This window comes from Pseudomonas sp. BF-R-30 (assembly GCF_019956175.1).
Taxonomy (GTDB): domain Bacteria; phylum Pseudomonadota; class Gammaproteobacteria; order Pseudomonadales; family Pseudomonadaceae; genus Aquipseudomonas; species Aquipseudomonas jessenii.
In genome coordinates, this window is sequence record NZ_JAHBDE010000011.1 from 1 (window position 1) to 57671 (window position 57671).

52 protein-coding genes (1 of these 52 running past the window's edge) are annotated in these 57671 nt (G+C 59.5%); 27 read left to right on the top strand and 25 right to left on the bottom strand.

Annotated features, from left to right (window positions below):
* Positions 1-459 precede the first annotated feature (459 nt).
* Positions 460-1659: a tyrosine--tRNA ligase gene (tyrS, locus tag KGB20_RS06815; protein WP_008051666.1), complete on the bottom strand. Its 1200-nt coding sequence runs from the start codon at positions 1657-1659 to the stop codon at positions 460-462.
* Positions 1660-1870: 211 nt separating this feature from the next.
* Between tyrS and KGB20_RS06820 the strand changes: the two genes are divergently transcribed.
* Positions 1871-3295: a peptidoglycan DD-metalloendopeptidase family protein gene (locus tag KGB20_RS06820; RefSeq protein ID WP_154909856.1), complete on the top strand. Its 1425-nt coding sequence runs from the start codon at positions 1871-1873 to the stop codon at positions 3293-3295.
* A 3-nt stretch (positions 3296-3298) separates the two neighbouring features.
* Positions 3299-4390, top strand: a complete 1092-nt coding sequence (locus KGB20_RS06825; RefSeq protein ID WP_154909858.1) for an anhydro-N-acetylmuramic acid kinase — start codon at positions 3299-3301, stop codon at positions 4388-4390.
* A gap of 68 nt (positions 4391-4458) precedes the next feature.
* Here KGB20_RS06825 and erpA read toward each other — a convergent pair whose 3' ends face one another.
* Positions 4459-4809 (bottom strand): iron-sulfur cluster insertion protein ErpA, encoded by a 351-nt coding sequence (gene erpA / locus KGB20_RS06830; RefSeq protein WP_007906865.1) that lies wholly within the window; start codon positions 4807-4809, stop codon positions 4459-4461.
* 166 nt (positions 4810-4975) lie between these two features.
* The gene (argC, locus tag KGB20_RS06835; RefSeq protein ID WP_007980174.1) at positions 4976-6010 is read right to left on the bottom strand and encodes an N-acetyl-gamma-glutamyl-phosphate reductase; all 1035 of its coding nucleotides are present in this window, start codon (positions 6008-6010) and stop codon (positions 4976-4978) included.
* Positions 6011-6145: 135 nt separating this feature from the next.
* Here argC and hemJ point away from each other — a divergent pair, with 135 nt between their 5' ends.
* The 6 genes from hemJ (at position 6146) to coq7 (ending at position 10777) form a co-directional block, all read left to right on the top strand.
* A complete protein-coding gene (hemJ, locus tag KGB20_RS06840; protein WP_223532181.1) occupies positions 6146-6574 on the top strand; it encodes a protoporphyrinogen oxidase HemJ in 429 nt (142 codons plus the stop codon).
* A gap of 33 nt (positions 6575-6607) precedes the next feature.
* Positions 6608-7576: an NAD(P)H-dependent flavin oxidoreductase gene (locus tag KGB20_RS06845; protein ID WP_154909859.1), complete on the top strand. Its 969-nt coding sequence runs from the start codon at positions 6608-6610 to the stop codon at positions 7574-7576.
* Positions 7577-7669: 93 nt separating this feature from the next.
* Entirely contained in the window at positions 7670-8635 is a 966-nt protein-coding gene (locus tag KGB20_RS06850) for a DUF805 domain-containing protein (protein ID WP_223532183.1), read from the top strand.
* A gap of 61 nt (positions 8636-8696) precedes the next feature.
* Entirely contained in the window at positions 8697-9485 is a 789-nt protein-coding gene (locus KGB20_RS06855; RefSeq protein ID WP_032829767.1) for an SDR family NAD(P)-dependent oxidoreductase, read from the top strand.
* 80 nt (positions 9486-9565) lie between these two features.
* Positions 9566-9904: a histidine triad nucleotide-binding protein gene (locus tag KGB20_RS06860; protein WP_057713090.1), complete on the top strand. Its 339-nt coding sequence runs from the start codon at positions 9566-9568 to the stop codon at positions 9902-9904.
* 225 nt (positions 9905-10129) lie between these two features.
* Positions 10130-10777 (top strand): 2-polyprenyl-3-methyl-6-methoxy-1,4-benzoquinone monooxygenase, encoded by a 648-nt coding sequence (gene coq7 / locus KGB20_RS06865; RefSeq protein ID WP_008051652.1) that lies wholly within the window; start codon positions 10130-10132, stop codon positions 10775-10777.
* Positions 10778-10949: 172 nt separating this feature from the next.
* Here the strand turns inward: coq7 and speD are convergent, their stop codons facing one another.
* A complete protein-coding gene (gene speD / locus KGB20_RS06870; RefSeq protein WP_057713089.1) occupies positions 10950-11741 on the bottom strand; it encodes an adenosylmethionine decarboxylase in 792 nt (263 codons plus the stop codon).
* Between the two features lie 239 nt (positions 11742-11980).
* Positions 11981-12403 carry an OsmC family protein gene (locus tag KGB20_RS06875; RefSeq protein WP_008061600.1) on the bottom strand — a complete coding sequence of 141 codons (423 nt, stop codon included), beginning with the start codon at positions 12401-12403 and terminating at the stop codon, positions 11981-11983.
* A 247-nt stretch (positions 12404-12650) separates the two neighbouring features.
* On the opposite strand from KGB20_RS06875, the gene crp reads away from it, so the two are divergent.
* Positions 12651-13295, top strand: a complete 645-nt coding sequence (gene crp, locus KGB20_RS06880) for a cAMP-activated global transcriptional regulator CRP (protein WP_154861053.1) — start codon at positions 12651-12653, stop codon at positions 13293-13295.
* A gap of 10 nt (positions 13296-13305) precedes the next feature.
* On the opposite strand, the gene KGB20_RS06885 is transcribed toward crp, so the two are convergent.
* The 4 genes from KGB20_RS06885 to KGB20_RS06900 form a co-directional block, all read right to left on the bottom strand.
* Positions 13306-14007 (bottom strand): biotin/lipoate A/B protein ligase family protein, encoded by a 702-nt coding sequence (locus KGB20_RS06885; protein ID WP_154861052.1) that lies wholly within the window; start codon positions 14005-14007, stop codon positions 13306-13308.
* A gap of 146 nt (positions 14008-14153) precedes the next feature.
* Positions 14154-14990, bottom strand: coding sequence for an indole-3-glycerol phosphate synthase TrpC (trpC, locus tag KGB20_RS06890; protein ID WP_090451728.1), 837 nt, complete (start codon positions 14988-14990; stop codon positions 14154-14156).
* Positions 14987-16036, bottom strand: a complete 1050-nt coding sequence (trpD, locus tag KGB20_RS06895; RefSeq protein WP_154909861.1) for an anthranilate phosphoribosyltransferase — start codon at positions 16034-16036, stop codon at positions 14987-14989. The genes trpC and trpD overlap by 4 nt, the downstream gene beginning before the upstream one ends.
* 9 nt (positions 16037-16045) lie before the next feature.
* Entirely contained in the window at positions 16046-16639 is a 594-nt protein-coding gene (locus KGB20_RS06900) for an aminodeoxychorismate/anthranilate synthase component II (RefSeq protein ID WP_007906885.1), read from the bottom strand.
* A 408-nt stretch (positions 16640-17047) separates the two neighbouring features.
* On the opposite strand from KGB20_RS06900, the gene estP reads away from it, so the two are divergent.
* Positions 17048-18958, top strand: coding sequence for an esterase EstP (estP, locus tag KGB20_RS06905; RefSeq protein WP_154947866.1), 1911 nt, complete (start codon positions 17048-17050; stop codon positions 18956-18958).
* Between the two features lie 218 nt (positions 18959-19176).
* Here the strand turns inward: estP and trpE are convergent, their stop codons facing one another.
* From trpE to KGB20_RS06960, 10 genes are all read right to left on the bottom strand, one after another.
* Complete coding sequence (gene trpE / locus KGB20_RS06910; protein WP_090451734.1) at positions 19177-20658, bottom strand: anthranilate synthase component I; 1482 nt, start codon at positions 20656-20658, stop codon at positions 19177-19179.
* A gap of 69 nt (positions 20659-20727) precedes the next feature.
* The gene (locus KGB20_RS06915; protein WP_057713082.1) at positions 20728-21546 is read right to left on the bottom strand and encodes a phosphoglycolate phosphatase; all 819 of its coding nucleotides are present in this window, start codon (positions 21544-21546) and stop codon (positions 20728-20730) included.
* Positions 21543-22217, bottom strand: coding sequence for a ribulose-phosphate 3-epimerase (gene rpe / locus KGB20_RS06920; protein ID WP_053162900.1), 675 nt, complete (start codon positions 22215-22217; stop codon positions 21543-21545). Before rpe ends, KGB20_RS06915 begins: the two co-directional genes overlap by 4 nt.
* Before the next feature lie 115 nt (positions 22218-22332).
* On the bottom strand, positions 22333-23481 hold the full coding sequence (locus KGB20_RS06925) for an iron-containing alcohol dehydrogenase (protein ID WP_154909863.1): 1149 nt from the start codon (positions 23479-23481) through the stop codon (positions 22333-22335).
* A gap of 237 nt (positions 23482-23718) precedes the next feature.
* Positions 23719-24543 carry an ABC transporter permease gene (locus tag KGB20_RS06935; RefSeq protein WP_007980200.1) on the bottom strand — a complete coding sequence of 275 codons (825 nt, stop codon included), beginning with the start codon at positions 24541-24543 and terminating at the stop codon, positions 23719-23721.
* 12 nt (positions 24544-24555) lie between these two features.
* Positions 24556-25803, bottom strand: coding sequence for an ABC transporter permease (locus KGB20_RS06940; RefSeq protein WP_007980201.1), 1248 nt, complete (start codon positions 25801-25803; stop codon positions 24556-24558).
* A gap of 180 nt (positions 25804-25983) precedes the next feature.
* A complete protein-coding gene (locus KGB20_RS06945) occupies positions 25984-27027 on the bottom strand; it encodes an ABC transporter substrate-binding protein (protein ID WP_057713080.1) in 1044 nt (347 codons plus the stop codon).
* A gap of 48 nt (positions 27028-27075) precedes the next feature.
* Positions 27076-28200 carry an ABC transporter ATP-binding protein gene (locus KGB20_RS06950; RefSeq protein WP_150813987.1) on the bottom strand — a complete coding sequence of 375 codons (1125 nt, stop codon included), beginning with the start codon at positions 28198-28200 and terminating at the stop codon, positions 27076-27078.
* A gap of 343 nt (positions 28201-28543) precedes the next feature.
* Positions 28544-29197, bottom strand: coding sequence for a response regulator transcription factor (locus KGB20_RS06955; protein ID WP_007993216.1), 654 nt, complete (start codon positions 29195-29197; stop codon positions 28544-28546).
* A gap of 83 nt (positions 29198-29280) precedes the next feature.
* Complete coding sequence (locus KGB20_RS06960; RefSeq protein WP_150813988.1) at positions 29281-31677, bottom strand: PAS domain S-box protein; 2397 nt, start codon at positions 31675-31677, stop codon at positions 29281-29283.
* A 73-nt stretch (positions 31678-31750) separates the two neighbouring features.
* Between KGB20_RS06960 and KGB20_RS06965 the strand changes: the two genes are divergently transcribed.
* Positions 31751-32740 (top strand): alpha/beta hydrolase family protein, encoded by a 990-nt coding sequence (locus tag KGB20_RS06965; RefSeq protein ID WP_154909864.1) that lies wholly within the window; start codon positions 31751-31753, stop codon positions 32738-32740.
* 138 nt (positions 32741-32878) lie between these two features.
* Here the strand turns inward: KGB20_RS06965 and KGB20_RS06970 are convergent, their stop codons facing one another.
* Genes KGB20_RS06970 through KGB20_RS06980 form a run of 3 tightly spaced genes read right to left on the bottom strand, consistent with a single transcriptional unit; the run spans position 32879 to position 35335 of the window.
* Positions 32879-33646, bottom strand: coding sequence for a TerB family tellurite resistance protein (locus tag KGB20_RS06970; protein ID WP_150813990.1), 768 nt, complete (start codon positions 33644-33646; stop codon positions 32879-32881).
* 1 nt (position 33647) lies between these two features.
* Positions 33648-34319, bottom strand: coding sequence for an N-acetylmuramate alpha-1-phosphate uridylyltransferase MurU (gene murU, locus KGB20_RS06975; RefSeq protein ID WP_150813991.1), 672 nt, complete (start codon positions 34317-34319; stop codon positions 33648-33650).
* Positions 34316-35335: an aminoglycoside phosphotransferase family protein gene (locus KGB20_RS06980; protein WP_090451739.1), complete on the bottom strand. Its 1020-nt coding sequence runs from the start codon at positions 35333-35335 to the stop codon at positions 34316-34318. Before KGB20_RS06980 ends, murU begins: the two co-directional genes overlap by 4 nt.
* A gap of 130 nt (positions 35336-35465) precedes the next feature.
* Here KGB20_RS06980 and KGB20_RS06985 point away from each other — a divergent pair, with 130 nt between their 5' ends.
* The 11 genes from KGB20_RS06985 to KGB20_RS07035 all read left to right on the top strand — a co-directional run bounded on the left by KGB20_RS06985 (position 35466) and on the right by KGB20_RS07035 (position 49653).
* Complete coding sequence (locus tag KGB20_RS06985; RefSeq protein WP_154909865.1) at positions 35466-38276, top strand: LPS-assembly protein LptD; 2811 nt, start codon at positions 35466-35468, stop codon at positions 38274-38276.
* Positions 38257-39573 carry a peptidylprolyl isomerase SurA gene (surA, locus tag KGB20_RS06990; RefSeq protein WP_150813994.1) on the top strand — a complete coding sequence of 439 codons (1317 nt, stop codon included), beginning with the start codon at positions 38257-38259 and terminating at the stop codon, positions 39571-39573. The genes KGB20_RS06985 and surA overlap by 20 nt, the downstream gene beginning before the upstream one ends.
* Positions 39570-40559 (top strand): 4-hydroxythreonine-4-phosphate dehydrogenase PdxA, encoded by a 990-nt coding sequence (gene pdxA, locus KGB20_RS06995; RefSeq protein WP_150813995.1) that lies wholly within the window; start codon positions 39570-39572, stop codon positions 40557-40559. The genes surA and pdxA overlap by 4 nt, the downstream gene beginning before the upstream one ends.
* Positions 40556-41365, top strand: a complete 810-nt coding sequence (rsmA, locus tag KGB20_RS07000) for a 16S rRNA (adenine(1518)-N(6)/adenine(1519)-N(6))-dimethyltransferase RsmA (protein ID WP_046039480.1) — start codon at positions 40556-40558, stop codon at positions 41363-41365. Before pdxA ends, rsmA begins: the two co-directional genes overlap by 4 nt.
* A gap of 115 nt (positions 41366-41480) precedes the next feature.
* Positions 41481-41861, top strand: coding sequence for a Co2+/Mg2+ efflux protein ApaG (gene apaG, locus KGB20_RS07005; RefSeq protein ID WP_150813996.1), 381 nt, complete (start codon positions 41481-41483; stop codon positions 41859-41861).
* The gene (locus KGB20_RS07010; RefSeq protein WP_154909866.1) at positions 41861-42742 is read left to right on the top strand and encodes a symmetrical bis(5'-nucleosyl)-tetraphosphatase; all 882 of its coding nucleotides are present in this window, start codon (positions 41861-41863) and stop codon (positions 42740-42742) included. The genes apaG and KGB20_RS07010 overlap by 1 nt, the downstream gene beginning before the upstream one ends.
* Positions 42743-42775: 33 nt before the next feature.
* Positions 42776-43105 (top strand): thiosulfate sulfurtransferase GlpE, encoded by a 330-nt coding sequence (glpE, locus tag KGB20_RS07015; RefSeq protein ID WP_008051614.1) that lies wholly within the window; start codon positions 42776-42778, stop codon positions 43103-43105.
* 297 nt (positions 43106-43402) lie between these two features.
* A complete protein-coding gene (locus KGB20_RS07020; protein WP_057713069.1) occupies positions 43403-45325 on the top strand; it encodes a PrkA family serine protein kinase in 1923 nt (640 codons plus the stop codon).
* Positions 45326-45529: 204 nt separating this feature from the next.
* A complete protein-coding gene (locus KGB20_RS07025) occupies positions 45530-46801 on the top strand; it encodes a YeaH/YhbH family protein (protein WP_057713068.1) in 1272 nt (423 codons plus the stop codon).
* On the top strand, positions 46798-48360 hold the full coding sequence (locus KGB20_RS07030; protein WP_057713067.1) for a SpoVR family protein: 1563 nt from the start codon (positions 46798-46800) through the stop codon (positions 48358-48360). Before KGB20_RS07025 ends, KGB20_RS07030 begins: the two co-directional genes overlap by 4 nt.
* 63 nt (positions 48361-48423) lie before the next feature.
* Positions 48424-49653 (top strand): multifunctional CCA addition/repair protein, encoded by a 1230-nt coding sequence (locus KGB20_RS07035; protein WP_150813998.1) that lies wholly within the window; start codon positions 48424-48426, stop codon positions 49651-49653.
* Between the two features lie 82 nt (positions 49654-49735).
* On the opposite strand, the gene folK is transcribed toward KGB20_RS07035, so the two are convergent.
* Together folK and folB are read right to left on the bottom strand one after the other, a co-directional pair.
* Entirely contained in the window at positions 49736-50254 is a 519-nt protein-coding gene (folK, locus tag KGB20_RS07040; RefSeq protein WP_150813999.1) for a 2-amino-4-hydroxy-6-hydroxymethyldihydropteridine diphosphokinase, read from the bottom strand.
* On the bottom strand, positions 50245-50601 hold the full coding sequence (gene folB, locus KGB20_RS07045; protein WP_008051601.1) for a dihydroneopterin aldolase: 357 nt from the start codon (positions 50599-50601) through the stop codon (positions 50245-50247). Before folB ends, folK begins: the two co-directional genes overlap by 10 nt.
* Positions 50602-50675: 74 nt before the next feature.
* Between folB and plsY the strand changes: the two genes are divergently transcribed.
* The gene (plsY, locus tag KGB20_RS07050) at positions 50676-51245 is read left to right on the top strand and encodes a glycerol-3-phosphate 1-O-acyltransferase PlsY (protein ID WP_057713064.1); all 570 of its coding nucleotides are present in this window, start codon (positions 50676-50678) and stop codon (positions 51243-51245) included.
* 23 nt (positions 51246-51268) lie between these two features.
* Here the strand turns inward: plsY and tsaD are convergent, their stop codons facing one another.
* Positions 51269-52294 (bottom strand): tRNA (adenosine(37)-N6)-threonylcarbamoyltransferase complex transferase subunit TsaD, encoded by a 1026-nt coding sequence (gene tsaD / locus KGB20_RS07055; protein ID WP_057713063.1) that lies wholly within the window; start codon positions 52292-52294, stop codon positions 51269-51271.
* A gap of 199 nt (positions 52295-52493) precedes the next feature.
* Here tsaD and rpsU point away from each other — a divergent pair, with 199 nt between their 5' ends.
* The 4 genes from rpsU to KGB20_RS07075 all read left to right on the top strand — a co-directional run.
* On the top strand, positions 52494-52709 hold the full coding sequence (gene rpsU / locus KGB20_RS07060) for a 30S ribosomal protein S21 (RefSeq protein WP_002551877.1): 216 nt from the start codon (positions 52494-52496) through the stop codon (positions 52707-52709).
* A gap of 481 nt (positions 52710-53190) precedes the next feature.
* Complete coding sequence (dnaG, locus tag KGB20_RS07065) at positions 53191-55158, top strand: DNA primase (RefSeq protein ID WP_008017402.1); 1968 nt, start codon at positions 53191-53193, stop codon at positions 55156-55158.
* 67 nt (positions 55159-55225) lie between these two features.
* On the top strand, positions 55226-57073 hold the full coding sequence (rpoD, locus tag KGB20_RS07070) for an RNA polymerase sigma factor RpoD (RefSeq protein ID WP_057713062.1): 1848 nt from the start codon (positions 55226-55228) through the stop codon (positions 57071-57073).
* 122 nt (positions 57074-57195) lie between these two features.
* Positions 57196-57671 carry the 5' end (the start) of a bifunctional diguanylate cyclase/phosphodiesterase gene (locus tag KGB20_RS07075; protein ID WP_150814000.1) on the top strand. Its footprint extends 3271 nt past the window's final position, so only the first 476 of its 3747 coding nucleotides appear in the window; it begins with the start codon at positions 57196-57198; its stop codon lies off the right edge, out of view.

The window sequence follows — 57671 nt, forward strand, 5'->3', positions numbered from 1 at the left end:
GCTCAGCAATCGTTGGTTACATCTTTGATTTCTCGCGGAGTAACTTGTGATGCTGATAATCTGTTGACTAGCAGTCTGACTCCACAAGCACCCACACGAATTGCTTGATTCAGTTGTTAAAGAGCGGTTGGTTAAGATCTTTCGTCTCAACCGAGGCGCGCATTCTACAGCAGCCTCATTTGCTGTCAAGTGATTATTTTCAGAAGCTTTCAAAGTTTCCTTTGTAACTTCAACCACTTGCGCTTCAGATCTCTCGTCAGCGGGAGGCGAATTCTACAGCGTTACACGCTGCTGTCAACACCTCTTTTTCAACTCCCTTTGTGCTTCGATGAACTGAAGCAACCTGCTGCCGAAAACTGCGTAACTCTTTGTTTACCAAGGAGTTTTCCGTTTCGACTGCGCCGGAAGTGGGGCGAATTATAGGCTTCTAGAATTCGCCGTCAACCCCTTATTTCAGCTTTATTCGGATTTGAGCGTAATACGCGCAAATGCCTTCTTCCCGGCCTGGCAAACATGGGTCGCGCCCAATGCGTATATAAAGGTGCGATCGACAACCTCACCATCTATACGCACACCACCGGAACCCAGGAGATCTCGCGCCACCGCCGAGTTCTTAACCAACCCCGCTTTATTAAGGACAGCAGCGATCGGCATGTCTTCGGCAGCAGTCAATTCGATTTCCGGCAGATCATCCGGCAGCTCGCCATCCTTCATACGGTTACCGGCGGCACGATGAGCATTGGCCGCAGCCTCCTCACCATGGAAGCGCGCAACGATCTCCTCAGCCAACTTGATCTTGATATCGCGCGGATTGGCACCCGCCTCGACATCAGCGCGGAACGCATTGATCTCATCCATGGAGCGGAAGCTGAGCAACTCGAAGTAACGCCACATCAGCGCATCCGGAATGGAAACCAGCTTGCCGTACATCACACCCGGCGCCTCCTGGATGCCGACGTAGTTACCCAAGGACTTGGACATCTTCTTCACACCATCCAGACCCTCAAGCAGCGGCATGGTCAAAATGCACTGGGCTTCCTGACCATAACCACGCTGCAGCTCACGCCCCATCAGCAAGTTGAACTTCTGATCGGTGCCGCCGAGCTCCACGTCTGCGCGCAGAGCCACAGAGTCATAACCCTGAACCAGCGGATAAAGGAACTCATGAATGGCGATTGGCTGATTGGTTGTGTAGCGCTTGTCGAAGTCATCGCGCTCAAGCATACGAGCCACGGTGTATTGCGAAGTCAGGCGAATGAAGTCGGCCGGCCCCATCTGATCCATCCAGGTGGAGTTGAATGCCACTTCGGTTTTTGCCGGATCCAGAATCTTGAAGACCTGAGTCTTGTAGGTCTCGGCATTCTCGAGGACTTGCTCGCGAGTGAGCGGTGGACGCGTGGCACTCTTGCCACTCGGGTCGCCGATCATCCCGGTGAAGTCACCAATCAGGAAGATCACCTGATGCCCCAGCTCCTGGAACTGGCGCAGCTTATTAATAAGCACGGTGTGACCCAAGTGCAGATCCGGAGCCGTTGGATCGAAGCCCGCCTTAATACGTAGCGGCTGGCCACGCTTGAGCTTTTCAATCAGCTCGGACTCGACCAACAGTTCTTCCGCACCACGTTTGATCAGCGCTAGCTGCTCTTCAACCGACTTCATAACAGACCCGCAAGGCTCAGATTCAAAGGGAACCAACCATACAAGATCGCGCGTCAAATACAAGGTTTGCCCGGCGCACGGACGCCAATCCGCAGACAGAGTGCCTGCGGACTTGCTTCAGAGATGATTTGGTTATATTTTATACAGTTATTTCATCTTCATCATGTCATTCATCTTTTCCAATTCATCTTTTTCAAAGTCAAAACCACTTATGACCACAGAATCGTCTAAAGCGCCGCCGCTTTACCCGAAGACCCACTTGCTTGCTGCAAGTGGCATCGCCGCCCTTCTCAGTCTGGCGCTCCTGGTATTCCCTTCCAGCGATGTCGAAGCCAAAAAGACAACCCTGAGTCTTGAACTGGAAAGCCCTGCTGAACAACTGACACAAGAACAAGACGCTGCTGACGCCGTTCAAGCCACAAATGAACCAGCAACCTCCCCCTTCGCGCAGATCGAAAACAGCGCCGAGGACACCCAGGAAACCGCTCAAGCCGAACCTGCACCGGTGCCGGTCGTCGAAGAAAAGAAGACGGCAAGCCACAGGGAAGTGATCGTCACCAAGGGTGACACCCTCTCTACGCTGTTCGAGAAAGTCGGCCTCCCGGCCACCTCAGTGCACGACGTGCTGGCCAGCGACAAGCAGGCCAAGCAGTTCAGCCAGCTCAAGCACGGGCAAAAACTCGAATTCGAACTGAGTCCTGACGGTCAGTTGACCAACCTGCACAGCAAGCTCAACGACCTCGAAAGCATCAGCCTGACCAAGAACGACAAGGGCTATACCTTCAACCGCATTACCGCAAAACCAACCGTGCGCTCGGCTTACGTTCATGGCGTGATCAACAGCTCGCTGTCGCAGTCCGCAACCCGGGCCGGCTTGTCTCACAGCCTCACCATGGACATGGCCAGTGTGTTTGGCTACGACGTGGACTTCGCCCAGGATATTCGCCAGGGCGACGAGTTCGATGTGATCTACGAGCAAAAAGTGGTCAACGGCAAGGCCGTCGGCACTGGCCCGATCCTGTCGGCGCGCTTCACCAACCGCGGCAAGACCTACACCGCCGTGCGCTACACCAACAAACAAGGCAATAGCAGTTACTACACTGCTGACGGCAACAGCATGCGCAAGGCGTTCATCCGCACACCGGTGGACTTCGCCCGCATCAGCTCGAAATTTTCCATGGGCCGCAAACACCCGATCCTGAACAAGATCCGCGCTCACAAAGGCGTCGACTACGCTGCACCGCGTGGCACGCCGATCAAGGCTGCCGGTGATGGCAAGGTGTTGCTGGCCGGCCGCCGTGGTGGCTACGGCAATACCGTGATCCTTCAGCACGGCAACACCTACACCACGCTCTACGGCCACATGCAAGGCTTCGCCAAAGGCGTGAAGACTGGCGGCACGGTGAAACAGGGCCAGGTGATTGGCTATATCGGCACCACCGGTCTCTCCACCGGTCCGCACCTGCATTACGAGTTCCAGGTGAATGGCGTGCACGTCGACCCGCTGGGCCAGAAAGTCGCGATGGCCGATCCAATCTCCAAAGCCGAGCGCGCACGCTTCCTGGCACAGAGCCAACCGCTGATGGCGCGCATGGACCAGGAAAAAGCCACTCAGCTGGCTTCGGCCAAGCGTTAAGTCATGGCGCTTTATATAGGTGTGATGTCCGGGACCAGCCTTGATGGCCTGGACATCGCGCTGATCGAGCAGACCCCGGCGATCAGGCTGATCGCCACGCACTACATCCCCATGCCCGATTCCCTGCGTACAGAGCTGCTTGGCTTGTGCGCCAGCGGTCCGGACGAGATTGCCCGTTCCGCCATCGCCCAGCAAAACTGGGTAAAGCTCGCGGCACAGGGCATCAATACCCTCCTCGCTCAACAGCACCTCATCCCTGACGATATCCGCGCGATTGGCAGCCATGGCCAGACCATTCGCCATGAACCAGCGCGCGGTTTCACGGTGCAAATCGGCAACCCGGCGCTGCTGACCGAGCTGACGGGTATCACCGTGGTCAGCGACTTCCGCAGCCGCGACGTAGCCGCCGGCGGTCAAGGCGCTCCGCTGGTTCCAGCCTTTCATGAAGCCTTGTTCGAAGAGCGGGCCGGCAACCGTGCCGTACTGAACATCGGCGGTTTCAGCAACCTCAGCCTGATCGAGCCCGGCAAACCGGTGACCGGTTTCGACTGCGGCCCAGGGAATGTGCTGCTGGATGCCTGGATTCATCAGCAGCGCGGCGACACCTATGACCGTGACGGCCAATGGGCCGCCAGCGGCAAGGTTGAACCCGATCTGTTGAAGGCACTGCTCAGCGACCCCTTCTTCGTCACCCAAGGCCCGAAGAGCACCGGCCGGGAAGTTTTCAACCTGCCATGGTTGATGCAGCACCTGGCGCAGCTGCCGACCTTCGCTGCCGAAGACGTACAGGCAACGCTGCTTGAGCTGACCGCACTGACCATCATCGAATCGCTGCAAGGCGCCCAGAAAGAGACTCAAGAAGTGCTGGTCTGCGGCGGTGGCGCGCATAACGCCGCACTGATGAATCGCCTTGCCAGTCTGCTGCCGAAGGCGAAAGTCAGCAGCACATCAGCATATGGCGTCGATCCTGACTGGGTCGAAGCCATGGCGTTTGCCTGGCTCGCTCACTGCTGCCTCGAAGGCATCGCCGCCAATCGCCCAAGCGTTACCGGCGCCCGTGGATTACGGGTCCTCGGCGCCATCTACCCCGCATAAACCCTCCACACAGCAAAACGCCGCAAGGCCCTGAGGCCGTGCGGCGTTCTGTGAAACAGGTGCGCCGATCAGATCGAGAACGAAGAACCGCAGCCACAAGTGGTGGTCGCATTCGGGTTCTTGATGACGAAACGCGACCCTTCCAGACCTTCCTGGTAGTCCACCTCGGCACCTGCCAGATACTGGAAGCTCATCGGATCGACAACCAGACTCACACCTTCGCGCTCGACGATGGTGTCGTCATCGGCCACTTCTTCATCGAAGGTGAAGCCGTACTGAAAACCTGAACAACCGCCGCCCGTAACGAATACGCGCAGCTTCAACCGATCATTCCCCTCTTCATCGACCAGGCTCTTCACCTTGTGCGCGGCACCGTGGGTGAATTGCAAAGCCGTGGGGGTGAAGGATTCGACGCTCATGCTGACTATCTCCCGGCGTTACGCCGTCATATTGCGTGATGACGCGCATTATCCGCTTCTCCTAGAAAAGCGGTCAACTATTGTTATGGTATATCAACCAATCCAGTCGCCGGCCCGGAATGCAAAAAGGCCCGTCAGACGGGCCTTTTGCTGTACGCGATAACGCTTACGGCAGCATGCCGGCGTGGGACAGACCCAGACGCTCATCCAGCCCGAACAGAATGTTCATGTTCTGCACGGCCTGACCCGAAGCACCTTTGACCAGGTTGTCGATCACCGACAGCACCACCACCAGATCACCGTCCTGAGGGCGATGCACCGCAATGCGGCAGACGTTGGCACCCCGTACGCTACGCGTCTCCGGATGGCTGCCGGCCGGCATCACATCGACGAACGGTTCGTTGGCGTAGCGCTTTTCAAACAGCGCCTGCAGGTCCACCGAGCGATCAACAACGGTTGCGTAGAGTGTGGAGTGAATGCCACGAATCATCGGCGTCAGGTGCGGAACGAAGGTCAGGCCGACGTCCTTGCCAGCTGCACGACGCAGCCCCTGGCGAATCTCCGGCAGGTGACGGTGACCTTTGACCGCATAGGCCTTCATGCTTTCCGACGTTTCGGAGTACAGCGAGCCTACGGAAGCGCCACGACCGGCACCGCTGACGCCGGACTTGCAGTCAGCAATCAGATGCGCGGCATCGGCCAGGCCGGCTTCGAGCAATGGCAGGAAACCCAATTGCGTTGCAGTTGGATAGCAGCCCGGCACGGCAATCAGGCGCGCTTTCTTGATCTGTTCGCGATTGACTTCCGGCAAGCCGTAGACCGCCTCGTCCAGCAACTCCGGTGCACCGTGCGGCTGGCCGTACCACTTGGCCCATTCATCCGCATCTTGCAGACGGAAGTCCGCCGACAGGTCGATGACCTTGGTCCCGGCCGCCAGCAACTCGCCCGCCAAGGCATGGGCAACACCGTGCGGTGTGGCGAAGAACACCACATCACAGGCACCCAGGGTCTTGATGTCCGGAACGCTGAACGCCAGGCCGTCGTAATGGCCTCGCAGGTTCGGATACATGTCGGCCACGGCCAGGCCAGCCTCGGATCGGGAAGTGATGACAACCACCTCAGCTTGCGGATGTTGCGCCAACAGACGCAGCAGTTCGACACCGGTGTAACCCGTGCCGCCGACGATACCGACCTTGACCATAAACCTGCCCTCAACGAACCCACTGGAAAGCCGTCGATAATAGGGGCCGCGCGCCCCTGCGACAACCGTCAAGGTGACGTGCGGACGCTCAACCCCCTACTATTCCCACTACCGTGAATTGGGGAATAACCAAAAATGCTCTATCTGTGGCTCAAAGCGTTTCATATCGTCAGCGTCGTATGCTGGTTTGCCGGCCTGTTTTACCTGCCACGACTGTTCGTTTATCACGCACAAAGTGAAGACACGATCAGCAAGGAACGCTTCAGCGTCATGGAGCGCAAACTGTACCGGGGCATCATGGGCCCGGCGATGATCGCCACGCTGATCTTCGGCGGCTGGCTCATCTACCTCAATCCAGGCATCTTCAGCCAGGGTGGCTGGATACACGCCAAACTGACCCTGGTCGTGTTGCTGATCGGCTACCACCACATGTGCGGCGCCCAGGTAAAACGTTTTGCCCGTGGCGAGAACACCCGCAGCCATGTCTTTTATCGCTGGTTCAATGAAGTGCCGGTTCTGATATTGCTGGCTATCGTAATTCTGGTCGTCGTTCGGCCGCTCTAAATCCACCAGGCACAACTTACCGGGGTACTTCCAATGTCGCTGCCCGCTCTGCTCGAAGAACGTTTGCGTCTGCCCGTGGTGGCGGCGCCGATGTTCCTGATTTCCAATCCGCAATTGGTACTCGCCTGTTGTCGCCAGGGCGTGGTCGGCAGCTTCCCGGCGCTGAACCAGCGCGAAAGCAGCGGTTTCAAGGCCTGGCTGGAAGAAATCGAAGCCGGGCTGGCGACAATGGAGAATCCCGCGCCTTATGCCGTGAACCTGATCGTCCACAACAGCAATCCTCGTTTACAGGCGGATCTGCAGATCTGCGTCGAGCACAAAGTGCCGATCGTGATCACCAGCCTGGGCGCCGTGAAAGAACTGGTCGACGCGGTGCACAGCTACGGCGGCCTGGTGTTCCATGATGTGACCACTCGTCGTCATGCCGAGAAAGCGGCCGAAGCAGGCGTGGATGGCTTGATCGCCGTGGCTGCCGGCGCCGGTGGACACGCGGGGACCTGGAGCCCGTTCTCACTGATTGCCGAAATCCGCCAGTTTTTCGACAAGACCCTGTTACTGGCCGGCTGTTTGAACCACGGCCACGAAATTCTTGCCGCTCAATTGCTCGGCGCGGATCTGGCCTACTTTGGCACACGATTTATCGGCACGACCGAAAGTCACGCGCCCGACGCCTACAAAGAAATGCTGCTGACATCCAAAGCGGCAGACATCATCCATACTCCAGCCGTGTCGGGTGTCCCCGCGAGCTTCATGCGCAAGAGCCTGGAGGCCGCCGGTTTCGACATGGCCGCCTTGCAAGGCAAGGGCGAGATCAACTTCGGTTCCAAGCTCAAACCCGTGAGCGATGAGGCCAAAGCCTGGAAGACCGTTTGGTCTGCAGGCCAGGGCGTGGGAGAAATCGAAGACTTGCCGAGTGTCGAGCAGTTGATTGCGCGCCTCGACGCGGAGTACCGCCTGGCCCTGGAGCATGCCGCCCAGTTGCCAAAACGCTGGCCGCGCTGACAGCAAACCTTGGCCAGTCTTGCCCGGCTGGACTTACACTCGTCCGGGCACAACATTGTTCTTTCAACCTCTCGCGACAAGGATGCTTCGCACATGGGCGAAAATCATTTCAAAATCGTATTCGAGGGTGCCTTGCTGCCCGGTGTCGACATCACCACGGCAAAGCTCAATCTCGCCGATTTGTTCAAAAGCGATGTCACGGCCATTGAGCGCCTGTTCACCGGGCGTCCGGTAGCGCTCAAACGCAACCTGTCGCACGCCGATGCCCAGACCTATCTCCAGGCGCTGAGCAAAACCGGTATCGATGCCCGCATCGAAGCCGAAACGCCGATCGAGCTGAACCTCGCCGACGTTCATGACCATGCTCCGGCCAGCAGCCAGGCGCCTTTTGCAGATCCGCAGTCCCCTTACGCGCCGCCGCGCGCGCCCGTCGGCGAAGCCGTAGCGGAATTCGCCACGCTCAAACCCTTCAGTTTCGATGGCCGTATCGGCCGCTTGCGCTACCTCGCCTGGACGCTGGTGCTGTCAACTGTGCTCCTGGCCGTGTGCGGGGTGTTTGCCTTGGTCGCCCTGGCTATCATCGGCGCGGATTCGACCGCCGGCCTGATATTGGGCAGCTTGCTGGCCTTTATCCTGTTCATCGGATTTGTATCCGTCAGCATCCAGATCACCGTTCAACGTTTGCACGATGTCGGCTGGTCCGGCTGGCTGTGGCTGCTGAACCTGGTGCCGTTCGTTGGCAGTTTCTTTCCGTTCGTGATCATGGTTGTGCCGGGCAACGACACCGCCAACCGCTACGGCCCGCCCCCTCCGCCGAACAGTACCGCAGTCAAGGTACTGTCTTCGCTGTGGCTGATCGTTATCGCGCTGGTTCTGTTCGGCTCGCTGGCCGGTGGTCTCACGGCGATACGGGAAGAATACAAAAGCGCCGCCCAGAGCAGCTACGACAGCAGTTCGGTCACCACCGATGAAATCGAAGTCGAGGTCGAACCGGTGCCAAATTCCTCCGACGATGCAGCCGAAGAGGCCCAGCCCCCTGTAGACTCTGCGAAAGAATGAACAGCGCTCCTGGCCCCTGACACCTGCGTCGCGGCGCGGAGCTGTTGCGATGGAGAACTGCATGACCCGTTACGCTCTGATCACTGGCGCCTCCAGCGGCATCGGCCTGGCAATGGCCGAAGCGCTGGCCCGGCGCGGCCGCAGCCTGATTCTGGTGGCCCGACAACGTGATCAGCTGGAAAGTATTGCGATTGAACTGACCCAACGGTTCGGCGTGGAAGTGCTGTTCCGTGCCTGCGACCTGGGCGAACCGCTGCGCCTGTCCGGATTCCTGCTGGAGCTGGAAGAAGGCGACCGGCAAATCGATCTGCTGGTCAACTGCGCCGGTATCGGCACATGCGGCCCGTTTCTGGCCCAGGACTGGATGACCGAGCAAGACCTGATCGAAGTGAACATCCTCGCCCTCACCCGCCTGTGCCATGCCATCGGCAACAGCATGGCCCTGCAAGGCGGCGGGCAGATTCTGAATGTGGCCTCTGTGGCGGCGTTTCAGCCGGGGCCGTGGATGAGCACCTATTACGCCAGCAAGGCGTATGTGCTGCACTTTTCCGAAGGATTGCGCGTCGAACTGAAAAAATGCGCGATCAAGGTTTCGGTGCTCTGCCCCGGGCCGACCCGCACGGCGTTTTTCCGTACCGCGCAACTCGACAGCGAAAAGCTGACCAACAGCAAACTGCTGATGAGCCCCGAGGAAGTGGCGCTCTACACCGTGCGCGCACTGGAAAAAAACAAGGCGATCATCATTCCCGGGCGGCGCAACCGCTGGTTCGCCTTCCTGCCGCGGCTTGGCTCGCGGTGGCTGACTCGCACAATCGCCGGCATGGTCAACAAGGCCTACTGCCCGCGCTGATCCAACCCAAGGTAAAAGGCTGGGCGCAGGCATACGCCATGAGTACACTCAGGCCAGCCCAAACAACGGAGAAAACAGCTGTGGATACTCTGTTCACCAAGATCATCAACCGGGAAATCCCGGCGAAGATCATTTACGAGGACGACCAGGTTCTGGCCTTCCACGACATTGCCCCACAGGCACCGGTACATTTCCTGGTGGTCCCGAAGAAACCCGTTCGCACCCTGAACGACCTGACCGAGGACGACAAGACATTGGCGGGGCACATCCTGTTCACCGCCCAGCGCCTGGCAAAGGAACTGGGTTGCGAAGACGGCTTCCGCGTCGTCATGAACTGCAATGAACTGGGTGGGCAAACTGTCTATCACATACATATGCACGTACTGGGTCAGCGCCAGATGCACTGGCCGCCGGGCTGATTGCTGCCTCCCCCTGTGGGAGCGACGGTGCGGCGATCCGACTTGCTCGCGAAGACGAAGTATCAGCCAGCATGGATGCTGAATGTCAGACCCTCTTCGCGAGCAAGCCCGCTCCCACAAAAGGCATCACGACACTGTCACAGTCTCTGCATCACAATGACCCAGCGCAAACCTTCCCCGGCCGATTGGGTTAAACTGGCCGCCGAAATTCCCCCGGAGGTCAGCATGACAACCCAACGTCACTACTCGCCAATTGACCGCCTTCTGCTGCAAGCCGATGCCGCGATGCGCACACTGCTGCCCTTCAGCGGCCAGCCGTACCGTCCGTCGCCCGCCATCGTGCAGCCGGATGCGAAAATGAGCGACGAAGACACGCGCCACGTTGCCGGCCTGATGCGCATCAACCACACCGGCGAAGTCTGCGCCCAGGCGCTGTACCAGGGACAGGCGCTGACCGCCAAGCTGCCGCAAGTGCGTGCTGCGATGGAGCATGCCGCCGAAGAAGAAATCGATCACCTGGTCTGGTGCGAACAACGCATCCATCAACTGGGTAGCCACACCAGCATCCTCAATCCGCTGTTTTATGGCATGTCGTTCGGGATTGGCGCAGTGGCCGGCCTGATCAGCGACAAAGTCAGCCTGGGGTTCGTTGCGGCAACGGAAGACCAGGTGTGCAAACACCTGAACGAACATCTGGAGCAATTGCCGGCCGAGGATGAAAAATCCCGGGCGATTCTTGAACAGATGCGTATCGATGAAGAACAACATGCCGAAAGTGCGCTGGATGCTGGCGGGTTCCGCTTTCCGGCACCGGTGAAGTTCGGGATGAGCCTGATGGCCAAGGTGATGACCAAGAGTACTTATCGGATCTGATTTCAGATTTTTGTAGGAGCGAGCTTGCTCGCGATAAACCTGAGGGCAACGCGTTTACCCGGAAAACACGCGTTATCGTTAACGTCCATCGCGAGCAAGCTTGCTCCTACAAGGGCAAGACATAAAAAAGGCGACTGCCGTGAGGGAGTCGCCTTTTTTGTGTCCGAAAATCTTACGCCATATTGCGCGCGTAGAAGATTTCGAGCATTTCGTGTTTCACCCGCTCGGTCACCTGGGCGCGCTGCTCAGAGGACAGGTTGCTGGTGGCGTCGCCGAACAGGTAGTTATCCAGTTCGAAGTTCTTCAGCAGCATCTTGGTGTGGAACAGGTTTTCCTGATACACGTTTACGTCGGTCATCTGGTACGCGTCGTAAGTGTCATCGGAGAGGTAGTTCTGGATCGAATTGATCTCGTGGTCGATGAAGTGTTTTTTGCCTTCAACGTCACGGGTGAAGCCGCGCACACGGTAATCCACGGTCACGATGTCCGAATCGAACTGGTGAATCAGGAAGTTGAGCGCTTTAAGCGGTGAAATGACCCCGCAAGTCGACACGTCGATGTCCACACGGAAGGTTGCAATGCCGTCGTCCGGATGGATTTCCGGGTACGTGTGCACCGTGATGTGGCTCTTGTCGAGGTGGGCCAGGATGATTTCGGGCAACGGGCCCGGGGACTCTTCGATCTGGCTATCGGTCGGGGTCACCGGTTCTTCAGAAATCAGAATCGTGACGCTGGCGCCCTGTGGCTCATAGTCCTGACTGGCAATGTTCAGGATGTTGGCACCAATGATATCGACAACTTCCGTGAGGATCTGCGTCAGGCGTTTCGCGTTGTACTCTTTATTGATGTACTCGACGTAAGCCTGCTGGTCTTGCGGAGTTTCCGCGTAGCAGATGTCATAGATGTTGAAGCTCAAGGTCTTTGTCAGGTTATTGAACCCGTGGAGCTTGAGTTTGCTTTTCACCGTTAAAAACTCTCTATGTGTTTGCGGCCCGGCCGCGTGATCAAGCATGCCCGTCAGATGCGAACAACGCACCTGCGTAGGACGGTTAACACCTCTTCGCGATGGCGATTTTGGTTGTCTGTTCGGGTGCGAGGCCTGTCGGCTGACGGGCCACTACCCTGAAAAAAGTGGCGCATTATGCAGACGTCAGCTTGGGATCGCCAGAGTCTGCACTGCTTTTATGATAGTTGAATGTCGATTCAACCGAGCTCGATGATTTCGTAGTCGTGAGTAATCTCGACACCGGCCGCGCCGAGCATGATCGAGGCCGAGCAATACTTCTCGGCAGACAGCTCGATGGCACGTTTGACCTGGGCTTCTTTCAGCCCGCGGCCCTTGACCACGAAATGCATGTGGATCTTGGTGAACACCTTTGGATCTTCGGTCGCGCGCTCGGCTTCGAGGAAGGCCTCACAGCTTTCGACCGCCTGGCGGGACTTCTTGAGGATGCTGACCACATCGAAATTGCTGCAACCGCCGACACCCAGCAGCAACATTTCCATCGGCCGGACACCCAGGTTACGTCCGCCGGCATCGGGCGGACCGTCCATGACCACGACATGACCGCTACCGGATTCGCCGAGGAACATGGCTTCGCCAGCCCATTGGATGCGTGCCTTCATCGCCAAGACTCCACTGTATAAAAAAGGGTCGCCAGCTTAGCACAGGCCCCGTGATTGACAGCGCCCGGCATCCTAGGACATATCCCACCGCCTTGTAGGTAAATGCTCGAATATTGCAGGAAGTGTCTGTTAAGCTGACGCCAATTCGCTGGCGCATGGCCAGCTATGAAGCGACTAAAAAGATCGCAGACTTCGCCAGTTCCTACAAAAATCCAAACACTCCGTGCTGTCTTTTCGGGATACAACCATGGTTGCTATTGCCCCCAACCCCAAGATCAAGAACGTCGACAAGCTGTTGATGCATTGCCAGCGCCGCCGTTATCAGGCCAAGAGCAACATCATTTGTGCCGGCGACCGCTCGGAAACGCTGTTTTTCATCATCAAAGGCTCAGTCACCATCCTGATCGAAGATGACGACGGCCGGGAAATGATCATTTCCTACCTGAACCCCGGGGACTTTTTCGGCGAGTTGGGTCTGTTTGAGCAGGCCGGCCTGGAGCAGGAGCGCAGCGCCTGGGTGCGGGCCAAGGTTGAATGCGAAGTCGCAGAAATCAGCTACGCGAAATTCCGCGAGTTGTCCCTGCAGGATCCGGATATTCTTTACGTCCTCAGCGGACAAATCGCACAGCGCCTGCGCAACACTACGCGCAAGGTCGGTGACCTGGCATTCTTTGATGTAACCGGTCGAGTCGCCCGCTGTCTGCTGGAGCTGTGCAAACAGCCAGACGCCATGACGCACCCCGATGGCATGCAAATCAAGGTGACCCGTCAGGAAATCGGGCGGATTGTCGGTTGTTCGCGGGAGATGGTCGGTCGCGTGCTCAAGGATCTGGAAGAACGCAACCTGGTGGACGTCAAAGGCAAGACCATGGTGGTCTTCGGTACGCGATAAGCTCGAAAACCTAGCCGCTGAACATCTGCGCCAGCATCAACCGGTAGAGTTCGTCCAGACGTGCCAGTGCATGGGGTGCCGCGAACTTCTCATGCAGCGCGATGTGGCTTTCGGCGCGTACCCGTTGCTCCAGACCGCAGGCCTCGTTGAAACGATTGACCGCGGCGACCATCGACGCTCGCTCGTTATCGATCAGCATCGCTCCGTGCACCAGTCCTACCGGACGCTGCCCACCCTGACTCTGGCGCCAGCGCTGGGCGGTTCCGACCATTTTGCGTCCATCGAGGTTGACGTTGAAGCGACCGTCACAGAAAGCGCCTTCGATTTCACCCAGGGACGAAGTACCACCCAACTCATCCAGCAACTGACAAATCGGATCGCACAAACGGTGGTAACCGGTTTCGATGCGATTCAGATCCCCTTCGCTGCGCGGCGGCGCGTAAACCAGTGCGATGTTGATGGTCGAGGCAGATTGCGGCACCGGCTCGCCACCGGTTTCACGCAACAACACCGGCCAACCTGCCGCCGCCGACACTTCACATGCAGCCTCGAAACCGGGCAGGCGGTTCAAACGGCGCGGCATGACCAGCGCCCGATCGCTCGGCTGCCAGAACAGCACGCCGAACTCCGCGTCGCCGGCGCAAACCGAGGCCAACAGATCCTGCTCGGCTTGCAGGCCAGCTTCGATGGTCAGGGGGATAGGTGAGGTCATAAGCTATTCCGTAGGACATGAAGTCTGTAGTGCATCTTATGCCGCCTTCGCGAGCAAGCCCGCTCCCACTGTGGATTTCTGGTATTAGCAAATTCCTGTGTGGGAGCGGGCTTGCTCGCGAAGAGGTCAACTCGATCTGCGGGTAATCAGTCGAGGGTCGAGCCGCTGACGGGCACACCGCGCTCAGGGAAGAACAGGCGCTGCAACTCGGTACCCGGGCTTTCGGCACGCATGAAGGCTTCACCGACCAGGAACGCGTAGACGTCGCTGATTTCCATCAGCTCGACATCGGCGCGGTTGAGGATGCCGCTCTCGGTGATCACCAGACGATCACGCGGGATACGCGGCAACAGGTCGAGAGTGGTTTCCAGACTGACGTCGAAGGTGTGCAGGTTACGGTTGTTGACCCCGACCAACGGCGTGTCGAGGGTTTTCAACGCGCGCTCCAGTTCATCGCCATCGTGCACTTCAACCAGCACATCGAGATTGACGCTTTTGGCCACGGCCGCCAGCTCGGCCATTTTCACGTCATCCAGTGCGGAGACAATCAACAACACGCAATCGGCGCCCAGTGCACGAGCTTCGACGATCTGGTACGGATCGATCATGAAGTCCTTGCGGATCACCGGCAGGTTGCATGCCGCACGGGCCTGCTGCAGGTAGGCATCAGCGCCCTGGAAATAATCGATATCGGTGAGCACCGACAGGCAGGTCGCACCGCCCTTCTCGTAGCTTCTGGCGATGTCGGCGGGAACGAAGTTCTCGCGGATCACGCCTTTGCTCGGCGAGGCTTTCTTGATTTCTGCAATGACTGCCGGTTGCTTCAACTTGGCCTGGGCCAGCAACGCCTTGGCAAAACCTCGGGGTGCATCGGCCGCCTTGGCCAGATTTTCCAGCTCGGCGAGGCTGACGCGAGCGCTACGCTCGGCGACTTCCTCAACCTTGCGCGCCAGAATCTTTTCCAGAACCGTCGGTACACTCATCCCTCATTCTCCACTTTGAATACCGCGGTAAATGCACCCAGTTCCTCAAGCTTTTCTCGAGCGAGGCCGGTGTGCAGCGCATCGTGCGCCAAGGCAACGCCTTCTTTCAGGCTGCTGGCAAGGTCGGCCGCGTACAGTGCGGCACCGGCATTGAGCACGATCATTTCGGCGGCTTTCTGGCCGTTCTCGGTTTTGCGTTTGCCCAATGCGTCGCGGATCAGCGCCAGCGAAGCTTCCGGGCCATCAACCGACAGACCGTGCAGGCTCTGGCTCTTCATGCCCAGATCTTCCGGCTCGACCCAATATTCGGTGATCTCGTTGTTTTTCAGCTCGGCAACAAAAGTCGGCGCGGCGAGACTGAACTCGTCCAGACCATCTTTCGAATGCACTACCAGCACATGTTTGCTGCCCAGACGTTGCAAGACCTCGGCCAATGGCCGGCACAGCGCCGGAGTGAACACGCCCACTACCTGATGTTTCACACCGGCCGGATTCGTAAGCGGGCCGAGCATGTTGAACAGCGTACGCAGGCCAAGATCGCGGCGCGGACCGGCGGCGTACTTCATGGCCTTGTGGTGGGTCTGGGCAAACATGAAACCGATGCCAACGTTGTCGATGCAGCGCGCCACTTGCACCGGGGTCAGGCTCAGATAGATACCGGCGGCTTCCAGCAGATCGGCACTGCCGCTCTTGCCCGATACCGCACGGTTGCCGTGCTTGGCCACGGTGCAACCGGCCGCCGCGACGACAAAGGAAGAAGCCGTGGACACGTTGAAGATGTTCGCACCGTCACCGCCGGTGCCGACCACATCGACCACACCGTCGAGGGTCTTGAGTTCGACCTTGTCCGCCAGTTCGCGCATCACCGACACGGCACCGACGATTTCGTCGATGCTTTCGCTCTTCATGCGCATGGCCATCATGAACGCGCCAATCTGCGCATCCGAGCATTGCCCGGTCATGATCTCGCGCATGACATCGCGCATTTCATCGGTGCTGAGGTCGAGGTGATCGACGATACGGCTCAGGGCTGTCTTGATGTTCATGAAAAGTCCTTAGCGCGTGCCGCCGGTTTGTTTGAGGAAGTTGGCGAACAGTTCGTGGCCCTGTTCGGTGAGGATCGACTCAGGGTGGAACTGCACGCCTTCGATGTTCAGAGTCTTGTGACGCAGGCCCATGATCTCGTCGACCGAGCCGTCTTCGAGCTGGGTCCAGGCGGTCAGCTCCAGGCAATCGGGCAGGGTTTCGCGCTTGACGATCAATGAATGATAGCGGGTCACCGTCAGCGGACGATTCAGGCCTTCGAATACACCCTTGTCCTCGTGAAATACCGGGCTAGTCTTACCATGCATCACTTGGCGGGCGCGCACCACATCACCGCCAAAAGCCTGGCCGATGGATTGGTGGCCGAGGCAGACGCCAAGAATCGGAAGTTTGCCGGCGAAATGCTTGATCGCTTCAATCGAGATGCCGGCTTCGGTCGGGGTGCAAGGACCGGGGGACACAACGATGCGTTCAGGGTTGAGGGCTTCGATTTCAGCGATGGTCAGTTCATCGTTGCGCACGACTTTAACCTGGGAGCCGAGCTCGCCCAGGTACTGCACAACGTTGTAGGTAAAGGAGTCGTAGTTATCGATCATCAGCAACATGGCGTTAAGAACCTCTTGAATTCACTGACTTTAAAGATGGCCTTCGAATGATTTACCCGCAGAGCGCTGCACTTTGTCAGGTGCCGGTGTAGCGCCAGCAAAGCGGCATTTCAAACAGGTAAAGAAGGCAAAGCGGTACAGGTCCGGCGAAGCCGGCAAAAGAATTCAGGCGCGCCAACGCCAGCGGGCGTGTGCCTTGATGACTTGATCCAGGAGTTTACTGATGATCAACACGGGGAAGGTCTCGTTCGTACGTCCCGGCACAGTAACTTAGCTGGGCAGAGCGCGCAATATCACCGGGGGTGCTGCCCGCGAAACTATCAAAGGCTTCGCGACAGATGGCAAAAGGCCGGAAGTTTTTGGTACTGTCGTTTCGTTCACTAAAACAATAAATAAACGGACTTGCTCATGATCAAACAGACGTTGTTTGTACCGCTCGCAGGATGCTTGCTCGCGATCGCATGCGCCCAGGCGAACGCCGCACCTAATCCTTATACAAATTTCGTTGTCTTCGGGGACAGCCTCAACGATGCAGGGACCTTTGCCGACACGGGCGGGCCTGCCGGGGCGACGCAGCGCTTCACCAACCGGACGGGGCCGGTGTACCTGGATGGCAGCGGCGAAGTCCGCTCGCTCAACTCCACACAGATTCTGGGCGGAAAACTGGGGTTCTCGGCGGACCAGACCGCTTCATCATCTTCGGCGGTACGCGCCAGCAACGGCCAGCCCGATGGTAACAACTGGGCTGTAGGCGGCTACCGTACCGACCAGATTCTTGATTCGATTACCAGCACCTCCGCCACCGGCGAACGCACCCGGGCCGGCTATCTTCCATCCAATAACTTCCGTGCCGACCCGAACGCACTGTATTACCTGTCAGGTGGCGGTAACGACTTCCTGCAAGGACGCGTCACCAGCCTGCCACAGGCCAGTGCCGCCGCCGACCGCCTGGCCGATAGCGTGCAGACGCTGCAAACCGCCGGCGCCAGATACGTCATGGTCTGGTTGCTACCCGATATCGGCTTTACCCCCGCATTCAACGGCACCCCGCTGCAAGCGTTCACGTCCCAGCTCAGCGCCCAGTTCAACACTGAACTGGTAAGCCGACTGCAAAACATCAATGCCGAAGTCATCCCGCTGAACATTCCGATATTGCTCAAAGAGACGTTCGCCAACCCGGCACAGTTTGGCCTGGCCACCGACCAGAACCTCATCACCACCTGCTTCAGCGGCAGCGGTTGCACCGAGAACGCCCGCTACGGCATCAACAGCGCCACGCCGGACCCGACCAAGCTGATCTACAACGACTCGGTGCACCCCACCGAAGCCGGGCAGCGCCTGATCGCCGATTACGCGTACTCCCTGCTGGCGGCGCCGTGGGAGCTGACCCTGTTGCCGGAAATGGCCCAGGGCACCGTGCGCGCGCATCAGGATGAATTGCGCAACCAGTGGCTGGCCGATTGGGAAAACTGGCAAGGTGTCGGCCAATGGCGAGCCATTGTTTCCGGCGGCGGACAGCATCAGGACTTTGACGGTCAGGACAGCGTGGCAAGCGCCGACGGCAACGGCGCCAACCTGAACATCGGTGGCAGCTATCGTCTCGACGATGCCTGGCGTGTTGGTCTGGTCGCCGGTTTCTATAATCAGGAACTCGAAGCCGGCAACAACGACTCCGACTACAAGCTCAACACTTACCTGGGCACGGCATTCGCCCAGTACCAGCAAAACCGTGTGTGGGCTGACGCGGCGTTGACGGCCGGGCATCTGGATTACGACAGCCTCAAGCGTAAATTCCAGCTGGGCGTCAACGAACGCGGCGAAAAAGGCGATACCAGCGGCTACGTCGAAGCCTTCAGCGCACGCGTGGGTTACGACATTGCGCAACAAGCCAGCAGCCCCTGGCACCTGTCGCCGTTTGTCAGCGCCGACTTCTCCAAGGTACAAGTCGATGGTTACTCGGAGGACGGCAACAATTCCACGGCGCTGACCTTTGCCGATCAGGAGCGTATTTCCCGGCGCCTGGGCGCTGGCCTGCAGGGCAAATACCAGATTACCCCGCAAACCCAGGTGTTCGGCGAAGCGGCAATCGAGCGTGAGTACAACGACGATACCCAGGACGTGGACATCAACCTCAACAGCCTGCCGAACAACCAGTTCACGCTGGAAGGCTACACCCCGCAAAGTCACTTGCAACGTGTGAACCTGGGGGTGAGCCACAACCTCACCAAGGACCTGGCACTGCGCGCCAGCTATAACATTCGCAAAGACGACGACTTCACCCAACAAGGCATCAACGTAGGTGTTGCGCTGGACTTCTGATGTGCAGGCAATAAAAAACGCGGCGCCCTCACAGGCGCCGCGTTTTTTTTGAGTGAATACATTTTGTGGCGAGGGGGCTTGCCCCCGTTGGGTCGCAAAGCGACCCTTTGCATTCTTTCAGCCTTATCGAGTCGACAGCGTTTGCGACTGCTTCGCAGCCGAACGGGGGCAAGCCCCCTCGCCACAAAAGCTCCCTCGCCACAAGGTTAGCGGTGAACTCAGCTTTCCGGGGTCTGTTCGGCCAGGGCAACGGCGCGGAACATCGCGCGGCGCTTGTTCAGGGTTTCTTCCCATTCCAGCGCCGGCACCGAGTCGGCGACGATGCCGCCACCGGCCTGTACATGCAGCTCGCCGTTCTTGATCACCGCCGTGCGGATCGCAATGGCGGTGTCCATGTTGCCGTTCCAGGCAAAGTAACCGACCGCACCGCCGTAGACGCCACGCTTGACCGGCTCCAGTTCGTCGATGATTTCCATCGCGCGAATCTTCGGCGCACCGGACAAGGTGCCTGCCGGCAGAATCGCCCGCAGTGCGTCCATGGCCGTCAGCCCGGCTTTCAGTTGCCCGGTGACGTTGGACACAATGTGCATCACGTTGGAATAACGCTCGATGACCATTTTCTCGGTGAGCTTCACCGAGCCGATTTCCGATACGCGACCGGTGTCGTTTCGACCGAGGTCGATCAGCATCAAGTGTTCGGCGATTTCCTTGTCGTCCGACAGCAGGTCTTCTTCCAGCGCCAGGTCTGCCTCTTCATTGGCTCCCCGCGGACGGGTGCCGGCAATCGGGCGCACGGTGATCAGGTTGTCTTCGACCCGCACCAGTACTTCCGGCGAACTGCCAACGACGTGGAAGTCGCCGAAGTTGAAGAAGTACATGTAAGGCGTCGGGTTGAAGCAGCGTAGCGCGCGATACAGATCGATCGGCGCCGCCTTGAAATCGATCGACATGCGCTGAGACGGAACGACCTGCATGCAGTCGCCGGCCAGGATGTATTCCTTGATGGTGTCGACGGCTTTTTCGTAATCGTCCTGGGTGAAACTGGAGCGGAACACCGGGTCAGCCGATTGTTGCTTGCTGAAGTCCAGGCCACGGCGTGGGGTGATTGGTTGACGGAGTCTTTCCAGCAACTCTTCCAGGCGTGCCTGACCTTGCTCGAAGGCGTCATCCTGGGACGGGTCGGCCAGGACGATGGCGTGCATCTTGCCGGCCAGGTTGTCGAACACCACCACGGCGTCGGACACCATCAGCAGAATGTCCGGTACACCCAGCGGGTCCGGGTTCGGGCACTTGCCCAAGCGCTTTTCCACATAACGCACGCAGTCATAGCCGAAGTAACCCACCAGGCCGCCGTTGAAACGCGGCAGGCCGGCAATGGTCGGCACGTTGTAGCGAGCCTTGAAGGTTTCGACGAAGGCCAGCGGGTCTTCCACATCGTGGCTTTCGGTCTCGACGCCATCGACGGTCACGCTGACGTGATGATCGTGAACCCGCAGCACGGTACGGCATGGCAGGCCGATGATCGAGTAACGGCCCCACTTCTCGCCGCCCTGTACGGACTCCAGCAAGTAGGAATTGGGCTCGTCGGCCAGCTTCAGGTAGATCGACAGCGGTGTGTCGAAGTCGGCCAGGGTTTCGCAGGCAAGCGGGATGCGGTTGTAGCCGGCAGCGGCCAAACGCAGGAATTCTTCGCGGATCATGAGGTGCCTCGTGGCTTGAGGATCGAACAGTCAGGTATGCAAACGCGCCGGAAACCGGCCAGGATCAAGTCAGGCGCGCCAACGCCAGCGGGCCAGGGCCTTGATGACTTTCATCCAGAGTTTGCGAGTGACCACCACGATGGCGTTTCCAGAAGGGGGTTTGACAGCGTCGGCCAACGTTATCTCAGCGGCCGGATCCAGGCAACCGGGAATTAGTTTGCGCAGGTCGTCGATCACCAGCGCCGGCGATTCTTCCGCGATCGGTCGGCCGTGGTTATAGCCGTAGCTCAGGGCTACGCACTTGACTCCCGCCGCCTTCGCTGCCAGCACGTCGCTACGCGAATCGCCGACGAACAACGATTGCGAAGCCGGAATATTGGCCATTTTCATCACGAAGAACAGCGCGGCCGGATCGGGTTTTTTCTGTGGCAGGGTGTCACCGCCGATGATCCAGCGGAAATAACGGCCGATTTTCATCTGATCCAGCAGCGGCGCGACGAAGCGCTCCGGCTTGTTGGTGATCAGCGCCATTTCGACGCCCTGCTTCTGCAGCCATTTGAGGGTGTCGCGAACGCCAGGGTAAACCACGGTCAACTCATGGCTCTCGCCATAAGCCTGCATGAAATACTCCAGCGCCCGTTCGGCCTCGTCGTTATCGACCGCAGCATGATCAAGACCGCCAGCCAGCGCCCGACGCACCAGCACCGGCGCGCCATTGCCGACCCATTCGCGCACCGCTTCCAGACCGGCGGATTGGCGACCGAGTTTGAGCAGCATCTTGTCCACAGCCACTGCCAGGTCCGGGACCGAGTCGATCAACGTACCGTCCAGATCGAACATCACCAGCCGCGGCAGTTGCCCCGGGAACAGCTGCTCAAAACCACTCATGGGCGAGCCAGCGCCAGTTCGGAACGCATCTTGTCGATGACTTCCTGATAGTTCGGCGCATTGAAGATGGCCGAGCCGGCGACGAAGGTGTCAGCGCCAGCCGCAGCGATTTCGCGAATGTTGTTCACGTTCACGCCGCCGTCGATTTCCAGGCGAATGTCACGGCCCGAAGCATCGATCAGCGCCCGCGCTTCGCGCAATTTGTCGAGGGTGCCAGGGATGAACTTCTGCCCGCCGAAGCCCGGGTTGACGCTCATCAGCAGGATCATGTCGACCTTGTCCATCACGTACTTGAGCACGTCCAGCGGGGTTGCCGGGTTGAACACCAGGCCCGACTTGCAGCCGCCTTCGCGGATCAGTTGCAGGGAACGGTCGACGTGTTGGGTGGCTTCCGGGTGGAAGGTGATGTAGGTCGCGCCCGCTTCGATGAAGTCGCCCACGATGCGGTCCACCGGGCTGACCATCAGGTGCGCGTCGATCGGCGCGGTCACGCCGTACTTGCGCAGCGCCGCGCAGACCATCGGGCCGATGGTCAGGTTTGGCACGTAATGGTTGTCCATGACATCGAAGTGCACGAAGTCGGCGCCGGCGGCGAGGACGTTGTCCACTTCTTCACCCAGGCGGGCGAAGTCGGCGGAGAGAATCGACGGAGCAATTACGAAGGGCTGCATGACGCACCTTTACTGAGCAGAATCACGATGGCGCGCATTGTATACCTCATGCTTTGACGCGCGCACCGTGAGCGCGATGATTGGACCTTGCCATCATCCATCAACGGCAATGGCTCTAGTACGCCGCGCGATAGATCTTTTCGATATCGACGGCACTCAATTTGCGCGGATTGTTGCGCATCAAGCGCTCGATCCCCGCTGCTTCCACGGCCATGGACGGAATGGCGTCCTCGGGCACACCGAAACTGCGCAGGCCCTGGGGAATTTCCACGGTGGCACACAGTTCGGTCATGGCTTGCACGGCTTTGTCGGCCGCTTCGTTGAGACTCAAATGAGCGGTCTTCACGCCCATGGCCTCGGCGATATCCTGCATGCGTTCGATGCAGGCCATCTTGTTCCAGGTCATGACATAGGGCAGTAGCAAGGCATTGCTGACCCCATGGGCAATGTTGAAGCGCCCGCCCAGCGGATACGCCAGCGCATGCACCGCGCCAACGCCGGCGTTGCCGAACGCCATGCCGGCCATCAGGCTGGCAGTGGCCATGTCTTCCCGGGCTTGCAGGTTCGACGGATTGGCGTAGGCCTTGGGCAAAGCCTTGGCGATCAGCTTGATGGCGCCGATAGCCAGGGAATCGGTAATCGGCGAGGCGTTGACCGACAGATAAGACTCGATAGCGTGCACCAGTGCATCGACACCGCTGGCTGCCGTGACGCTGCGTGGACAGGTCAGGGTCATTTGCGGGCTGACAAGCGCCACGTCCGGCAACAGGTAGTCGCTGACAATGCCTTTCTTCAGTTGCGCGGCCTTGTCGGAAAGGATAGCGACGTTGGTCACTTCCGAGCCGGTGCCGGCGGTGGTCGGGATGGCGATCAGCGGCGGACCTTTGCGCGGGACCTGATCGATACCGAACAGGTCCTCCAGCGCACCGTGGTACCCGGCGTAGGCTGCCACGCTCTTGGCAATGTCGATGGCACTCCCGCCGCCCAGGCCGATCAGTCCATCATGCCCTCCGTCGCGGTAAACCTGCATGCAATCTTCGACGATGGCGATTTCCGGGTCCGGCAGCACACGGTCGAAGATTTCGTAGGGGCGGCCACCCAACTGCGCCAGTGCCAGTTCTACCGTGCCGGACTTGACCAGGGCGACGTCGGTGACGATCAGCGGATTGTCGATGTCCAGGCGTGTCAGCTCAGCGGCCAGCTGCTCGATGGCACCTGCGCCGGTGATCAGTTTGTGAGCGATTTTGAAAGAGGAAAGACTCATGTGCGCAGCCTCTTATAGATAGGGGAGCTGGGCACAATAGTAGCTGGGGATTTGGAGTTGGCTGGTATTCAGGTCATGAATGACCAAGGTTTCCGGGAACACCCAATAACACTGTAGGAGCGAGCTTGCTCGCGATGAACCTGAGAGCGACGCGGGCATTCAGCAGGCCCGCGTTATCGTTGGCGACCATCGCGAGCAAGCTCGCTCCTACAAGTTGCAGTGGATCGGTGTGTGGCTTCAGACCTGCGCAGTACGCAGTTTCTCGCTACGCCCACGCAACCATTCCAGGGTCAGCAACAGGATCACCGAGAAGGCAATCAACAGCGTCGCGGCCGCGGCGATGGTCGGGCTGAGGTTTTCGCGGATGCCGCTGAACATCTGCCGTGGCAGGGTCGCTTGCTCTGGGCCGGCGAGGAACAGCGTCACCACCACTTCATCGAACGAAGTCGCAAAGGCAAACAGCGCCCCGGAGATCACGCCCGGCGCAATCAGTGGCAAGGTCACCCGGCGGAACGTGGTCAGCGGCGAAGCGCCCAGGCTCGCAGCGGCCCGTACCAGGTTGTGGTTGAACCCCTGCAAGGTCGCCGACACGGTAATGATCACGAACGGCACACCCAACACCGCATGCACCACGATCAGCGAGAAAAAGCTGTTACCCAATCCCAACGGAGCAAAGAACAGATAACTGGCCACACCGATGATCACCACCGGCACCACCATCGGTGAAATCACCAGCGCCATCACCAGCGCCTTGCCGGGAAAGTCGCCACGGGTCAGGCCGATGGCCGCCAGCGTACCGAAGACCATGGCCAGCACCGTAGCCGCCGGGGCGACGATGATGCTGTTCTTCAGGGCGCGCATCCATTCCGCCGAGGCGAAGAAATCGTGATACCACTGCAATGAGAAGCCTTGCAGCGGGTACACCAGGAAACTGCCGGAGTTGAACGACAGCGGAATGATCACCAGCACCGGCAGGATCAGGAACAACAGAATCAAGCCGCAGAGAATCCGCAAGCTGTAGAACCACACCCGTTCGATGGGCGACATATAAGGACTCAGCATTTCGTTCTCCCCTTAGCTCAGGCGCAGGCGGCTTGCGCCTACCAGCCAGCTGTAAATCAGATAAAGCACGACCGTCGCGAGCAACAGCAGCCCACCAAGTGCGGTCGCCATGCCCCAGTTGATGCTGGTGTTGGTGTAGAAGGCGACAAAGTAACTGACCATTTGGTCGTTCGGGCTGCCCAGCAATGCCGGGGTGATGTAGTAGCCGATGGCGAGGATGAACACCAACAGGCAACCGGCGCCGACACCGGCATAGGTCTGCGGGAAGTACACCCGCCAGAAACTGGCGAACGGATGGCAGCCGAGGGAAATCGCGGCGCGCATGTAGGTCGGCGAGATGCCTTTCATCACGCTGTAGATCGGCAGAATCATGAACGGCAGCAGGATGTGCACCATGGAGATGTAGACACCGACGCGGTTGAACACCAACTCGATCGGCTTGTCGATGATGCCCATGGCCATCAGGCCGCTGTTGATCAGGCCACCCGATTGCAGCAACACGATCCACGCCGCGACTCGTACCAGGATCGAAGTCCAGAACGGCAACAGCACCAGAATCATTAGCAGGTTGCTCTGGCGCGACGGCAGGTTCGCCAGCAGGTAAGCCAGAGGATACGCCAGCACCAGGCAGATCACGGTGATGATCAGGCCCATCCAGAAGGTGCGGGCGAAGATGTCGAGGTAGATTGCCTGATCCGGAGTGGCCGGGGCGATTTCGCCGAGATCGTCGATGCGGTGATCGACAGCCGCCAGCAGGTAATACGGGGTGATGCTGCTGGTGTTGCGGCGCACCGCTTGCCAGTAGGCCGGGTCGCCCCAACGCTCATCGAGGCCTTCCAGCGCTTCTTTATAGGAGGCCGGTTCAGTGGCAAGCGGCAAGGCGCGGGCCGTTTTGGTCAGCAGGCTGCGATAGCCGGCCAGTTCCATGTTCAGGCGCTTGGACAGATCGCCCAGGGTCTGATTTTTGCGAGCCTCGGCGAGGTCTTCGGCCGCAGCTTTGTAAACCGGTTCAGCGGGCAGGCCACGGCCGTCCCAACTGGCGATGGCAGTCACGGTGCGCGGCATGCCGCCGACCACTTCCGGGTTGCCAACGCTTTTGTAGAGCAGCGCCACGATCGGCACCAGGAACACCAGCAACAAAAACAGCACCAGCGGCGCGATCAACGCCTGGGCCTTCCAGCGGTTGACCCGCTCGGCGTGCTTGAGCCGCTGCTTCAAGGTGGGGCTGGTGCCCTCGTTCAGGGGAACGGCGATAGCCATGACGTACTCCGGGAATCTTTGATCGTTACAGAGATGGGAATGCCACCTCGATCGTTATTGTGGGAGCGGGCTTGCTCGCGAAGGCAGAGTGTCAGTCAACAATGATGCTGAATGTGCTGACGTCTTCGCGAGCAAGCCCGCTCCCACAGGTGGGGCAAGCCCACCATTACAAGGTTCTGCTTATTTCGCAGCCCAGGAATTGAAGCGCTGCTCCAGTTGCTCGCCGTTGTCAGCCCAGAAGCTGACGTCGATCTGCACCTGGTTGGCAATGTTTTCCGGGGTGGTCGGCATGTCTTTCAGAACATCCTTGGCCAGCAGCGGCACGGCTTGGGTGTTGGCCGGGCCGTAGGCGATGTTTTCCGAGTAGGTCTTCTGCTGCTGTGGCTGTACCGAGAAGGCGATGAATTTCTTCGCCGCTTCGGCGCGCTTGGCATCCAGACCTTTTGGAATGGCCCATGCGTCAAAGTCGTAGATGCCGCCGTTCCACACGACTTTCAGGTTGCTTTCTTTCTGCACGGCAGCGATACGACCGTTGTAGGCCGAACTCATGACCACGTCACCGGAAGCGAGGTATTGCGGCGGTTGTGCGCCAGCTTCCCACCACTGGATGTTCGGCTTGAGCTCATCGAGCTTCTTGAACGCGCGGTCCTGACCGTCCTTGCCAGCCAGCACTTTGTAGACGTCTTTCGGCGCAACGCCGTCGGCCATCAGTGCGAATTCCAGGGTGTACTTGGCGCCCTTACGCAGGCCACGCTTGCCCGGGAACTGCTTGGTGTCCCAGAAGTCCACCCAGCTGGTCGGTGCGGATTTCAGTTTGTCGGCGTTGTAGGCCAGCACGGTCGACCACACGAAGAAACCCACACCGCAAGGCTGGATGGCGCCCTTGACGTAGTCTTCGGTCTTGCCGAACAGCGCCGGGTCCAGTTGCTCGAACATGTCTTCGTCGCAACCACGGGACAGTTCCGGCGATTCAACCTCTACCAGATCCCAGGACACGCTCTTGGTGTCGACCATGGCCTTGACCTTGGCCATTTCGCCGTTGTACTCGCCGGCCACGATCTTGCCGTTGCCTGCCGCTTCCCAAGGTGCGTAGAAGGCTTTGACCTGAGCCGCCTTGTTAGCACCGCCAAAGGACACCACGGTCAGATCCGGGCCGGCCGCCATTGCGTGTGCCGCGCCCATCATGCCCAGTGCCAAAGCGGTGAATTTCAGGGATCTCAACATTTATTGTTCTCTCCACGTGCAGGGTTGGTGTTGGTGTTGCCGGGGCGATCAATGCGCCTCTAAAAGTGGATCGAGCGCGCGAACGTGCTCGACCTGCCAGCCAAGCGGTACCACATCGCCGACGGCGAGCGAGGGATCAAGCTCGGCAATTGGCTGTTTCACGAAGAAGTCGGTCTTGCCGCAGACTTCCATGCGAACCCGGACGTGGTCGCCCAGATAGATGAATTCCTCGACTCGCCCGGAGAAGCGGTTGACGCATTGGTCGCTGGAGCCGTTGAGGCTCACTCGCTCCGGACGAATGGACAGGGTCACCGGCTCGCCGGTCTGGCCAACGTTGACCGCCAAGGCTTCCACTTTCTCACCGCGCCCGAGCTCCACAATGCAACGGTCGCCGGTTTGGCTGTGCAGGCGGCCATTGAGGCGGTTGTTCTCGCCGATGAAGTTGGCGACGAAGGTGTTTTTCGGCTCTTCGTAGAGGGTGCGCGGCGGAGCGATCTGCTGGATTTCGCCCTGATGGAACACCGCCACGCGGTCGGACATGGTCAAGGCTTCGCCCTGATCGTGGGTCACGTAGACCACAGTCACGCCCAGGCGCTGGTGCAGGTGCTTGATCTCCATCTGCATGTGTTCACGCAGCTGCTTGTCGAGTGCGCCGAGGGGTTCGTCCATCAGCACCAGTTGCGGCTCGAACACCAGCGCGCGGGCCAATGCCACACGCTGTTGCTGACCACCGGAGAGCTGCGCCGGGTAGCGCTGGGCGAAGGCATCGAGCTGGACCATGCTCAGCACGCGCTTGACCCGTGCACTGACGTCGCTCTTGTTCATGCCACGCACGGTCAGCGGGAACGCCAGGTTCTCGGCCACCGTCATGTGCGGGAACAGCGCGTAGTTCTGAAACACCATGCCGATGTCACGCTTGTGCGGCGGCACGTTGTTGATGGCGCGCCCGGCCAACAGGATTTCGCCCGCGGTCGGCGTTTCGAAGCCGGCGAGCATCATCAGGCTGGTGGTTTTGCCGGAGCCGGACGGCCCGAGCAATGTGAGGAATTCGCCCTTGCGAATGTCCAGGTTGAGGTCCTTGACGATCAGGTTCTCGCCGTCGTAGCTCTTCTGCACTCCACGAAAGCTGACCAGAACATCATTGACCCCTGCGCTTGAATCGACCTGGCTCATACCCACACCTTTGTTATTGATGACTGCTGTGGGGTTAAGCCTAGTGGACGCTGGGGACCACGCAAATCGGGGCGCAAGAGAGATTCGCCTCAGCCGGATGGAAGGTTGGGGGTAGGGATTTCCCTACAAGGATGGCGCGTTTTGGCAAACGCAGTGGCAAGGGCTCAGCTATAAGCCACAAGAACAAGCCCATGCGGTATCTGGATCTGTCGTAAATGGATATGCCACCACCGAATCTGTGGGAGCGGGCTTGCTCGCGAAAGCGGTTTATCAGGACCAGATATGTCGACTGACACACCGCTTTCGCGAGCAAGCCCGCTCCCACATTGAATTTCGGTGTGCTTTAGAGGAGCTTGTGTTCCATCGCGTACTTCACCAGTTCCGCCAGCGAGGTGATGTTGAGCTTCTGCATCAGCCGCGCCTTGTGGGTGCTGATGGTCTTGCTGCTCAGCGCCAGTTGCTGGGCGATGTCGTTTACGTTGGCGCCCTGGGCCAGGCGTTCGAACACGGAGAATTCGCGCTCGGAGAGCAACGAGTGCAATGGACGCGAGTCGGTAAGACCGACCTCGAAAACCATGCGGTCGGCCAGTTCCGGGTCGATGTAACGCCCGCCTGACGCCACTTTGCGAATGGCCGTCAGCAACAGTGCCGGGTCGCTGTCCTTGGTTGCATAACCGGCAGCCCCGACCTTCAGCGCCCGGGCGGCCATTTGCGCTTCATCGTGCATCGACAGCACCAGAATCGCCGGCGGATTGTTCAGGGCGCGAATCCGCGGAATCGCTTCCAGGCCGTTGACGCCCGGCATGGAGATGTCCAGCAACACCACTTCGCAGGGCACATGACGCAAGGTGTCGAGCAACTGCTCGCCATTGCTCGCCTCCCCCACCACCAGCAAGTCCTTGGCCAGGCCGATCAACTGCTTGATGCCTTCGCGGACAATGGTGTGGTCTTCGGCTACCAGTACACGGATCACGTTCTTCTCCAGGTTCAAGATCATTCGCGAGCAGGCTCCCACATTTGGAATACGTCCCCCTGTGGGAGCCTGCTCGCGAAGGCGTCAGCACAGACACCACAAATTCTTCAGGCTTCGTCCAGAGGCACTCGCACTTCTAACGTCGTACCCTCACCCGGCTCACTCTCCAGCGACAACTCGCCGCCCAGGATCAACACCCGCTCACGCATGCCGACGATCCCAAAGGACGTTGGCCTGCCAGGCGCGGCGACAAATCCTACGCCATCATCGCTGACCGTCAGACACAATTCGTCGCCTTCAAGGGTCAGTGTCAGTTCAACAGTATGCGCCTGGGCGTGCCGCATAACATTGGTCAGCGCCTCCTGAAGGATTCGAAACAGGCCGATCGCCTTCGCATCGCTGAGCACTGGCAAATTGTCCGGCACCTGCACCAGACACGGGATCTGCGTTCGCGCCTCGAACCGGCGGGCCTGCCATTCAATGGCCGAGGCGATCCCTGCGTCGAGAATCGGCGGCCGCAATGCCGTGGCCACATCACGGACCAGCTGAAACAACTGAGCGATCAAGCGCTTCATGCTGTTCAAGCGCTCGTTAAGGCCAGGGTCGAGCTGGGCGTACGCCAGTTCGCACATGGACGTTTCCAGCTTCAACACGGTGAGCATCTGCCCCAATTCGTCGTGAACTTCCCGGGCAATGCGCGCTTTTTCTTCTTCGCGCACGCTTTCCAGGTGCGCGGACAACTCACGCAGTTGTTCCCGGGAGCTGGCCAGTTCTATTTCGATGCGCTTGCTCTCGCTGATGTCCCAGACGATCCCGTCCCAAACATAGGCGCCGTCTTCCAGCCGGCGGGTGATGGCCTTGATTTCCGCCCAACGCTGCTCGCCCTGACGCGTCAGGATTCGCCCCTGCCACGACCAGTCGCTGTCGGTATCCAGCGCATGATCCTGGGTCTGGTGATAGCTGACCTTGTCATCCGGATGCACGAGGCTGCGCAGGCCTTTATCGCGATGCGCCAGCGTGGCCGGCGAGTAACCCACCAGGCTTTCGCTGCCTTCGCTGATGTAGGCAAAGTCGATCTGACCGGTCACTGGCGCCCGCTCCAGCCGGAAAACCAGTCCCGGAACGTTGGCGGCGATACCTTGCAGCCGCGCCTCGCTTTCCTGCAAGGCCGCCAGGGCGCGGCGTCGCTCGGTGACATCGTTGAGGTAAACCACCAGGTACTCACCATCGCGAAAGCGCAGGAAACTCAACGAGACATCGGCCGGCAGGATGCTGCCATCAGCCCGCACGCAATTGGATTCGAAACTTTGCGGGCCCTCCTCACTGGCCCGGGCGCGCTTCCACAGGTTCAGCCAACGGTCCATGTGCAGGCCGGGCTCGAAATCGATCAGGGGCCGATCGATGATCCCTCCGGCCGGATAGCCCAGCATGCTTTCCGCCGCGCGGTTGGCGTAGCGCACATGGCTGTCCCAGTTGACCCAGAGGATGCCGACGGTGCTCTGGTCGATGGAAAACTGGGTGAGCCGCAAGGCCTCTTCGCTGGCGGCGCGCAAGGCAATGTCTTCCTGCGCGGCCAACAGGCGCTGCTCCAGGTTGTGCTGCTGGCGACGCTGCCAGACCACGATGGCCATGCAACTCATCGCCAGCACGGCCAGCAGCAGGCAGAGGTTCTGCCAAAACCCCGGCGACTCGGTGAGCCGCGGATACTTGGGCTGCAACCATTGATTGTGCAGTTGCTCCAGATCCTTGGCCGGGATCGCCCGCAATGCACTTTCGACAATGCCCGCCAGTTCCGGTTTGTCACGGAGCGTGGCCACCCGCAGCAACTGCGGCAGGCCGACATCCCCCACCACCACCAATCCGGCGAACTCCGGTTCGACCGACAAGCGTCCCAGCTGCGCCTCATCGACCACCGCATAAGCCGCCTGCTGGCCCGCCAATAATTGCAATGCCTGGCGCTCCATCGGTACGCCTTGCAGATTCAGATGCGGGTAGTTGCTGCGCAGGTAATCGGCGATGGCACTGGGCATGCGTACGGCGACGCGGGTCTGGCTGTCGAGTTTTTCCAGCTCGACCGCGCCAGCGCTTTTCTGATCGCTGACCACCAATTGCGGCACCCGCATGTAGGGGTCGGAAAACTGCCAGAGGCGCAGCCCGCCAGGGGTCTGGGTCACCCCCGGGGCGATGTCGATTTCGCCCTCGCGGGCCGCGGCTTCCAATTGCTCAAGATCGGGAAAATTGCGCCAACTCAGTTCGACATTGAGGTTTTTTGCGAGCCACTTCATCAACTCGACGTTCACCCCGGACAGGCGCTGCAAGCGGCGATCGTATTGCGCATAGGGCGCCTGCAACACCACGCCAACCCGCAACTCGCCCTGCTGCGCCAGCCAGTGCCGTTGTTCCGGAGACAGTTGGGCAGCGGGCGCCGGGGGCGCGGCGGCCGCCCAGCCCATCAAGGGAAACCACAAACAGCCGATAACCCACAGGCAGCGAAAAAGCATCATTGAACTCTCACACACTGACAAATACTGACCAACCCATTAGGCTGCCGGAACAACTTCTGGCCTGGAATACCCGATGCCCTCTGTCTACCGCCTGGCACTGCCAGCATTGTGCCTGTCGCTGATCCTGCCTTGCGCTTTTTCCGTCAAGGCGGCCGACCCGGCGCCCGCCGCGGAGGAAAAAACCGCCGAAGGAAAACCACTTGAACGTCAGCCGCTGCCTGAGCGTAGTCAGGAAGAAGCGACTGCACTTGAGCGAAAAATCCCGGCTCAGGAACAGCAACAATTGCAAGCAGGCCCCGACACCTTTCTGGCCTTGTGGAAACCGGCCAATACCGCCGAACCTAAAGGCGCGGTGATTATCATCCCCGGCGCCGGTGAAACCGTTGACTGGCCGCAAGCGATCGGCCCTTTGCGGCGCAAATTGCCGGATGCCGAGTGGAGCAGCCTGAGTATCACCTTGCCGGACCTGCAAAGCGACGCCATTGCGCCACGAATCGTGGAAGCAGCGCCGGCTCCCAAGCCCGCCGAAACCGGCAGTAAAGACTCGACCACCGCAGCCCCTATCGAACAGGTGGCCGGAGGCGAGGCCGATGTGGCCGACAAGGCCGTCACCGAAACCACCGAAGCACAGTCCAAGGCAGATGCCGAGCGCATCTTCGCCCGGATCGACGCCGCGATTGCATTCGCCGAACAGCAAAGCGCCCGCAGTATCGTGGTGTTGGGGCATGGCACCGGCGCTTATTGGGCGGCGCGCTATTTAAGCGAGAAGCAGCCTTCGCAAATCGAGCGCTTCCTCATGGTCGCTGCGCAGACACCTGCTCAAGCGAAACCCGAGCTGGATGAGCTGGCGCCGAATCTGAAACTGCCGACCGCCGACATCTTCTACATGGACAAGCCGCTGGATCGCAATGCGGCGCTAGCCCGTCTGCAGGCCAACAAACGGGTGAAAACGTCGGCATTCAGCCAGGTCGCGCTCAAGGCGTTGCCGGATACCAAAGCCGAACAGGAGCAACTGTTCCGTCGGGTGCGGGGTTGGTTGAATCCGCAGAACCCGGCGGGCTGACAGACCGAGGCGCCGTCATCGCGGGCAAGCCACGCTCCCACGGGTTTTATGCCGATCACAAAATTGCGGACGACATAAAACCTGTGGGAGCGAGCTTGCTCGCGATAGCGGTATCACTGGCGACGCAAATTTTCCGGGCTAGCGAAAATCCCGCCGCTCCCGAATCAGCGTATAGGCGTTATGCAGTTCACGCGTTCGCTCGGTGGCCTCACGCACCTGCGTCGCCGTCGCGCCACTGCCGGCAATCTTGTCCGGATGATGACGACTGAGCAGGCGCCGGTATGCACGCTTGATCTGCGCCGGTTCAGTGGTGGCCGACACCCCCAAAAGCCTCAACGCGTCCTGATAACTTGGCACACTGTTGCCCAATGGCCGCTTCTGCGGCTCATAGTCGTGGGCCAACGCCTGCACCTGACGGGGCGTCCAGCCCAGCCATTTGCCCCATTGGCCGATCAATTGACGTTCACTGCTGCCGGCACGACCATCGGCCCAGACCATTCGCCAGCAGGCGCGCAACACGCCTTCCGCCGCATGGGGCTGGGCACTCAGGCGACGCAGATAACCGCGCAGGCGGTCATTGCCCGATTTACCACGATTGAACGCGGCAATCGCCCGACGCTGGGCCGGCTCGGACATTTCCAGCGAGCGCATTTCCGCCCGGGCCTGCTGGATGTGGCCATCCACCACCCGCCCGTCGCACTTCGCCAGACGTCCCAGTAGCACGAAGAGCAATTCATCGTTGCGCAGCACCGGACGACCACCAAGCTTTTCCAGCAAATGCCCCCAACTCTGCAGGTGCAAGCGCCGGTCCAGCGCCTGCCCCAACAACGCGCCGAGCATGGCCCCCGGAATGCTGGCTATGGCAAAGCCTGCTCCGGCTCCGATCAGAGTCCCTGGCCACAGCATCTCAGCGGCTCGCTTCTATTAATGTTTCAACTTCGGCCAGACGCTCGTGAGTGCCGACATCGACCCAGTGCCCCCTCAGCTGCTCGCCGGTCACCTGCCCGTCAGCCATGGCCTTGCGCAACAGCGGAGCGAGCTTGAAGGCCCCCTCGGTGCAACCGTCGAACAACTGCGGATGCAACACGGCGATACCGCTGTAGGTCAAGGTGCCAGCCCCTGGTTGACCGTCGAGCACCCGCGTTTCTACCAGGCTGAAGTCCCCGGCCGGATGATGGGGCGGGTTGCTGACCAGCACCAGGTGCGCCAGGCCGTTGATGGGCTGATGCAGCACGCTGAAGTCGTAATCGGTCCAGATGTCGCCGTTGACCACGACAAACGCTTCATCCCCCAACAATGGCAACGCGCGGAAAATTCCGCCGCCGGTTTCCAGGGGGTCACCTTCGGCCGAGTACTGAATGCTCACGCCATAACGCGAACCATCACCCAGATAGTCTTCGATCTGCTGACCGAGCCAGGCGTGATTGATCACAATGTCGGTGAAGCCGGCGGCGGCCAGTGCTCGCAGGTGATACTCGATCAGCGGCACGCCGCCTGCACGAACCAGCGGTTTTGGCGTAGTCAGGGTCAGCGGGCGCATGCGCTCGCCTTTGCCCGCGGCCAGAATCATTGCCTTCATGCTTTCACTCCGGCACGCAGACTGGCCAGCAATACATCCAGCTCGGCCAGTTCAGGGCGGCGCGCGATCACCGCGTCTATGTACGCAAAGAAACGTGGCACATCACCCAGGTAACGCGGTTTGCCGTCGCGATGGCAGATGCGCGCGAAAATGCCGATGACTTTCAGGTGACGTTGCACGCCCATCAAGTCGCTGGCACGCAGGAAGTCCTCGAAGTCGGGCTGAACCGGAATCCCGAGGGCACCCGCTTGCTGCCAGTAGCTTTCGAGCCAGCCGTGCACGCGCTCCTCGGGCCAGCTGAGGAATGCGTCCTTGAACAGGCAGGTCACGTCGTAGGTCACCGGGCCATACACCGCATCCTGGAAGTCCAACACGCCGGGATTGGGCTCGCTGAGCATCAGGTTGCGCGGCATGTAGTCGCGATGCACCAGGACTTTTGGCTGTGCCAGGGCACTGTCGATCAACAGTTCGCTGACCTGCTGCCAGAGCACTTGCTGCGCCGCGTCCAGTTCGATGCCCAATTCGCGCTTCACGTACCACTCGGGGAACAGCTCCAGCTCGCGACGAAGCAAGGCCACGTCATAGCTCGGCAGAGGCGCAACCATCGGCAGCTGCTGGAAAGCCAGCAACGCTTGCAGGGCATCCTTGAACAAATCGTCGGCGTTTTCGCTTTCGATGACGTCCAGGTAGGTCTTGTTGCCCAGGTCATTGAGCAAAAGAAAGCCGCGCTCGAGGTCTTCGGCATAAATTTTCGGCACATTTATTCCGGATTTCGCCAGCAAAAAGGCGATATCCACGAAGGGTTTGCAGTTTTCCTGGGGCGGCGGCGCGTCCATCACGATGAAACTTTTGTCACCGCCTTCCCAGCGGAAATACCGCCGAAAACTCGCGTCGCTACTGGCCGCAGTCAACGTGGCCGGGGGTACGACGCCCCAGCCCTGCTCGGCAAAAAGGGTCGCCAATTGCTCATCGAGCCAAACTTTCAGGTGTTGCAAGCGTACATCTTGATCAGGCATTGCAAGGGTCTCCGACGGCGCTAGCCGTCAAGCGGGTCATGCTTTATTATCCAGCATCTTTTTCAGACCATCGAGAGGCGTGCGGCCCACACCGCGGGCAGATGGCACGCAGGAAGCCCGGACTAATAAGATGGCATTGAAATCCCCCGCGTTTCGTAAAAAATTTCCGTTGTTGGTTACCGGCAGTTTGCTGGCGCTGCAACCCCTTGCCACTTCCTACGTGGTCGCCGCGGAACAGTTTGACTGCTCAGTCTCTGCTTCGGGTTCCTGGGACTGTGCGCCAAAGACGCCGGCGGCTGCATTGCCACCGCGTCCCGTCCATGACGGCAGCGCAGTCTCCGCTACCGGCGAAGCCCCAGCCGAGAGCGGTTCCAGCGAAGACACCGGCGCCAAGCCGGTGCTGGTCACCGAATCCGAAGGCCGTGGCCTGAAGTCGCGTAGCGCAGACTACAGTCACCTCGACTGGGTTCCCCGCGAGCAGCTTACCGCCGCACAATTGGCCGAAACCGGTCCTTATTGCTCCGGTTCCTATATCGAACCGATTCGTCCTGGCATGGATGACAAGACGAATAAAAGTGACGCCCCAACCTTTATCGGCGCAAAGGCCTCCCGCTATAAGCAGGATGAGCAGGTTGCGACCCTGGCCGGCGACGTTGTCATGCGTCAGGGCAGCATGCAGGTTGAAGCCGACGAAGCCAACCTGTACCAGGCCGAAAGCCGTGGCGAGCTGAACGGCAACGTGCGCATTCGCGACAACGGCGCCCTGATCGTCGGCGACCACGCCGACGTGCAGCTCGACACCGGTGAAGCGAAGGTCGACAACGCCGAATACGTGATGCACAAATCGCGCATCCGCGGTAATGCGCTGTACGCCAAACGTGCCGAGAACGCGATCATCCGCCTCAAGGATGGTACGTACACCACGTGCGAACCGAACAGCAACGCCTGGCAGCTCAAGGGCAACAACATCACCCTGAACCCGGCCACCGGCTTCGGTACGGCAACCAACGTGACGCTGCGGGTCAAGGACATTCCGGTCCTGTACACGCCGTACATCTATTTCCCGATCGACGACCGTCGCCAGTCGGGTTTCCTGCCGCCGACCATCGGCACCGGCAGCGATACCGGCTTCATGCTGGTCACCCCGTACTACTTCAACCTGGCGCCGAACTACGATGCCACGTTGTACCCGCGCTACATGGAAAAGCACGGCTTGTTGATGGAAGGCGAATTCCGCTACCTGACCAAATCCAGCGAAGGCCAGTTCGGTGCGGCGTACCTCAACGACGAAAGCGACGAGCGCGACAAGCAGACCGACGCCGAAAAAACCCGCTACATGTACAACTGGCAGCACAAGGGTGGTCTCGACTCGCGAGTACTCACGCAAGTCGACTACACCAAGATCAGCGATCCGTATTACTTCCAGGATCTGCAGTCCGACCAGATTGGCGTGAAAAGCAACGACTACGTGAACCAGCAGGGCTCTGTCACCTATCGCGGCGACAGCTATACCGCTCGCGCGAACGCCCAGGCATACCAACTGGCGAGCGTATCGAACATTACGCCGTACGACCGCCTGCCGCAGCTCACCCTCGACGGTATGCTGCCTTATCATCCGGAAGGCCTGGACTTCACGTACAGCACCGAACTCGTGCGGTTTGACCGGGATCTGAAGAACGGCACCTTCACCGACGAAGACGGTAATGTGTCTCCACGGCTAGATACCAACGTTGTCGGCCTGGCACGCGCCAATGGCGATCGCCTCAACCTGGCACCGGCTGTCAGCCTGCCACTGAACTGGACCTACGGATTCCTGAAGCCAACGCTTAAGTACCAGTACACGCAGTACCAACTGGATCTGGACGGTCTCGGCAAAACTCAGGTCGCGCAGCAAAATCAAGCCGCAGCGGCAGCCGGGACTAAAAATTTCAATGGTGATTTTGACAGCAACCAGAATCGCGGCGTACCGATCGCCAGCATCGACAGTGGTCTGTACTTCGATCGAAATACCCAATGGTTCGGCAAGAACTACCGCCAGACCCTCGAGCCGCGCCTGTTCTACCTGTACGTACCTGAGGTAGATCAGGAAGACATCCCGGTATTCGATACCAGCGAATACACATTCAACTATGCGTCGCTGTTCCGTGACAACCGTTTCTCCGGCTCCGACCGTGTCGGCGATGAAAACAAATTGTCCCTGGGCGTGACCAACCGCTGGATCGAAGACGACGGTTTCGAGCGTCAACGCATCAGTGTCGGCCAAGCCTTGTACTTCAAGGACCGCGAGGTTCAGTTGCCTGGCGTGAACTTCAACGACCGTGACGACGCCAAAGCCAGCGTCTCCCCATATGCGCTGGAATATGAGTATCGCTGGAACCGCGACTGGCGCACCACGGCCGATTACAACTGGGACCCGGACAGCCGCAGCCCTCGCTCGGGCAGCGCGATGTTCCATTACCAGCCTGAAGACAACCCGAACAAGGTCGTCAACCTCGGCTATCGCTATCGTAACGACCAGGTGATCTACAACCAGAACACCGGTAAATGGCAGTTCGGCGGTGACTACGGCACCCCTGGCACTCCTGGCTACGTGAAGGATTACTACAAGATCCAACAGCACGACTTCTCGGTAATCTGGCCGATCGTGCCGCAATGGAGCGCTATCAGCCGCTGGCAGTATGACTACAACCGCAACCGTACCCTGGAAGCCTTCGGTGGTTTCGAGTACGACAGTTGCTGCTGGAAACTGCGCCTGATCAACCGTTACTGGGTCTCCTATGACGAGTTCAGTCAGGAAGCACCGCAAAACGAAAAAGGCGACCATGGCGTCTTCCTCCAAATTGTTCTGAAGGGACTCGGCGGCCTCACCGGCTCCAAGGCAGAGAGCTTCCTCGACAAAGGCATTCAAGGTTATCGTGAACGTGAAGACCAAGCTTTCTGATTGTTTGCGCCCGCTGATGCTCGGCGCGCTGTTCCTGAGTACGGCCGCGAACGCCGCCGTACAGTCCATCGATAAAGTGGTGGCCATCGTCGACAACGACGTGGTCATGCAGAGCCAACTGGACCAACGGGTTCATGAAGTTCAGCAAACCATTGCCAAGCGTGGCTCTGCCGTGCCGCCGGCCAGCGTGCTGGAGCAGCAGGTACTTGAGCGCCTGATCGTCGAAAACCTGCAATTGCAGATCGGCGAGCGTTCCGGCATCCGCATTACCGATGAAGAGTTGAACCAGGCTGTCGGCACCATTGCCCAGCGCAACAACATGTCGGTCGAGCAGTTCCGCGCCGCCCTGACTCGCGACGGCCTGTCCTACGACGACGCACGTGAGCAGATTCGCCGCGAAATGGTCATCAGCCGTGTACGCCAGCGTCGGGTTGCCGAACGCATTCAGGTCTCCGAGCAGGAAGTGAAGAACTTCCTGGCGTCGGACCTGGGCAAAATGCAGCTGTCTGAAGAGTTCCACCTGGCCAACATCCTGATTCCTACGCCGGAAAGCGCCAACTCCGACGCGATTCAGAGCGCAGCCAAACAGGCCGATGCGATTTACCAGCAGCTCAAGCAAGGCGCTGACTTCAGTCAGTTGGCGATCGCCAAGTCCGCTAGCGAAACCGCACTGGAAGGTGGTGACATGGGCTGGCGTAAAGCCGCTCAATTGCCACCGCCGTTCGATCGCCTGCTGAGCACCATGCCGGTGGGCGATGTCACCCAGCCAATGCGCACCCCGGGCGGCTTCATCATCCTGAAGATCCTCGAAAAGCGTGGCGGCCAGACCCAGATGCGCGATGAAGTGCATGTGCGCCACATCCTGGTCAAACCGAGCCCGATCCGCGACGAAGCAAAAACCAAGGCCCTGGCTGACTCGCTCTACAGCCGTATCGAGGCTGGCGAAGACTTCGGCGAGCTGGCGAAAAGCTACTCGGAAGACCCGGGTTCCGCCCTCAACGGCGGCGATCTGAACTGGATCGACCCGAACGCACTGGTGCCCGAGTTCCGCGAAGTGATGGCCAGGACCCCGCAAGGTCAGCTGTCCAAGCCGTTCCAGACTCAATACGGCTGGCATGTCCTGGAAGTCCTTGGCCGTCGCGCCACCGACAGCACCACACAGGCTCGCGAGCAGCAAGCAATGACCGTTTTGCGTAACCGCAAATACGACGAAGAGCTGCAAACCTGGCTGCGTCAGATCCGTGACGAAGCGTACGTGGAAATCAAACTCCCTGGCGCCGACCAGGCAGCGCAGTGAAACCCCAACGTTTCGCGCTGACACCCGGCGAACCGGCCGGCATAGGTCCCGACCTGTGCCTGCTGCTCGCCTCGCAAGCCCAGCCTCACCCCCTGATTGCCATTACCAGCCGCGACCTGCTTATTGAGCGGGCCGCGCAACTGGGCGTGGCTGTCGATTTGCTGTCGGTCACACCGGACAGCTGGCCGGACGCACCGGCTCCAGCCAACAGCCTGTATGTCTGGGATACACCGCTCAATGCCAAGGTCGTCGCCGGGCAACTGGACAAGGCCAACGCTGCCTTCGTACTGGAAACCCTGACCCGCGCCGGCCAAGGCTGCCTGAGCGGAGATTTCGCCGGCATGATTACCGCGCCGGTGCACAAAGGCGTGATCAACGAATCCGGCATCGCCTTTTCCGGGCACACGGAATTCCTCGCCGACCTGACCCACACCGCGCAAGTGGTGATGATGCTGGCCACGCGCGGCTTACGCGTAGCCCTGGTGACCACTCACCTGCCCCTTCGCGAGATTGCCGATGCAATCACGCCGGAGCGTCTGGAGCGTGTCACGCGAATCCTGCACACCGACCTGCAAAACAAGTTCGGCATCGCCCGGCCACGCATCCTGGTTTGCGGGCTCAACCCCCATGCCGGCGAAGGCGGACACCTGGGCCATGAAGAAATCGATATCATCGAACCCACATTAGAGCGCCTGCGCGGCGAGGGCATGGACCTTCGTGGCCCCCTGCCCGCCGACACTCTGTTTACCCCCAAATATCTGGAGCACTGCGATGCGGTGCTGGCGATGTACCACGACCAGGGTCTGCCGGTGCTGAAGTACAAAGGCTTCGGCGCGGCAGTCAACGTGACCCTCGGCTTGCCGATCATCCGCACATCGGTCGACCACGGCACCGCCCTGGACCTGGCCGGCAGCGGCAAGATCGACACCGGCAGCCTGCAAGTCGCCCTGGAAACCGCCTACCAGATGGCCGAGACCCGTTTATGACCGAGCATTACCAACACAAGGCGCGCAAACGCTTTGGCCAGAACTTTCTGCACGATGCCGGCGTTATCGACCGCATCCTGCGCTCCATTCATGCCAAGGCAGAAGACCGCCTGCTGGAAATCGGCCCGGGCCAGGGCGCACTGACCCAAGGCCTGCTCAGCAGCGGCGCGCAACTCGATGTGGTGGAGCTGGACAAGGACCTGATCCCGATCCTCAACCAGCAGTTTGCCGGCAAGAGCAACTTCAACCTGCATCAGGGCGATGCACTGAAGTTCGACTTCAACAGCCTCAATGCCGCGCCTGGCAGCCTGCGCGTGGTCGGCAACCTGCCGTACAACATCTCCACGCCGCTGATTTTTCACCTGCTGCACAACTCGCACCTGATTCGCGACATGCACTTCATGCTGCAAAAGGAAGTGGTCGAGCGCCTGGCTGCCGGCCCTGGTGGTGGTGACTGGGGTCGCTTGTCGATCATGGTTCAGTACCACTGCCGGGTCGAGCACCTGTTCAACGTCGGCCCGGGCGCGTTCAACCCGCCGCCGAAAGTCGATTCGGCCATCGTGCGCCTGGTACCCCACGCGGTACTGCCACACCCGGCCAAGGATCACCGCCTGCTGGAACGCGTCGTGCGCGAAGCTTTCAACCAGCGCCGCAAAACCCTGCGCAACACTCTCAAGCTGCTGCTGAGCAATGCCGAAATCGAAGCAGCCGGCGTCGATGGCAGCCTGCGTCCCGAGCAACTCGACCTGGCCGCGTTCGTGCGCCTGGCCGACAAGCTCAGCGAACAAAAGCCTGCCGCTGACTGACAGGCGATGAGCGCTATCGGGTAGGACGCCACTCTGGTCTACTACCCGATACTTGGCCTAGACTGAACCCCAACAGCTACGCCCCGCGTCCCGCTTCGTTTTTAAGGCCCTTTGCATGTCCGATCCTCGCTATCAGGTCGACGTCAGCGTCGTCACCCGCTATCTGGCAGAACAATCGCAACCCGAGCACGACCGCTTTGCCTTCGCCTACACCATCACCGTGCAAAACAATGGCCTGATGCCCGCCAAACTGCTTTCACGACACTGGGTCATCACCGATGGCGACGGGCATGTCGAAGAAGTGCGCGGTGCAGGCGTAGTCGGCCAGCAACCGTTGATCGACCCCGGCAAGAGCCACACCTACAGTAGCGGCACTGTCATGACCACCAAGGTCGGCACCATGCAAGGCACCTATCAGATGCTGTCCGACGACGGTAAACATTTCGATGCCATCATCGCGCCCTTCCGCCTGGCGGTGCCCGGAGCCCTGCACTGATGGCAACGTACGCTGTCGGTGACCTGCAAGGCTGTCTTCAGGCCCTGCAATGCCTGCTCAAACAAGTGGCGTTCGACCCGAAACGCGACCGTCTGTGGCTGGTGGGCGACCTGGTCAACCGCGGCCCGCAGTCGCTGGAAACCTTGCGCTTCCTCTACAGCATTCGCGAATCGCTGGTGTGTGTGCTCGGCAACCATGACCTGCACTTGCTGGCGGCCGGACGCAATATCGAACGCCTGAAGAAGGCCGACACCCTGCGCGAGATCATTGAAGCGCCCGATAGCGCTGAACTGCTCGAATGGCTGCGTCAGCAAAAACTCATGCACTACGACGAACAGCGCAACCTTGTACTGGTCCATGCCGGCATTCCACCGCAGTGGTCGCTGCGCAAGTCCTTGAAGTGTGCCGCCGAAGTCGAGGCTGCCTTGCGTGACGACAACCTGTTGCCGCCCTACCTCGATGGCATGTACGGCAACGATCCGGCGAAATGGGACAACGACCTCAAAGGCGTGACGCGCCTGCGGGTGATCACCAACTATTTCACCCGCATGCGTTTCTGCACCGCCGAAGGCAAACTCGACCTCAAGAGCAAGGAAGGCCTCGATACCGCACCACCTGGCTACAAACCCTGGTTCCAGCACAAGGAACGCAAGACCAAGAATCTGAAAATCATTTTCGGTCACTGGGCAGCGCTGGAAGGCAACGTCGAAGAGCCGGGTATTTCGGCGCTCGATACAGGCTGTGTCTGGGGCGGCGCCCTGACCCTGATGAACGTCGACAGCTTTGAGCGCCTGTCCTGCAAATGCGATGAACACGGTCATGCCGTACCGCCAGTCGCCTCATCCATTCCCCAAACATCGCCAGCCAGCGCCCCGCGCTAGACTGCCCATTCAGCCGAGCCACAGGAGCCCGCCATGAGCGAATTCAAACGTATTCCCCCGGAACAGGCCCAGGCCCTGCGCGAACAAGGCGCAGTGGTGGTCGACGTCCGCGACCCGGCCACTTTTGCCGCCCTGCACATCGCAGGTTCCAAGCATCTGGACAACCATTCCCTGCACGCTTTCATCCAGGGTGCCGACCTCGATGCACCGACCGTGGTGGTCTGCTATCACGGCAATTCCAGCCAGGGCGCGGCCGCTTACCTGATCAGCCAGGGCTTCTCCGACGTCTACAGCATGGATGGCGGATTCGAGTTGTGGCGTACGACGTATCCTGCGGAAACGGCGCAAGGCACCACTGAATAATTTTTTTGTAACGTTGCAGGCCCCGGCTCCCGCGGGCTAGCGCGGTGGCAGACGAACGGTCTGCCACAACTAATTACGTATCTCGCCTTTACCTCCCGAATTCCCAACTATCCTTAAGCCCAGGCCATCCAAAACAGGGGAGAGCCGGTACACCGGCGCACGGGTCATCGGGAGTAGCTTTCGGAGTAGTCAGCTCCGGGAGAGTTCTGGGGGGTAAACAGCAATCGCCTGTTCGGTTGCTGCCAGCATCGACTGAGTGATCCGGCGTCGGCTCCACGTATCGAGCGAGGTGACGTCATGAGTATCTTTAGCCACTTCCAACAACGCTTCGAGTCCACACGCCAGGAAGAACTCTCTCTGCAAGAGTATCTTGAGCTGTGCAAACAGGACCGCAGCGCCTACGCCTCCGCCGCCGAGCGTCTATTGCTGGCCATCGGCGAACCGGAACTGCTCGACACCTCGACCAACTCGAGACTGTCGCGCATCTTCTCCAACAAGGTCATCCGCCGCTATCCGGCCTTTGAAGACTTCCACGGGATGGAAGAATGCATCGACCAGATCGTGTCGTATTTCCGCCATGCCGCTCAGGGCCTGGAAGAGAAGAAACAGATCCTGTACCTGCTCGGCCCTGTCGGCGGCGGTAAATCGTCCCTGGCCGAGAAGCTCAAGCAACTGATAGAAAAAGTGCCCTTCTATGCAATCAAGGGCTCGCCGGTTTTCGAGTCGCCCCTGGGTCTTTTCAACGCCACCGAAGATGGCGCGATCCTCGAGGAAGACTTTGGCATTCCACGGCGCTACCTCAACACCATCATGTCGCCATGGGCGACCAAACGCCTGGCCGAATTCGGTGGCGACATCAGTCAGTTCCGCGTGGTCAAACTCTACCCGTCGATCCTCAACCAGGTCGCCGTGGCCAAGACCGAACCTGGCGACGAAAACAACCAGGACATCTCGGCGCTGGTGGGCAAGGTCGATATCCGCAAACTGGAGGAATTCCCGCAAAACGACGCCGACGCCTACAGCTACTCGGGCGCCCTGTGCCGGGCCAACCAGGGCCTGATGGAATTCGTCGAAATGTTCAAGGCACCGATCAAGGTGCTGCACCCACTGCTGACCGCCACCCAGGAAGGCAACTACAACAGTACCGAAGGCCTCGGCGCGATTCCGTTCACCGGGATCCTGCTGGCGCACTCCAACGAATCGGAGTGGCACACCTTCCGCAACAACAAGAACAACGAAGCCTTCATCGACCGGATCTACATCGTCAAAGTGCCGTACTGCCTGCGGGTCAGTGACGAAGTGAAGATCTACGACAAGCTGCTGTTCAACAGTTCGCTGGCCAAGGCACATTGCGCGCCGGACACCCTGAAGATGCTGGCCCAGTTCACCGTGCTCTCGCGCCTCAAGGAGCCGGAAAACTCCAACATCTACTCGAAGATGCGCGTGTACGACGGCGAGAACCTCAAGGACACCGATCCGAAAGCCAAGTCGATCCAGGAATACCGCGACAATGCGGGCGTCGACGAAGGCATGAACGGTCTGTCGACCCGCTTCGCGTTCAAGATCCTGTCGAAGGTGTTCAACTTCGACCCGCACGAAATTGCCGCCAACCCGGTACACCTGCTCTACGTGCTGGAACAACAGATCGAGCAGGAACAGTTCCAGGCCGAGACCCGCGAACGCTATCTGCGCTTCCTCAAGGAGTACCTGGCACCGCGCTACATCGAATTCATCGGCAAGGAGATCCAGACCGCCTACCTCGAGTCCTACAGCGAGTACGGCCAGAACATCTTCGATCGTTATGTGCTGTACGCCGACTTCTGGATCCAGGACCAGGAATACCGCGACCCGGAAACCGGCGAGATCCTCAACCGAGTAGCGTTGAACGAAGAACTGGAGAAAATCGAAAAACCGGCCGGCATCAGCAATCCGAAGGATTTCCGCAACGAAATCGTCAACTTCGTACTGCGCGCCCGGGCCAACAACAACGGCAAGAACCCGACCTGGCTCAGCTACGAAAAACTGCGGGTGGTCATCGAGAAGAAAATGTTCTCCAACACCGAAGACCTGCTGCCGGTCATCAGCTTCAATGCCAAGGCCAGCAAAGAAGACCAGCAGAAGCACAACGACTTCGTCACACGGATGGTCGAGCGCGGCTACACCGACAAACAGGTACGACTGCTGTCCGAGTGGTACCTGCGGGTCAGAAAATCACAGTAACCCGCTGCCGGTCAGACCGGTTGTCGTCAGCCAGAGGCCTGTGTACGCGTTTTCTGTTACACAGACCTCTGGAAGGTGTTCGAAAGTCGGTAGCGAGGTACAGGCAGCATCCAAAAGCGCTTGGGGGAGCGTGAACATCCCTTGGCACCGGTCCGATGCTGCATAACCGCTCGCCCCTTTCAGGACAGCTTCTAAGGAGCAGTCATGAGCTATGTGATCGACCGACGTCTCAATGGCAAGAACAAGAGCACGGTAAACCGCCAGCGATTTCTGCGGCGCTACCGTGATCACATCAAGAAGGCTGTCGAAGAGGCGGTCAGCCGGCGCTCCATTACCGATATGGAACACGGCGAACAAATCAGCATTCCCGGCCGCGACATCGACGAGCCGGTGCTTCATCACGGTCGCGGTGGCAAGCAGACGGTCGTGCACCCGGGCAACAAGGAATTCACCAGCGGCGAACATATCGCCCGCCCACCGGGAGGCGGTGGCGGCCGAGGCCCCGGCAAGGCGGGCAATTCCGGCGAGGGGATGGACGAATTCGTCTTCCAGATTACCCAGGAAGAGTTCCTCGAGTTCATGTTCGAGGACCTCGAACTGCCCAACCTGGTCAAACGCAACCTGACCGGCACCGACACCTTCAAGACCGTGCGCGCCGGGATCAGCAACGAGGGCAACCCGTCGCGGATCAACATCATCCGCACCCTGCGCTCAGCCCACGCCCGGCGCATCGCCCTATCCGGCAGCAGCCGCGCAAAACTGCGTGAAGCCAAGGAAGAACTTCTGCGACTCAAGCAAGAAGAACCGGACAACTTCGGCGATATCCAGGAAATCGAAGCAGAAATCGAAAAACTCAGCGCGCGCATTCACCGTATACCGTTTCTCGACACCTTCGACCTCAAGTACAACCTGCTCATCAAACAACCCAACCCCAGCTCCAAGGCCGTGATGTTCTGCCTGATGGACGTGTCCGGCTCGATGACCCAGGCGACCAAGGACATCGCCAAGCGCTTCTTTATCCTGCTGTACCTGTTTCTCAAGCGTAACTACGACAAGATCGACGTCGTGTTCATCCGCCACCACACCAGCGCCCGCGAAGTGGATGAAGAGGAGTTTTTCTACTCCCGGGAAACCGGCGGCACCATCGTCTCCAGCGCCTTGAAACTGATGCAGGAGATCATGGCCGAGCGTTATCCGAGCAACGAGTGGAACATCTACGCAGCCCAGGCCTCAGACGGTGACAACTGGAACGACGACTCTCCGATCTGCCGCGACATCCTGATCAACCAGATCATGCCATTCGTGCAGTACTACACTTACGTTGAGATCACCCCGCGCGAACACCAGGCCCTGTGGTTCGAGTACGAGCGCATCGCCGAAGCCTTTTCCGATACATTTGCCCAGCAACAACTGGTCTCGGCCGGGGATATCTATCCGGTCTTCCGTGAACTCTTCCAGCGCAGGTTAGTGACATGACCGCCAAAGAGCAGAAACGCCAACCCATTTCCACCGGCTCCGAATGGACGTTCGAGCTGATCCAGGCCTACGACCGCGAAATCAGTCGTATTGCGGCCGGTTACGCACTCGATACGTATCCCAACCAGATCGAAGTGATCACCGCCGAACAGATGATGGACGCCTACGCCTCGGTCGGTATGCCGCTGGGTTATCACCACTGGTCCTATGGCAAGCACTTCCTCAGCACCGAAAAGTCCTACACCCGCGGCCAGATGGGGCTGGCGTACGAGATCGTGATCAACTCCGACCCATGCATCGCCTACCTGATGGAGGAAAACACTATCTGCATGCAGGCGCTGGTGGTGGCCCATGCCTGCTACGGGCACAACAGCTTTTTCAAAGGCAATTACCTGTTCCGCACCTGGACCGACGCCAGTTCGATCATCGATTACCTGGTGTTTGCCAAGCAGTACATCATGCAGTGCGAAGAACGCCACGGTATCGACGCGGTCGAGGATCTGCTCGACTCCTGCCATGCGCTGATGAACTATGGTGTCGACCGTTACAAACGCCCTTATCCGATCTCCGCGGAAGAAGAACGTCGCCGGCAAAAGGACCGGGAAGAACATTTACAGAAACAGATCAACGATCTGTGGCGCACCATTCCCAAGGGCGCGGACAAGTACAGCGACAAGGACAACGCACGCTTCCCCGCCGAACCCCAGGAAAACATCCTGTACTTCATCGAAAAACATGCACCGCTGCTGGAGCCATGGCAGCGGGAAATCGTGCGTATCGTGCGCAAGATCGCCCAGTATTTTTATCCACAGCGTCAGACCCAGGTCATGAACGAGGGTTGGGCCACGTTCTGGCACTACACACTGATGAACGACCTGTATGACGAAGGCCTGGTCACCGACGGCTTCATGATGGAGTTCCTGACGTCCCACACCAGCGTGGTGTTCCAGCCTGGCTTCGATAGCCCCTACTACAGTGGCATCAACCCTTACGCCCTGGGGTTTGCCATGTACCGCGACATCCGCCGCATGTGCGAAGAGCCTACGGAAGAAGATCGCCGCTGGTTCCCTGACATTGCCGGTACCGACTGGCTGGCAGCCATCAAGTTCGCCATGAGCAGTTTCAAGGATGAGAGCTTCATCCTGCAGTACTTGTCGCCCAAGGTGATCCGCGACCTGAAGCTGTTCAGCATTCTCGATGACGACCAGAAGGACGACCTGTTGGTGCCCGCCATTCACGACGAAGGTGGCTACCGCATCATCCGGGAAACCCTCGCGGCACAGTACAACCTGGGCAATCGCGAGCCAAACGTGCAGATCTACAGCATCGACCGTCGCGGTGACCGCTCCCTGACCCTGCGCCACCAGCAGCACGACCGCAAACCGCTGGGGGACTCGACCGAAGAAGTGCTCAAACACCTGCACCGCCTCTGGGGCTTCGACATTCACCTGGAAACCCTGCAAGGCGATCAGGTCATGAAAACCCACCATGTGCCACCCAGAAGCGAGCACAGCGAAGGTGATTACGGCCGCCTGGACCTGGCCGTCATCCATCTTTGATCCGGTTTGTGCCTCCGAAAGCTCGATGCAACGGTTATCCTGTCGAGCTAACGGAGGTTTTTTATGCGTATTTATAAAGTCGGCGGTGCGGTACGTGATCGCCTGCTGGGCAAACCGGTTACCGATATCGACTGGGTTGTGGTCGGCGCTACCACCGAAGAAATGCTCGCCAAGGGCTTTCGCCCGGTGGGCGCGGACTTCCCGGTGTTCCTTCATCCCAAAAGCGGCGAGGAATACGCCCTCGCCCGCACCGAGCGCAAAAGCGGACGCGGTTACGGCGGGTTCACTTTTCACGCCAGCCCTGAAGTCACCCTCGAAGAAGACCTGATCCGCCGCGACCTGACCATCAATGCCATGGCCGAGGACGATCAGCAGAACCTGACCGACCCGTACCACGGCCAGCGTGATCTTGAAGCGCGCCTGCTTCGCCATGTTTCCCCGGCATTTGCCGAAGATCCACTCCGGGTCCTGCGTGTTGCCCGCTTCGCGGCGCGCTACGCGACGCTGGGTTTTACCGTTGCCCCGGAAACCCTGGCGCTGATGCACCAACTCAGCGAGTCAGGTGAACTTGAAGCGCTGACCCCTGAGCGCAGCTGGAAGGAAATTTCCCGCGCCCTGATGGAAGATCAGCCACAGGTATTTGTTGAGGTTCTGCGCGCATGCGGCGCACTCAAGGTTCTGATGCCCGAGGTCGACGCGCTGTTTGGCGTACCGCAACCACCCGCCCATCACCCGGAAATCGATACAGGTGCACATACCCTGAGCGTGTTGCAGCAAGCCGCACTACACAAACAGCCACTCACCGTGCGCTGGGCGTGCCTGCTGCACGACCTGGGCAAGGGACTGACGCCAGAGGATGAATGGCCGCGACACATTGCCCACGAGTTCAAGGGCCTGAAGCTGATCAAGGCGGTCAATGAACGCTTCAAGGTGCCGAAGGACTGCCAGGAACTGGCGCTGCTGGTGGGCGAGTACCACACCCATGGGCATCGCGCCCTTGAGCTGAAGCCATCGACATTGCTGGAATTGTTGCAAAGCTTCGACATTTACCGTCGGCCACAGCGGTTTGAGGAGTTCATCGCCGCATGCGAGATGGACGCGCGTGGGCGCAAAGGGCTGGAAGAAAGAAGTTACCCACAGGCAGATTATTTGCGCGGCGCCGCCACTGCGGCTCGTAGCGTGGCGGTTCAGCCGTTGCTGGAGAAAGGTTTCAAGGGGCCGGAGCTGGGGGAGGAGATCAAGCGCGAGCGGCTCAAGGCGTTGAAGGCTTACAAAGAGGCGACGTCTGTCTGAAAAGTTTCGCGAGCAAGCCCGCTCCCACAGAAATTGCATCGTACCTGTGGGTGCGGGCTTGCTCGCGAAGGCGTCAGTAAGGTCACAACAAATCTGAAGGTGTCAGCTGTTCACCGTGCCATTCGAACGCTACTGGCGCCAACACCTGATCAATCTGCGCTTCAGCCCACAAAGTCGCAAAACTCTTGCCTGCGCCCGGGTGCACGCGATCCGGCGCTATCAACGACAACGGCCACAGAACGAACGCATTTTTCAGAATTTCTGCCCGCGGCAAGATCAAGCCATCGAAATTGCCCACCAGGTCACCGAACAACAATACGTCGATATCCAGCGGCAAACCTCGGCGATCCGGTGCGTAACGACCGTTATCCGCCTCAATGAACTTCAATCGACGATCAAGTTCCATCAGCGGCAGATCGGTATACGCCGACACCACGAAATTGAAGAACGGCCCGCTCTTGATGCCCACCGGCTGGCTTTCGAACACCGCCGAACAGCGGATATCGACCAGGAATGCCGCCAGAGCATCGAGCCCCGCCCGCAAATGGGTTTCACGCTCGATATTGCTACCGAGCCCGAGGTACACCTGAGTCAGCGACATCCGCGCTCGATCTCCACGCCCACACCGCCGGTGGCAGCCGGGACGGCCCCGGGCTTGGTCAGCTTAAGGCGCATCCAGGTGATCTTGAATTCGCTCATCAGCACTTCAACCAGGCGTTCGGCAAAGGTTTCCACCAACTGGAATTGCGCCTGCTCGGCAAACGCCTGGATGCGTGAGGAAACACTGGCGTAGTCGAGCGCCAGGGTCAGGTCATCACCGGCTGCGGCCGGGCGATTATCCCAGGCGAAGCTCAGGTCAAGACGCAAGCACTGTCGGATGCCTCGCTCCCAGTCGTAGGCACCAATCACCGTGTCGACTTCCAGGCCCTCGATAAACACTCTGTCCAAGCACTTCTCTCCGCTACACGACAAGGGCGCAATGCGCCGTTAGAATCAGGGCTTCCTCGCCCGGAATAGTTAGCATGTTTTGGTTATTGGCGATCCTCGCCTACCTGCTCGGCTCTCTGTCCTTTGCCATTTTGCTCAGCCGCATGACCGGTAACCCCGATCCGCGAATGAGTGGCTCGGGCAATGCCGGTGCCACCAACATGTTGCGCCTGGCCGGCAAGAAGCTCGCCATCCTGACCCTGCTCGGGGACCTTTGCAAAGGCCTGCTGCCGGTACTGATTGCGCGTCTTGCGGGTCTTTCGCAGCAGGAACAGGCCTGGATCGGCGTCTATGCCGTCATCGGCCATCTGTTTCCGTTGTACTTTCGCTTTCGCGGCGGCAAGGGCGTCGCCACCGCTGCCGGCATGTTGCTGGGACTGTACCCGCCCGCTGCCCTTCTGGCGGTCTGCACCTGGCTCTTGACGTTCTACCTGACCCGCACCAGCTCCCTGGCCGCCCTCATCGCCACACCGCTGACCTTGCCGTTGCTGGCCTGGCAAGAACCGGCCGCCCTGCTGCCCATGAGCACGCTCACCGGGCTGATCGTCTGGCGTCATCGCGGCAATCTACGCGACCTGTTTGCCGGGCGCGAACGGCATTTCTAGCCGCCGGACATGAGCACCGCTCATCACAATGCGGTCAACTGCTCCATCGGCCAACGCGCCTGCACGCTGATCGCCAGGCTTTCCTGCTGACCGGCCTGCAAGCGCTGGCAGCCGGCAAAGGCAATCATCGCGCCGTTATCGGTGCAGAACTGCGCACGGGCATAAAACACATCGCCCTTCATGTCGCCGAGCATTTTCTCCAGGGAAGTGCGCAACGCCTTGTTGGCACTGACGCCCCCTGCAATCACCAGGCGCTTCATGCCAGCGGCTTTCAGGGCACGCTTGCACTTGATGGTCAAAGTCTCCACCACGGCCTGCTGGAATGCCAGCGCGATGTCGCAACGGGCTTGCTCTCCGTCGTCCCCGGCGTTGACGCACTGTTGCCAGGTGTTCAGCGCAAAGGTTTTCAGACCACTGAAGCTGAAATCCAGGCCCGGACGGTCGCACATCGGCCGCGGGAAGACGAAACGCCCTGCAACGCCCTGTTCTGCAAGGCGAGCGATCTCCGGCCCGCCCGGATAATTGAGCCCCATCATCTTGGCCGTCTTGTCGAAGGCCTCGCCGGCGGCGTCATCCAGGGTCTCGCCCAGAAGCGTGTACTGACCGATTCCGTCGACCTGAACCAGTTGCGTGTGACCACCCGACACCAACAAAGCGACGAACGGAAATTCCGGCGGTTGCGACTCCAGCATCGGCGCCAGCAAATGGCCTTCCATGTGATGCACGCCCAGGGCCGGAATGCCCCAGGCAAAGGCCAGCGCCTGAGCACAGGAAGCCCCTACCAGCAAGGCACCAACCAGGCCAGGACCCGCGGTGTAGGCGATCGCATCGATCTCGGTCGGCACGCAGTCGGCCTCGGCCAACACCTGACGAATCAAGGGCAGCATGCGTTTGACGTGATCGCGTGAAGCCAGCTCCGGCACCACGCCACCATAGGCGCGGTGCAGGTCGATCTGACTGAACAACGCGTCGGCCAGCAGGCCGCGTTCACTGTCATATAATGCGACACCAGTTTCGTCGCAGGAGGTTTCTAATCCCAGTACTAGCATGGGTTTGCGCCTTGTTTAGGCTGAATTCGAAGGCGCGCATAATAGTCGTCGCGTGATGCCCCGACCAGCGGTTTTCGATCAGAGGCTTTGCATTCCGAGCGATGAGGGGTTAACATCCGCAACCCTTAAAAACCGACGTCTTCAAGTGCTCTTTTGCCGCGAGGATGTTGACCCCGGTAATGAATGAAGGTAGCTCTGGATGCCAGCCGTCAAAGTAAAAGAGAACGAACCCTTCGACGTAGCTCTGCGTCGTTTCAAGCGCTCCTGCGAAAAAGCCGGTGTACTGGCTGAAGTTCGTAGCCGCGAATTTTACGAGAAGCCAACTTCTGAGCGTAAGCGCAAAGCAGCAGCCGCTGTTAAGCGTCACGCCAAGAAAGTTCAGCGCGAACAGCGCCGCGCCGTTCGTCTGTACTAATACACAGACGATCGTAGCAAGCTTCTGCCAAGCCCGGCCCTCAGCCGGGCTTATGGCATTTGCGTAAAACGCTTGATGCTTCAATGTCAAAGCCGCAGACGCGACCGAGACAAATCTGCTTCACCGCGTCAGACCTGGCTCTTTTGCCAGCGGTGCACGTCTTTTCTGACGAGCCTTTCAAGGCTACTGACGAGCACACCCACTGATTCCTCTCACGACGATCAGCCCAAGGCACCTGCTTGCGTGCCAGATGATGAGCTATCCGGGGCCTATGATTGGCCACAGCGGATTCAGCGCAACACATTCAAACAGTCGAATACTGATTGGCATTAACGTCAGTGGATTTTCGGCAGATACACTTCCCGACAGCGATTACGCAGACGACACTGGTCGAGCCGCACACTTTGCGCGCCTCAAACAATGACCGCGTTCGGTCGCCGTACGTTTCGGGTTCCTTTTCAGCGCAGATGACGAGAACGCCATGGCCGGGCTAATTCCCCAGAGCTTCATTGACGACCTTCTGAACCGCACCGACATCGTCGATGTGGTCAGCTCGCGCCTGCAATTGAAAAAGGCCGGCAAAAATCACACTGCCTGCTGCCCATTCCACAAGGAAAAGACTCCGTCGTTCAGCGTCAGCCCCGACAAGCAGTTCTATTACTGCTTCGGCTGCGGCGCCGGCGGCAACGCCCTCGGCTTCATCATGGACCACGACAACCTGGATTTCGTCCAGGCCGTCGAAGAACTGGCCAAAGCCGCCGGCATGGAAATCCCCCGCGAAGAGAGCGGCCGGCCGCACAAACCGCGACAGCCGACCGATTCGCCGCTGTATCCGCTACTCAGCGCCGCTGCCGACTTTTATCGCCAGGCCCTGAAAAGCCATCCATCGCGCAAGGCCGCCGTGGATTACCTGAAAGGTCGCGGGCTGACCGGCGAAATCGCCCGGGACTTCGGTCTCGGCTTTGCTCCGCCCGGCTGGGACAACCTGTTCAAGCACTTGAGCAGTGATACCCTGCAACAAAAAGCCATGATCGATGCTGGCCTGCTGATCGAAAACGCCGAAAGCGGTAAACGCTACGACCGCTTCCGCGACCGCGTGATGTTTCCGATCCGCGACAGTCGCGGTCGCGTCATCGCCTTCGGCGGCCGGGTATTGGGCGACGACAAGCCGAAATACCTGAACTCCCCGGAAACCCCGGTTTTCCATAAAGGCCAGGAACTCTACGGCCTGTATGAAGCGCGCAAGACCAACCGCAACCTCGACGAGATCATCGTCGTCGAGGGCTACATGGACGTCATTGCCCTGGCCCAGCAAGGCCTGCGCAATGCCGTCGCGACCCTGGGCACCGCCACCAGCGAGGAACACCTCAAGCGGCTGTTTCGCGTCGTGCCCAGCGTGCTGTTCTGCTTCGACGGCGACCAGGCCGGCCGCAATGCGGCATGGCGGGCGCTGGAGGCGACACTTTCGAGCCTGCAGGACGGTCGTCGCGCACGTTTTTTGTTCCTGCCCGAAGGCGAAGACCCGGACACTCTGGTCCGCTCCGAAGGCACCGACGCCTTTCGCGCACGGATCAACCAGCACGCGCAGCCACTGGCCGATTACTTCTTCCAGCAACTGACGGAAGAAGCCGACCCGCGCTCGCTTGAGGGCAAGGCCCATATGGCCACCCTCGCCGCGCCGTTGATCGACAAAGTCCCGGGCGCCAACCTGCGCACCCTGATGCGTCAGCGCCTGAGCGAAATCACCGGCCTGAGCGGTGAAGCGGTCAGTCAGCTGGCACAAAGCGCCCCGCAAGAAGCACCGCCGGCCTACGACCCGGGCATCGATTACGACGCGATGCCCGATTACAGCGACTATCATCAGCCGCAGGCACAGGAAATGTATGTGCCGCAGCAGGAATGGACGCCGAAGAAACCCGGTGCAGGAGGCAAGAAATGGGACAAGAAACCGTGGGACAAGAATGGCAAACGGGGCGGTGATCGTGATCAACCCCGCGCGCCACGGGTGCCCGCCGCCGTAGAACCGCCAACCCTCGCCGCCTTGCGCACGTTGCTGCATCACCCGCAACTGGCCGAAAAAGTCGAGGATGCCGGGCACTTCGCCGCCGAGGATCACACCAACACGCAATTGCTGGTGGCGCTGCTCGAAGCTGTACAGAAGAATCCCAAGCTAAACTCAATTCAACTGATTGCGCGTTGGCACGGCACAGAACAAGGCCGCTTGCTCAAGGCCTTGGCGGAAAAGGAATGGCTGATTGATGGAGATAACCTTGAACAACAGTTTTTCGACACCATTACTAGCTTGTCAGCCCGCCAACGCGAGCGAAACCTGGAACAACTTCTGCGAAAAGCGCGTCAAAGCGAATTGACCAGCGAAGAGAAAAATCAACTGCGCGACCTCTTGAGTCGCAATGTTTCCGCATCAAACCCGACCTCAACTGGCGCGTGAGGTCATAGCTCAGGTATAATCCTCGGCTTGTTTTTTGCCCGCCAAGACCTTCAGTGGATAGGGTGTTATGTCCGGAAAAGCGCAACAGCAGTCTCGTATCAAAGAGTTGATCACACTTGGTCGTGAGCAGGGCTACCTGACTTACGCGGAGGTCAACGACCACCTGCCGGAGGATATTTCAGATCCGGAACAGGTGGAAGACATCATCCGCATGATCAATGACATGGGGATCAACGTATTCGAGGTTGCGCCAGATAAGGATTCCCTTATGCTGGCCGACGCCGATACCGACGAAGCCGCAGCCGAAGAGGCCGCTGCAGCGTTGGCTGCGGTCGAGACCGACATTGGTCGCACTACCGACCCGGTGCGCATGTACATGCGCGAAATGGGTACGGTGGAGCTCCTCACGCGTGAAGGCGAAATCGAAATCGCCAAGCGTATTGAAGAGGGCATCCGTGAGGTGATGAGCGCAATCGCGCACTTCCCTGGCACGGTTGATCATATTCTCTCCGAGTACACCCGCGTCACCACCGAAGGTGGTCGCCTGTCCGACGTTCTGAGCGGTTATATCGACCCGGACGACGGCATCGCGCCGCCTGCGGCAGAAGTGCCGCCGCCGATTGACGCAAAAGCCGTCAAGGCGGATGACGATTCCGACGACGAAGAGGGTGAAGCCTCCGATGACGAGGAAGAAGCCGAAAGCGGTCCGGATCCGATCATCGCTGCACAGCGTTTTGGCGCTGTGGCCGATCAGATGGAAATCACCCGCAAGGCGCTGAAAAAGCACGGTCGCAACAACAAGGCAGCGATTGCCGAGCTGTTGGCCCTGGCCGAGCTGTTCATGCCGATCAAACTGGTGCCGAAGCAATTCGAAGGCCTGGTCGAGCGTGTTCGCAGTGCCCTGGATCGCCTGCGTCAGCAAGAGCGCGCAATCATGCAGCTCTGCGTTCGTGATGCGCGCATGCCGCGTGCCGACTTCCTGCGCCAGTTCCCGGGCAACGAAGTCGACGAAAGCTGGAGTGATGCCCTGGCCAAAGGCAAAGGCAAATACGCTGAAGCCATTGGTCGTCTGCAGCCGGACATCATCCGTTGCCAGCAGAAGCTGACCGCGCTGGAAACCGAAACCGGTTTGACCATCGCCGAGATCAAGGACATCAACCGTCGCATGTCGATCGGTGAGGCCAAGGCCCGCCGCGCGAAGAAAGAGATGGTTGAAGCCAACTTGCGTCTGGTGATCTCCATCGCCAAGAAGTACACCAACCGTGGCCTGCAATTCCTCGATCTGATCCAGGAAGGCAACATCGGCTTGATGAAAGCGGTAGACAAGTTCGAATACCGTCGCGGCTACAAATTCTCGACTTATGCCACCTGGTGGATCCGTCAGGCGATCACTCGCTCGATCGCCGACCAGGCCCGCACCATCCGTATTCCGGTGCACATGATCGAGACGATCAACAAGCTCAACCGCATTTCCCGCCAGATGTTGCAGGAAATGGGTCGCGAACCGACCCCGGAAGAGCTGGGCGAACGCATGGAAATGCCTGAGGACAAGATCCGCAAGGTATTGAAGATCGCTAAAGAGCCGATCTCCATGGAAACCCCGATCGGTGATGACGAAGACTCCCATCTGGGTGACTTCATCGAAGACTCGACCATGCAGTCGCCAATCGATGTTGCAACCGTTGAGAGCCTTAAAGAAGCGACTCGCGAAGTACTGTCCGGCCTCACTGCCCGTGAAGCCAAGGTATTGCGCATGCGTTTCGGTATCGACATGAATACCGACCACACCCTTGAGGAGGTTGGTAAGCAGTTCGACGTGACCCGTGAGCGGATTCGTCAGATCGAAGCCAAGGCGCTGCGCAAGCTGCGCCACCCGACGAGAAGCGAGCATCTGCGCTCCTTCCTCGACGAGTGATCACAGAACCCCCGGCCCAGGCCGGGGGTTTTGCTTTGTACAGATTAAATCCCCCTGCTTCCCCCCTCCGCCCTGTAGCCGTCTACACTCGAAACATTCCCCCGAGCCATAACGAGACCGTTATGCCCAGACTGCCGACCGTGCTTTTTTTGCTGTCGCTGATGACCTGGACCGCAACGGCTGGCGCGCTGACTCTCACTGACGAAGAACGTAGCTGGCTGGCGGCTCACCCGGAATTGCGTCTGGGTGTCGATGCTTCATGGCCGCCCTTCGAGTTTCGTGACGATGAGGGCCGCTACCAGGGCCTTGCCGCGGATTACATTGAGGTCATCCGCAAAAGGCTGGCAACCCGGCTCACGCCCATCGAGCCGGTGAGCTGGACCGCCGTCCTGGAACAGGCCAAGAAGGGCAAGCTGGACCTGCTGCCGGGCATCATGTCGACCCCGGAACGCCAGAATTACCTGTCGTTCACCCGCCCCTATCTGGATTTTCCGATTGTCATCCTGGCCCATGTCGGGGGTCCTCAGCCACATAACCTGAAAGACCTGTACGGCCTGAAAATCGCCGTGGTGGAAAACTACGCCCCCCACGAACTGCT

Excerpts from the sequence above, each read along its gene's own strand:
- KGB20_RS06940 (WP_007980201.1), bottom strand. The coding sequence starts at position 25,803 with ATGGCTATCGCCGTTCCCCTGAACGAGGGCACCAGCCCCACCTTGAAG.
- KGB20_RS07035 (WP_150813998.1), top strand. The coding sequence starts at position 48,424 with ATGCGTATTTATAAAGTCGGCGGTGCGGTACGTGATCGCCTGCTGGGC.
- KGB20_RS06985 (WP_154909865.1), top strand. The coding sequence starts at position 35,466 with ATGGCATTGAAATCCCCCGCGTTTCGTAAAAAATTTCCGTTGTTGGTT.
- erpA (WP_007906865.1), bottom strand. The coding sequence starts at position 4,809 with ATGAGCGTCGAATCCTTCACCCCCACGGCTTTGCAATTCACCCACGGT.
- trpD (WP_154909861.1), bottom strand. The coding sequence starts at position 16,036 with ATGAACATCAAGACAGCCCTGAGCCGTATCGTCGATCACCTCGACCTC.
- KGB20_RS06945 (WP_057713080.1), bottom strand. The coding sequence starts at position 27,027 with ATGTTGAGATCCCTGAAATTCACCGCTTTGGCACTGGGCATGATGGGC.
- crp (WP_154861053.1), top strand. The coding sequence starts at position 12,651 with ATGGTTGCTATTGCCCCCAACCCCAAGATCAAGAACGTCGACAAGCTG.
- KGB20_RS06980 (WP_090451739.1), bottom strand. The coding sequence starts at position 35,335 with ATGCCTGATCAAGATGTACGCTTGCAACACCTGAAAGTTTGGCTCGAT.
- trpC (WP_090451728.1), bottom strand. The coding sequence starts at position 14,990 with ATGAGTGTACCGACGGTTCTGGAAAAGATTCTGGCGCGCAAGGTTGAG.
- KGB20_RS06925 (WP_154909863.1), bottom strand. The coding sequence starts at position 23,481 with ATGAGTCTTTCCTCTTTCAAAATCGCTCACAAACTGATCACCGGCGCA.
- KGB20_RS06965 (WP_154909864.1), top strand. The coding sequence starts at position 31,751 with ATGCCCTCTGTCTACCGCCTGGCACTGCCAGCATTGTGCCTGTCGCTG.
- KGB20_RS06935 (WP_007980200.1), bottom strand. The coding sequence starts at position 24,543 with ATGCTGAGTCCTTATATGTCGCCCATCGAACGGGTGTGGTTCTACAGC.
- rpsU (WP_002551877.1), top strand. The coding sequence starts at position 52,494 with ATGCCAGCCGTCAAAGTAAAAGAGAACGAACCCTTCGACGTAGCTCTG.
- apaG (WP_150813996.1), top strand. The coding sequence starts at position 41,481 with ATGTCCGATCCTCGCTATCAGGTCGACGTCAGCGTCGTCACCCGCTAT.
- KGB20_RS06850 (WP_223532183.1), top strand. The coding sequence starts at position 7,670 with ATGGGCGAAAATCATTTCAAAATCGTATTCGAGGGTGCCTTGCTGCCC.
- KGB20_RS07030 (WP_057713067.1), top strand. The coding sequence starts at position 46,798 with ATGACCGCCAAAGAGCAGAAACGCCAACCCATTTCCACCGGCTCCGAA.
- KGB20_RS06950 (WP_150813987.1), bottom strand. The coding sequence starts at position 28,200 with ATGAGCCAGGTCGATTCAAGCGCAGGGGTCAATGATGTTCTGGTCAGC.
- KGB20_RS07010 (WP_154909866.1), top strand. The coding sequence starts at position 41,861 with ATGGCAACGTACGCTGTCGGTGACCTGCAAGGCTGTCTTCAGGCCCTG.
- tyrS (WP_008051666.1), bottom strand. The coding sequence starts at position 1,659 with ATGAAGTCGGTTGAAGAGCAGCTAGCGCTGATCAAACGTGGTGCGGAA.
- murU (WP_150813991.1), bottom strand. The coding sequence starts at position 34,319 with ATGAAGGCAATGATTCTGGCCGCGGGCAAAGGCGAGCGCATGCGCCCG.
- glpE (WP_008051614.1), top strand. The coding sequence starts at position 42,776 with ATGAGCGAATTCAAACGTATTCCCCCGGAACAGGCCCAGGCCCTGCGC.
- KGB20_RS06960 (WP_150813988.1), bottom strand. The coding sequence starts at position 31,677 with ATGATGCTTTTTCGCTGCCTGTGGGTTATCGGCTGTTTGTGGTTTCCC.
- plsY (WP_057713064.1), top strand. The coding sequence starts at position 50,676 with ATGTTTTGGTTATTGGCGATCCTCGCCTACCTGCTCGGCTCTCTGTCC.
- hemJ (WP_223532181.1), top strand. The coding sequence starts at position 6,146 with ATGCTCTATCTGTGGCTCAAAGCGTTTCATATCGTCAGCGTCGTATGC.
- KGB20_RS06885 (WP_154861052.1), bottom strand. The coding sequence starts at position 14,007 with ATGACCTCACCTATCCCCCTGACCATCGAAGCTGGCCTGCAAGCCGAG.
- trpE (WP_090451734.1), bottom strand. The coding sequence starts at position 20,658 with ATGATCCGCGAAGAATTCCTGCGTTTGGCCGCTGCCGGCTACAACCGC.
- KGB20_RS07025 (WP_057713068.1), top strand. The coding sequence starts at position 45,530 with ATGAGCTATGTGATCGACCGACGTCTCAATGGCAAGAACAAGAGCACG.
- rpe (WP_053162900.1), bottom strand. The coding sequence starts at position 22,217 with ATGCAGCCCTTCGTAATTGCTCCGTCGATTCTCTCCGCCGACTTCGCC.
- KGB20_RS06845 (WP_154909859.1), top strand. The coding sequence starts at position 6,608 with ATGTCGCTGCCCGCTCTGCTCGAAGAACGTTTGCGTCTGCCCGTGGTG.
- coq7 (WP_008051652.1), top strand. The coding sequence starts at position 10,130 with ATGACAACCCAACGTCACTACTCGCCAATTGACCGCCTTCTGCTGCAA.
- KGB20_RS06825 (WP_154909858.1), top strand. The coding sequence starts at position 3,299 with ATGGCGCTTTATATAGGTGTGATGTCCGGGACCAGCCTTGATGGCCTG.
- folK (WP_150813999.1), bottom strand. The coding sequence starts at position 50,254 with ATGTCGCTGACTCAGGTGTACCTCGGGCTCGGTAGCAATATCGAGCGT.
- rsmA (WP_046039480.1), top strand. The coding sequence starts at position 40,556 with ATGACCGAGCATTACCAACACAAGGCGCGCAAACGCTTTGGCCAGAAC.
- estP (WP_154947866.1), top strand. The coding sequence starts at position 17,048 with ATGATCAAACAGACGTTGTTTGTACCGCTCGCAGGATGCTTGCTCGCG.
- KGB20_RS06820 (WP_154909856.1), top strand. The coding sequence starts at position 1,871 with ATGACCACAGAATCGTCTAAAGCGCCGCCGCTTTACCCGAAGACCCAC.
- rpoD (WP_057713062.1), top strand. The coding sequence starts at position 55,226 with ATGTCCGGAAAAGCGCAACAGCAGTCTCGTATCAAAGAGTTGATCACA.
- KGB20_RS07020 (WP_057713069.1), top strand. The coding sequence starts at position 43,403 with ATGAGTATCTTTAGCCACTTCCAACAACGCTTCGAGTCCACACGCCAG.
- KGB20_RS06900 (WP_007906885.1), bottom strand. The coding sequence starts at position 16,639 with ATGTTGCTGATGATCGATAACTACGACTCCTTTACCTACAACGTTGTG.
- argC (WP_007980174.1), bottom strand. The coding sequence starts at position 6,010 with ATGGTCAAGGTCGGTATCGTCGGCGGCACGGGTTACACCGGTGTCGAA.
- KGB20_RS06855 (WP_032829767.1), top strand. The coding sequence starts at position 8,697 with ATGACCCGTTACGCTCTGATCACTGGCGCCTCCAGCGGCATCGGCCTG.
- dnaG (WP_008017402.1), top strand. The coding sequence starts at position 53,191 with ATGGCCGGGCTAATTCCCCAGAGCTTCATTGACGACCTTCTGAACCGC.
- KGB20_RS06915 (WP_057713082.1), bottom strand. The coding sequence starts at position 21,546 with ATGAGTGGTTTTGAGCAGCTGTTCCCGGGGCAACTGCCGCGGCTGGTG.
- KGB20_RS06970 (WP_150813990.1), bottom strand. The coding sequence starts at position 33,646 with ATGCTGTGGCCAGGGACTCTGATCGGAGCCGGAGCAGGCTTTGCCATA.
- KGB20_RS06955 (WP_007993216.1), bottom strand. The coding sequence starts at position 29,197 with ATGATCTTGAACCTGGAGAAGAACGTGATCCGTGTACTGGTAGCCGAA.
- tsaD (WP_057713063.1), bottom strand. The coding sequence starts at position 52,294 with ATGCTAGTACTGGGATTAGAAACCTCCTGCGACGAAACTGGTGTCGCA.
- KGB20_RS06875 (WP_008061600.1), bottom strand. The coding sequence starts at position 12,403 with ATGAAGGCACGCATCCAATGGGCTGGCGAAGCCATGTTCCTCGGCGAA.